This is a genomic window from Pseudomonas sp. DW-iso17, from assembly GCF_058725345.1.
Window position 1 is genome coordinate 1 of record NZ_JBZXEA010000003.1, and the last position, 56,639, is coordinate 56,639.

Here is a 56,639-nt window from a genome sequence, read left to right on the forward strand (position 1 = left end):
AAGAGAACGATTTAAGTATCGCTTCTTGGCGTCCGTTGTCACGGGACAGGCCCACATATAGTGGCTCTGTGCTACCTTTATTGAGGGCTGCACCTCGCCTTTGATGAAGCTGACTTACTCCCTCCTTCTACCCGCGATCTTGGAACGGTGACACGCAATGGATGCAAGCATTCAGCCGATTGAACTTTACGGCCACACCCTTGAGACACCGCAAAGCAAGCTTGATACAAACCAGGTCAGGCAAGCATTCTCGACGATTGCCGCGACGTGGTCGCAGAAAATCAATGCGGGCTTTTACGATCTGTTTTCCAACCTGGATAGCGTCTACGAAGGCGGCGATGATCTAGCAGATAAGATCCGCCTCCAGGCAATAGGCCAAAGTATCAAGCTCACCGTGGCCCACGGGATCTACGATATCGACGAAGAGCGCTTCTACGACGCGTTCATGCAGCGCTACGACTCATGGGATGAAGATTTCGGCGTATTGGCCGAGCAATACGAAGCCATTGTCGAGCGTTCAGCCGAGGTGGATGCGCATCGCACCAATCGTCGCCGTGGTCGTCGCCAATGGGTAGGCTATGGTTCAGAGAAGGCGGTATACGATGCCGACGCCAAAAACCTGATGTCCAATATTGGTCATGGGGTATTCAACCTGATGGCCAAAGGGGTCAGCGCACTCGGCGACTCGTTTAAGAAAGACGAGATTTTCAAGCGCCCGGCAACGGTCAAGGCGTTCGCAGACGGTGCCAGCAATATCGTTAATGCGGCCTACCTTGCGACCCTCGATGCCATCAATGCCGATTCGCCCGGTAAGTTGCACAGCTATTCAAAGGACGAGATCAGAAAGTCCCAGGCGATTACCGAGAATATTGAAAAAGGCCTGATCCCCGACGAGGCCGTGTTGCCGTCGGCGGTCAAGGCGATCAGCGCTTATCCCTACAACGAGCGTATCTATCCGATCCTGCTACGAAAGTTTGGGGGTGATCAAGGGCGACTCGATGGTGTTGTGGAGTACTTCGGTATGGGCGGCCTGCTCAAGGAAAAGCAAGCTCTGATCCAGGAGCAATTGCGCCAGTGCGACCTCAGCACTGTGGAAAGTTTCAGCGCCAGTCGCCCGGACATCGAGCGCTATGCGCAATTTATCAATTATGAACGTTTCGATGAACACTGTGAGCGAGTGATCGAGAAAATCGTGGCGCGCGAGACGCAGGCAAGCGCGCTATCGGTTGTTACGCCTGTACTACCAGGCTCAGCGAAACGCGGCGGCTGCGGGTTGACCGTGGCGACTGCCGCCCAAGGTTTCAGGTCCAACGCCGATCACAAGTTCTATGTGGCGCCGGACTTGCCGACGAAGAAGGTCCTGACCTTCGAATCCAAGAACGCGTTGAACATTGCCAAGGACGAGGTGGTGTTCTTCTTCGACGAAACAGTGTTCGGCTCTGGCGACAAGGGCGTACTGGTTGATCTTGAGTACGTATACGTGCGCCTGCAATTCAAGGAGTCGCACCGCGTGGCACTTGCCGATATTGCCGACGTGACCATCAGCGGTCTAATGAATAAAAAGCTGACGATGGCCAAGCGTGACGGAACCAATGTGGATGTGGTGCTGACCCAAAGCAACAAAGGCGCGACCAGCCTAAGCGAAGCCATCCTCGGACTGGTGCGGTTGAGCAAGGCGGCGGTGAACTGATCTACCACGCCAATAATCTTTTGGGGCCTGGTTCTTTCCGACCTATGAGGTAGCGGCTGTGTGCCGCGCCTTACAAAATAGTTAATGGGTTCCACAAGGCGGCACCTTTAGGCGCACGCTGGGTGTTACCCCATTGGCAATACAAGGACGATGCACATGACCCTAGGCGATCTCGCTCAGATTCTGGAAGACCACTTCAGGCCCAAGGCCCGTGACATCACGCGCTTTGCAGGCACCGGCTACTCGTTTGAAGAGTGGTTCAACTGGGAACAATTCAGCGCGTTTACCGCTCTAGCGTTCGAGTGCAATCCCAAACCTGGCTACAGGACACACTTTACTGGCCACGCATCCGGCCAATTGGGTGACATCGCGATTTCGGCGAAGGATGGCACAACCTGGTTGGTGGAAACGTCGTTGGTGCATGCCTATACGCAAAACAAATGGAAAGCCAAAATCACAGAAGATCGGGCAAAACTCCAAGGCGCCGTTGCACAAGGGGTTCGCAAGGTTCAGCTAATGTTGTTGTGCAGTGATGTAGAAACAGACCTTCAGACCCAGTGGGCCTACTGGTTTGAGGATATGCCCTTTTGGGCCGCGCCAGACTCGAAAAAAGACTTTAGTGATGGTGAGCAGGGAGAAGTGTGCTTGTTACTTTGGGAGGTGGAGTAACGACAGCAGATGCCGTGCTCTTGGCATGACGGAACAGGTCGAACGCAATTGCCGCTCTCGTCATTCGGGCTTTCATTGAATCTCTGATGGGGGGCGGGTGTTAACGATCATCCTCCACACAGGCCTGCGCTAGCCCAGTAAGCCGCCCAGTGCGCCGCAACCTATCACCACCAGCCATGGCGGCAGCTTCCACACCATCAACGCGACCAGTGCGAGCAACGCCAACGCCACGTCATAGCCGTTGAAAACCGCACTGGTCCACACCGGCTGGTACAGCGCCGCCAACAACAGGCCAACCACCGCCGCGTTCACCCCGGCGAGCGCCGCCTGGGTACGCGGGCTTTTGCGCAGGTTGGCCCAGAAGGGCAAGGCGCCGAAGATCAGCAGGAACGACGGGGCGAAGATCGCCAGCAGCGCGATCACCCCGCCAGGCCAACCGCTCGGGGCGTGGGTCATGGAGGCGCCGAGGAAGGCGGCGAAGGTGAATAGTGGGCCGGGCACAGCTTGAGTGGCGCCGTAACCGGCGAGGAATACATCGTTGCTGACCCATTGGCTGGGCACCACTTCGGCTTGCAGCAATGGCAACACCACGTGGCCGCCGCCGAATACCAGCGCGCCGGTGCGGTAGAAGGCGTCCACCAGCGCCAGCGTGGGGTTGAGCGCCCATGCGGCGAGGAGTGGCAAGGCCACCAGCAACAGCAAAAACAGCATCAACCACAGGGCTCCGGTGCGGCGGCTGATGGCGATGGGCAGGGCGTCGGGCTCGGCACTGCTCTCGGGCTTGAACAACAGCAGGCCAGCCACGCCTGCAGCCACCATGACCCCGACCTGAGCCCAGGCGGAGGGTTGCAGCAGCACCACGCAGGCGGCGATCAACATCAACGCCACCCGTAAAACGCCTCGGCACAGGTTGCGTGCCATGCCCCACACGGCCTGGGCCACCACCGCCACGGCGACAACCTTGAGGCCGTGCAGCGCGCCATGGGGGAGGGCGCCGCCGTAGTGGGCCAGCCCCAGGGCAAACAGAATCAGGGCGATGGCCGACGGCAAGGTGAACCCGGCCCAGGCTGCCGCCGCGCCCCGGTAACCTGCTTGGGACAGGCCCAACGCGATACCGACCTGGCTGCTGGCCGGGCCTGGGAGGAACTGGCACAGGGCGACCAGTTCGGCATAGCTGCGCTCGCTGAGCCAGCGGCGGCGGGTGACGAACTCTTGGCGAAAATAGCCCAGGTGTGCAATCGGCCCGCCGAAAGAGGTGAGGCCCAGGCGCAGGAAGATCAGGAACACTGACCAGGGGCGGCTGCGGTGATCGGTAAGCTGGGGCAAGGGGATGTCTCGGGCAACGGTGCTGGATGTTGCCGACCATAACCAATTTTCATGACGCGTAGAAGCGCGGGTATTTTGCCGCCCCCATTGAATTTATCCGCGGTTGCTTGAGTCACTTAAAAGCAGTGTACTGTTTTCCATCCACTGGACCTCAAGGACCGATCATGACCTTTTTCATCTTCCTGCTTGCCTGCGCCGCCGCCGCCAGCACTGGCGTGATCTTCAAACCGGGCGCCTGGTACGAATCCCTGGTCAAGCCCAGTTTCACCCCACCCAATTGGCTGTTCCCAGTGGCCTGGACGATCATCTACCTGCTGCTGGCCTGGGCCGGTTACCGCTTGACCCTGATCCCCGGCAGCGAAATGGTGTTGGCCCTGTGGGCGGCGCAAATTGCGTTGAACACCCTGTGGACGCCGGTGTTCTTTGGTGCCCATCGGTTGTTCGCCGGGATGGTGATTATCGTGCTCTTGTGGCTGACCGTAGCGGCGATGGTGCTGCTGGCCGTGCGCCTGGATTTGATTACCGGCCTGATCCTGTTTCCGTATCTGGTGTGGCTGTGCGTGGCCGCGGCGTTGAACTTCTCGATCCTGCGTAATAACCGCTGATGGCCTACCAGCATTGGCCTGCCAGCGAGCCCGAACTGGCCCAGATGCGGCGCTTCAATCGCACACTGGCGTGGATGCCGCGCTTCAAGGTCCGCAACCGCGTGATGCCGCGTCTGATCCAGGCGCTGTTGCGTGCCAGCCAGACCTTCAAGAAGGCGCCCCTGGCGGAACGCAAAATGCTCGGGGCGATCCCCTTGCGCATCCTGCGCCCGGCAGGCCCGCCCAGAGGCGTAGTGCTGGACATCCATGGCGGTGGCTGGGTGATTGGCAATGCGCAAATGGATGACGACCTTAACCTCGGCATGGTGAATGCGTGCGACGTGGCCGTAGTGTCGGTGGATTATCGACTGGCGGTGGATACGCCAATTGAAGGGCTGTTGGATGACTGCCTGACGGCTGCGCGCTGGCTTTTGGCGGACTGCCCGGAGTTTGCCGGCCTGCCGGTGTTTTTTGTCGGTGAATCGGCCGGCGGGCACCTGGCGGCGGCCACTTTGTTGGCGCTCAAGCAATGGCCCGAGTTGCTCCAGCGGGTCAGCGGCGCGGTGTTGTATTACGGCGTCTACGATTTGACCGGCACCCCCAGTGTGCGCACGGCCGGGCCGGACACCTTGTTGCTGGACGGGCCGGGCATGGTCCAGGCGCTGCGCCTGCTGACGCCGGGGATCAGCGACGAGACGCGCCGTCAGCCACCGTTGTCGCCCTTGTATGGGGACTTTGAAGGGCTGCCGCCCGCGTTGATGTTTGTGGGTGAACTGGACCCGCTCAAGGATGACACTCTGCTGATTGCCGAGCGATGGCCAACGGTGGAGGCTCATTTGCTGCCAGAAGCGGCCCACGGGTTTATTCACTTTCCGGTGGCGATGGCCGATCGCGTGTTGGCTTACGCTCGCCAGTGGATAACGAGCCGCATCCTTGGCGATGAGCGTTAGTATCGAGGCGGTGCAGGCCGCTGACATTCCCCAGGTGCTGAGCTTCGCTTTGCTGGCGCGGGATGAACTGTTTCCCACGCTCAGTGCCACCGGCGTCCCCCACGATCTGGCGCAGTTTGAAGCGATCTACCTTGAGGGGGGCGGGCGGTTTTTGATTGCTCGTGCCGAAGGCCGGATCGTTGCCTCGGTGGCTTATCGGCCCTACGACGGCCGCTTCCCGCAGTTGAACTACCAGGGGCGCAAGACGGTGGAAGTGGTGCGCCTGTATGTGCTCCCGGCAGCGCGACGCTTGGGCCTGGCGGGCCGGTTATACCGCTCGCTGGAGGCGCTGGCGCGGGCCGATGGCGTAGAGATGATGTACTTGCATACCCATCCGTTTCTGCCCGGTGCGATTGATTTCTGGCGCAGGCAGGGGTTTGAGGTGGTGGATGTCGAGGCCGACCCGATATGGCAAACCACCCACATGCATCGGCCTCTGTAGGTGAAGTGTGGGAGGGGGCTTGCCCCCGATAGCGGTGGGCCAATCACCGATGTATTTGCTGACACTCCCTCATCGGGGGCAAGCCCCTCCCACATTTGGACCACAGTTGGCCGTCAGACCGTCACCAGAGCAAGCTGCCCCAACCTACGGATTCAGTTGGAGCGCAGGCGCAGGATTTGCGCGCCGTCGAACGGGTCCGTCAGGTAATGCCCCTGCACGCCGAAGGTCTCCTGCAAGCGCTGTGGCGTCAGCACTTGCAGCGGCGCGCCCAGCGCCACCAGTTGCCCGCGATCCAGCACGGCCAGGCGATCACAGGTCAACGCCTGGTTCAAATCATGCAGCGCAATCAAGGTGGTCACTGGCAAGCCTTGCACGCCTTTGAGGATCGCCAGTTGATGTTGGATATCCAGGTGATTGGTCGGCTCATCCAGCAATAAAATCTGCGGGCGTTGCGCCAGGGCGCGGGCGATGTGCACGCGCTGGCGTTCGCCCCCCGAGAGGCTGCGCCAGGCGCGTTGGCTCAGGTGGGTGGCGTCTACGTCATGCAGGGCCTGGTGCACGATGGCGTCGTCCTCGCGTGACCACGGGCTCAACGCCGACAGCCATGGCGTGCGGCCCAGGGCCACGGCATCGAACACGCGGATCGCGTCGTCGGTGTCGGCCTGTTGCTCCACAACCGCCAATTGCTGCGCGATGGTGCGGCGCGACAACTCACCGAGCCGCTTGCCACCCAGGCGAACTTCGCCGCTGGCCGGCACACGCAAGCCGGCCAGCAATTTGAGCAGGGTGGATTTGCCTGAACCATTGGGCCCGACGATACCGAGGGTTTCACCCAACTGCACGTCCAGGTCAATGTCACGCAGCAACTGCGCGTCACGCACTTTGAAGCCCAGGCCGCGGCAACTGAGCACGCTCATCGCGCATTCCTCCGGCCAATCAGGATCAGCGCAAACACCGGCGCGCCTACCAATGCGGTCACCACCCCCACCGGAATCACCTGGCCCTTGATCAAGGTGCGCGACAGCACGTCTGCAGCGATCAGAAACAGCGCGCCCCCCAAGGCGCTGGCCGGCAGCAAGCGCGAATGCCCGGTGCCAAGCAACAGGCGCACGGCATGGGGAATCACCAAGCCGACAAACCCGATGGAGCCGACGATGGACACCATCACCGCCGTCACCAGCGCGGCGCAGGCCACCAGCACAAATTGCACGCGGCGCACCGGGATGCCGAGGGAGGCCGCCGAGTCGCTGCCGAAGGTGAACGCATCCAGTGCACGCCGGTGCCACAGGCACACCACGAGCCCCACGACCGCCACCGGCACCGCCAACCACACCGACGGCCAGCGTACGCCGCTGAGGTTGCCCAGCAACCAGAACATAATGCCGCGGGCTTGTTCGGAACTGGCCGACTTGGTGATCAGGAAGGCGGTCAGGGCATTGAACAACTGTGAACCGGCGATGCCCGCGAGGATGATCTGCCCGGTACCGCTGGACGATCCGCTGGCCCGCGCCAGCAGCGTCACCAGCGCAAAGGCCGCCATCGCCCCCACAAACGCGCCCGCCGACAACGACACCAGGCCACCGCCCACGCCGATCAAGGCCACGAGCACCGCGCCGGTTGACGCGCCGGCGCTGATGCCCAGCAGGTACGGGTCGGCCAGCGGGTTACGCAGCAGCGATTGCAGGATCACCCCGCACGTTGCCAACCCTGCGCCGCAAGCTGCGGCCACCAATGCACGGGTGAGGCGGTAGTTCCACACCACGCCTTCGTCGATGGGGTCCAGTACGTAGCCGGCGCCCCAGAGTTTATTGGCGAGCACCTGCAGCACCACCTGCGGTTCGATAGCGGTTTCACCGATGGCGACGCCAGCGAGCAGGGCGAGCAGCAGCAACGCCAGGGCGAGTAGGGTGCGCATCATTGGCCCAGGTGGTAGCCGTCAATGGCGGCCGCCAGTTGTTCAAGGCCCTCGAAGGTGCGCAGGCTCGCCTGCAAGGCCAGAGCGTCGAGGATGATGATGCGGTTGTTCTTCACCGCGTCCATGTTGCGGGTCACGGGGTCGCTGCGCAGGAAGGCGAGTTTCTTTTCATGGTCGTCGGCCGGGTAGCGACGGCGGTCCATGCGTGCGATCACCAGGAAGGTGGGATTGGCCTTGGCGATGGTTTCCCAGCCGACGGCGGGCCACTCCTCATCGGACTGCACCACGTTACGCAGGCCAAGGGTTTGCAGCATGAATTGCGGCACGCCTTTGTGGCCGGCTACGTAAGGGTCGCTGGCCATTTCGGCGCTGGAGAACCACACCAGTGCACTGGCTTGCTGCAAGCCCTTGCCTTGGGCCGTGGCGACGGATTTGGCCAGGCGCGCCTTGAGTTCGTCGGTCAGTTGTTGGCCGCGATCCTGCACGTCGAAAATCTGCGCCAGTTGCTGGAGGCTCTGGTAGATCGTCTCGATGCGAAAGGGCTCCAATCGCGTGCCATCGGCGCCCACCAGGTTGTCCTTGCCTTCGCAGTCGGACGGCAACAGGTAGGTGGGGATCTTCAGTTCATGAAACTGCTCACGGGTGCCGACCACGCCTTGGGGGCCCACCACCCATTCCAGCTCGGCGGCCACCAGTTGCGGGCGCTTGGCGAGTACGGCTTCAAAGCTGGGCTCGTTGTTGGCCAGGCGCTCGATGTGATCGTCCTGGGCCTTGTACTGCGCCGCCACGTTGTTGAACCACAGCGAAGTGCCGACCACCTTGTCGCCCACGCCCAGGGCGTAGAGCATCTCGGTGGCGGCCTGGCCGATGGTGACGCTGCGGGCGGGGGCGTGCTGGAAGGTCAGGGTGCTGCCGCAGTTTTGCAGGGTCAGCGGGTACTGAGTGGGCGCGGCTTGCGCCAGGGCACACACACTCAAACCTGCGATCAGGGCGGTAACGCGTGGCAGCATGAGGCGATCTCCTTGTGAACCGTAGGTGCAGCAGGGGAGGTACGGCTCGGAAATACGCCCATGGGCGCTGCTGATACGCAGGGCCAGGATGTCCTTCCCGGACACCCCGCCGGTTAGTGAATTAGCTGGGCCGGCAGGTCTCCTGACTGATGCGTCGTCGCCATGCCCCGCCTTCCCGGACGTGGTCCAGTGGCATTCAAGGGCAGGCTCGGCATCTACAGTTGCGGGGGCAGTTTCGGTTCACGCCGCGTGCGGCGTTTCGAATTCCCTGTTAGTCCCATACGGGAACCGGCGGCCGTATGGTAAGCGATCATCCCTGTAGGAGCGAGCTTGCTCGCGAAGGTCGTCAACGATAACGCTGGGCACCTGATGCCCCGCGGCGCTTTCCTGTTCTTCGCGAGCAAGCTCGCTGCTACAAAAGAAGCGTCAGAGCCGAATATCCTGGGGGCCGCGGATCAGCGCTTCGATCCGGGTGCCTGTGGCGCGCTCTTCGTTGCTGAAGCCGTCGTAGTCGGCCAGGTTGGCGAAGCGGATGCCGGTCAATTGTTCGATCGCAATCACACTGCGCTGGTAGGTTCGCAGCGGGCCGAATACCAGGTCGAGTTGGCCCAGCTCGCGGCTTTGGTCGATCATGTAGGCGCTGGCGGACGGCTTGCCCTCGTCGCTGAGGTAGGCCACCACTTTCCAGAACGCCTTGGGGATTTTCACGCCACGGTAAAGTCGGTCGTCATCGGCGAACACTGGTCCGGTAAATACCGTGGCCCGGGCTTTCCAGCGCTGGGTGTTGTCGAGGATGTAGTCTTCCAGTTCCAGCCAGGTCTTCTGGTTGAAGCCGCTCATTTGAGGGGAGCAGTTGGTGAAGTGAAAGGTGTCGAAGTTGGCGGTGGTCGCCTCGTCGCCCCAATTGGGATCCTGGCGCCGTACCAAGTGTCCGCGGTCCAGGCCATTGCCGGCATAGAGCTCTTCACCTACCTGCGCCTCCAGGGGTAGGCGACCATCGTAGGCCCAGGTGTCGTTGCTGCGGGTGATGTCTACATGCTTGGCGCCGTCGATATTCACCCCCACGTAGAGCGCCAGTCGTCGAGAGCGCGACAGGGTGATGGAGAAATGCGTGTAGTCCAGACGCTTGGGTTGCACGTCGCCCGCCAGTGGCTGGTCAACCGTGGGCCATGGCATCACGAAGTCGCTGAGGAAGTCGTCGGCATAGCCAGCGCGGTTTTTGAGGTCCTTGGCCGCGGTGACGCGCGGCGTCGCGGCTTTGGCTTCCAGCAGGGTGGGGTTGGCCGCGACCAATGGGCGCAGGTCGGCGAGCCTTGGGCGGTGGGAAAGGTCGATGTTGGCTGTGCGGGCGGGCATGGGCATGTTCCTTATGGGCCTCGGATAAACACCACTGAAACACAAACTCATGACAATTTGGCCCAGGGGGCGAACACAGGGCTATCCTGAAAACCGTTACCCGGACGTTCACCACACGCCAAAAAGGAGCCAGCTCATGTGTGTTCGCCAACCGCGCAACCCGATTTTTTGCCTGATCCCGCCGTACATGCTCGACCAGATCGCACGCCACGGCGACAAAGCCCAACGGGAAGTCGCATTACGCACGCGCGCCAAAGACAGCACGTTCCGCTCGTTGCGTATGGTCGCGGTACCCGCCAAGGGCCCGGCCCGCATGGCACTGGCCGTGGGCGCCGAGAAGCAACGCTCGATCTACAGTGCCGAAAACACCGACAGCCTGCCCGGCAAGCTGATTCGCGGCGAAGGGCAGCCCGCCAGTGGCGATGCCGCGGTGGACGAAGCCTATGACGGCCTGGGCGCAACCTTCGACTTTTTCGACCAGGTCTTCGACCGCAACTCCATCGACGATGCGGGCATGGCGCTGGACGCCACGGTGCACTTCGGCCAGGACTATAACAATGCGTTCTGGAATTCGACCCAGATGGTGTTCGGCGATGGCGACCAGCAGCTGTTCAACCGCTTCACCGTGGCACTCGACGTCATTGGCCATGAGTTGGCCCATGGCGTGACCGAGGATGAAGCCAAGCTGATGTATTTTAATCAATCCGGTGCGCTGAACGAGTCGCTGTCGGATGTGTTTGGTTCGCTGATCAAGCAGTACGCGCTGAAGCAAAAGGCCGAGGACGCCGACTGGTTGATCGGCAAGGGGCTGTTTACCAAAAAGATCAAGGGCACCGCTCTGCGTTCGATGAAAGCGCCGGGCACCGCGTTTGATGACAAGCTGCTGGGCAAAGACCCGCAGCCTGGGCACATGGATGATTTTGTGCACACTTACGACGACAATGGTGGCGTGCATATCAATTCTGGCATTCCCAACCACGCGTTCTATCAGGTGGCCACCCGGATTGGCGGGTTCGCCTGGGAGCGTGCCGGGCGTATCTGGTATGACGCACTGCGCGATTCGCGGTTGCGGCCCAATTCCGGGTTTTTGCGTTTTGCACGTATCACGCACGATATTGCCGGCCAGCTTTATGGTGTGAACAAAGCTGAGCAGAAGGCAGTCAAGGAAGGCTGGAAAGCGGTGGGCATAAACGTTTGACAAAGCCGCCTGAGCGGCGAGGAAAAACCATGCGAATTTCAATCAAGGAAAGCGGCGGACCGGCGTTTTTTCCGGGGTTGGCCAAGCCGCGCACGGTAGAGTTGGCCGCGCTGCCCGAGCCTGATCAGCAGGAGTTGCGGCAACTGATTGAAGCGTCGGACTTTTTCCAGTTGCCGCAAAGCACCGATCCCGAGCCTGGCAACCCAGGCCGGGTGCATTACACCCTGACAGTTGCGGAAGGCAAGCGCGAGCACACGGTCTGTGTGCTCGCGCCGGTGAATCCCCCGGCACTGGACGGGTTGGTGCAGTGCGTGCGACGGCATAGTCGGGGCTGACTTGGGCCTATTGGCTAGATGAGCTCAGCAAGATCCGATGGGCTGAAGGCTTTCAGGCTGGAGGTCTCTCCCGTGCGAATTTTGCTGGCCCACTGTGGGTCGCTCAGTAATGCGCGGCCAACGGCGATGAGGTCAAATTCTTCGCGTTCAAGCCTGTGCACTAGATTATCCAGGCTGGCGGGTTGAGAGCTTTCGCCTCCGAAGGCGGCAAGAAAGTCCCCGGACAGGCCGACCGAGCCCACGCTGATGGTCGCCGCGCCGGTGAGTTTCTTGGCCCAGCCGGCGAAGTTCAGCCCCTGCTCGCCATCCAGTTCGGGAAATTCGGCTTCCCAGAAACGCCGTTGTGAGCAATGCAGGATATCGACACCCGCTTCCACCAACGGCACCAGCCAGTCCGACATGGCGTTCGGCGTGGTCACCAGGCGCGCGCTGTAATCCTGCTGCTTCCACTGGCTCACCCGCAATATCACGGGGAACGCCGGGCCTACTGCTGCACGTATCGCCTTGACCACCTCTGCGGCGAAACGCGAGCGCTCCTTGATGGATGCGCCATTGAACTGGTCGGGACGCTGATTGGTGCCTTCCCAGAAGAACTGATCGAGTAAGTAACCGTGTGCACCGTGTATTTCAACGGTATCAAACCCTAACCGTTTGGAGTCGGCAGCCGCCTTGGCGTAAGCCGCAATCGTATCGGCGATGGCTTCATCACTCATCGCGTCACCGCGTGGCGTACTGGGTGCGGCGAGGCCGGAAGGGCCTTCGATACCTGTCTCGGGCGCCCAGTCGTTGAAGGGATTGCCCACCGATCCGACATGCCAGATTTGCGGCCCCATTTTGCCGCCTGCCGCATGCACGCCGTCGATGACCTGTTTCCAGCCCGCCAATGCCCGGTCGCCATGGAACAGCGGGACGCCGGGGTCGTTACGTGCGCCGGGGCGATCAATGGCGGTGCCTTCTGAGAGAATCAGCCCGACGTCGTGTTCGGCACGTCGGCGATAATAGGCGGCGACGTTTTCTTCTGGTACACCGGTGGGGGAAAACGAACGGGTCATGGGTGCCATGACGATGCGATTTTTCAGGGCCAGGGATTTCAGCGCAAATGGCTGAAACAAAGCATCCAGATTCGTAACACTCATTGCCAGAGACTCCATTTGAAATGAGTCTTGATAGTATATTGTGTATACCTAATATCAATTAGGCACTTTAAAGCTATCAGGTATCCCAGAGGAAACCACATGCTCGATCATGACCCGGCGCTGACTCAAGACGGTACCGTGAAGGTATTCAAAGCCGATTGCTCCAGCCGATTATTGCTTGATCAGATCACCGACAAGTGGTCGGTGCTGATACTGGGCTCTTTGTGCGAAAAACCGTTGCGCTTCAATGAAATCAGGCGTCGCCTGGACGGCATCACGCAAAAAGCTCTGACCCAGAGCCTGCGCCGTCTTGAGCGCAGTGGCATTCTGGCGCGCCGGGTCATCGCGTCTTCGCAGGTGGCGGTGGAGTACAGCATTACGCCGCTGGGGGGGACGCTGGAAGAGCCGTTCAAGGCGCTTTACGCCTGGACGCTCAGCCATTCGGAAGCGGTGCTGCAGGCGCAGGCGGCGTTCGATGCGCGCACCGACGATGCCTAGCCGTTGCAGCTTTACTTGCGATCCAGCCACACCGTCTGCGCATTGCAGAACTCGCGTACGCCGAAGTGCGACAGCTCGCGGCCGAACCCGCTTTTCTTCACGCCGCCAAACGCCACCCGCGGGTCTGAGACGCTGAACGCGTTGACAAAGACCCCGCCGGTTTCCAACTGATCGGCAATAGCCCGCGCCTTTGCCGAGTCGCTGGTGAAGATGCTCGCGGTCAGGCCAAACTCGCTGTCATTGGCCAGCGCCACGGCGTGCTCGGCGTCGCGGGCGGTGATGATCGAGGCCACGGGGCCGAACAGTTCCTGTTTGAACGACGTCATTTGGTCGGTAACGTCGGCCAGTACGGTCGGTTCGTAGTAATTGCCCGCGCCCGCGACTTTATGGCCACCCAACAGCAGCGTGGCGCCTTCTTCCAGGGTCGCCTGGACCTGGCCGTGCAGTTCGTCACGCAGATCAAAACGCGCCATGGGGCCGATATAGGTGGCGGTCGAGGTGGGTTCCCCCATTACCAGGGCGCGGCTGGCTTCGAGGAATTTGGCGGTGAAGGCTTCAACCACGCCCGCTTCGATGATCAAGCGCTTGGCGGCGGCGCAGACTTGGCCGCTGTTCTGGAAGCGGCCGATGACGGCGGCTTGTACGGCGGCGTCGAGGTCAGCGTCGTTGAGCACGATAAAGGGGTCGGAGCCGCCCAGTTCCAGCACGCATTTCTTCAACGCGGCCCCGGCCTGTGAGCCGATGGCGATGCCGGCACGCACGCTGCCGGTGAGCGTCACGGCGGCGATGCGTGGGTCGGCGATGGCGGTGGACACGCCGTCCTGGGTTACGTTGATGACTTCAAACACGCCTTCGGCAAAACCGGCTTTGCGCAACGCTTGCTGGATCAGGTAGGCGCTGCCCATTACGTTGGGCGCATGTTTGAGCACGTAGGTGTTGCCGGCAAGCAGGGTCGGCACCGCGCCGCGCAGTACTTGCCATACCGGGAAGTTCCACGGCATTACCGCGAGGATCGGGCCCAGTGGGCGGTATTCGATCCGGGCGCTGCCGTTGTCCACCAGGGTGGGCTCCGGGGCGAGCATGGCCGGGCCGTGGGCGGCGTACCATTCGCTCAGTTGGGCGCACTTTTCGATTTCGGCGCGGGCCTGGGCGATGGGTTTGCCCATTTCCAGGGTGATCATTTGCGCCATGTCTTCAGCTTGCTCACGCAGGGCGGCAGCCAGGGCCAGCAGGTATTCGGCGCGCTGGCTCACAGGCGTGCGGCGCCAGGTGCGGAAGGCATCGGTCGAGCGGGCGAGGGCGGCGTTCAGCTGTTCTGCGCTTTCGTAGGGGTAGCTGCCGACTGTTTCGCCGCTGGCGGGGTTGATCGACAGGGCGTGGGTCTGGTGGGAGATAGCATTGTTCATGGCACCGTCCGGCTGAATGAGTGGAATGGGGCCAGCGTACGGGGCTGTATGTTTTCTGGAAACTGAATAATATTAAGCAATATATTCTCATTACGAGAATGTTTGGCCTAAGCTCGTCCCCACGCTCTGCGTGGGAATGCATCCCATGACGCTCCGCGTCAAAGACCTATGCGCCAACGATCGGACGCGGAGCGTCCGAGGCAGCGTTCCCACGCAGAGCGTGGGAACGATCATGTACATGATTGGAGAATGATTTGGATCTTGTGCAACTGGAAATCTTCAAGGCCGTCGCCGAGCAAGGCAGCATCAGCGCCGCCGCGCAGTTGATTCATCGCGTGCCATCGAACCTCACCACGCGCATCAAACAACTGGAGCAGGACCTGGGCGTGGAGTTGTTTATCCGCGAGAAAAGCCGCTTGCGCCTGTCGCCGGCCGGGTGGAATTTCCTTGGCTATACGCGGCGCATTCTCGACCTTGTGCAAGAAGCCCGTGCGACGGTGGCGGGGGAGGAGCCCCAAGGCGCCTTTGCCCTGGGCTCGCTGGAGAGCACGGCGGCCGTGCGTATACCTGCGTTACTGGCGGCGTATAACCAGCAATACACCAAGGTCGAGCTAGACCTGAGCACGGGTCCCTCGGGCACCATGATCGAAGGTGTGCTGTCGGGCCGGCTGACGGCGGCCTTTGTCGATGGGCCGGTGCTGCATTCCACGCTAGAGGGTGTGGCGGTGTTCGAGGAAGAGATGGTGGTGATTGCGCCACTGCATCACGCGCCGATCACCCGCGGCCAGGATGTGAATGGCGAGAACATCTATACGTTTCGCTCCAACTGCTCTTACCGGCATCACTTCGAACGCTGGTTCTCACAGGATGGCGCGGTGCCGGGCAGGATCTTCGAGATCGAGTCGTACCACGGCATGTTGGCCTGTGTCAGCGCCGGGGCCGGGCTGGCGCTGATGCCACGCAGCATGCTGGAGAGTATGCCGGGGTGTGCGGCGGTGAGTGTGTGGCCGCTGCCCGACACATTCCGTATCTTGAATACCTGGCTGATCTGGCGGCGGGGCACGGTGTCACAAAGCTTGAACAGCTTCGTAAAACTGCTGGAAGAACGCAATCTGCCAGCATCCTAGATCAAATGTGGGAGCTGGCCTGCGATAGCGGAGTGTCAGTCAATGAATCTTTAACTGAACCGCCTCTATCGCAGGCAAGCCAGCTCCCACAGGTGTCGTACATCAGCCGCCGAACTGCAGGGTGCCCATGGCCAGTTTGGCCATGATTGCCGTCGCGCCCAGTTGTACCAGCCATAACGCCAACCCACCGAGGAATACTCCCAGCGCAACCTGCAACACCAGGCTCTTCTGGCGCTTGGCTTGCGGTGCGCGTGGGGCGTAGTCGTGCAGTTCGTCGCGGTCGGCGCGCAGGTCCAGGTCATCGTTTCTCATTAGGGTTCTCGCAGCAAAGAGGCAGTCGGCGTTCAGTCTAGTGTGTTCACCAATAAAAAGGGGGGAGCCAGTGGCTTCCCCCTTCGTCTCACGTTTGCCGGCTTGCTTACAGCACCTCGACAATCGCCTTGGTCACGGCACCAATGTTCGATTGGTTCAGCGCCGCTACGCAGATACGGCCGGTATCCAGTGCGTAGATACCAAACTCGCTGCGCAGACGGGTGACTTGCTCAACGCTCAAACCGGAGTAGGAGAACATCCCGCGCTGGCGACCGACGAAGCTGAAGTCATGGCCTGGAGCCGCCTTGGCCAGTTCGGCCACCATCTGCTCGCGCATACCGCGAATGCGCAGGCGCATCTCGGCCAGCTCGGCTTCCCACTGGGCGCGCAGCTCAGGGTTGTTCAACACTGCGGCAACGATGGCTGCGCCGTGGGTGGGCGGGTTGGAGTAGTTGGTGCGGATCACACGCTTGACCTGGGACAGGATGCGCGCGCTTTCTTCCTTGGACTCGCTGACGATCGACAGCGCGCCTACGCGTTCGCCATACAAGGAGAACGACTTGGAGAACGAGCTGGACACAAAGAAGGTCAAGCCTGATTCCGCGAACAAGCGCACCGCGGCGGCGTCTTCGTGGATGCCGTCGCCGAAGCCCTGGTAGGCCATGTCGAGGAACGGCACCAGGTTCTTGGCCTTGACCACGTCCAGCACGTTTTGCCAGTCGGCCGGGCTGAGGTCGACGCCGGTCGGGTTATGGCAGCAGGCGTGCAGCACCACGATGGACTGTGGCGGCAGGGCGTTGAGGTCTTCGAGCAGGCCGGCACGGTTCACGTCGTGGGTGGCGGCGTCGTAGTAGCGGTAGGTCTGCACCGGGAAACCGGCTTTTTCAAACAGCGCCTGGTGGTTTTCCCAACTTGGGTCGCTGATGGCGACGACGGCGTTGGGCAGCAGTTGCTTGAGGAAGTCGGCGCCGATTTTCAGCGCGCCTGTGCCGCCCACGGCCTGGGCGGTAATCACACGGCCGGCGCTCAACAGCGGCGACTCAGCGCCAAACAGCAGCTTTTGCACGGCCTGGTCGTACGCCACGATGCCGTCGATTGGCAAGTAGCCACGGGCGGCATGTTGCGCCACACGAATGGCTTCCGCTTCGGCAACGGCACGCAAGAGTGGAATCTTCCCCTCCTCGTTGCAGTAAACGCCCACGCCAAGGTTCACCTTGGTGGTTCGTGTGTCGGCGTTGAATGCTTCGTTGAGGCCCAGGATTGGATCGCGTGGTGCCATTTCGACAGCGGAGAACAGGCTCATTTTTGCGGCAGCTCTATGGGGGGTAGGAGGGACGTGTCGCGCTCCAGCCGAATGCACTAGAGCGGTGCACAAACGGGGAGCTAGTATAGAGGCCATCACGGCTGAGAGCGACAACGGAAACGGCTTTTCGGCCATGTTTTTCGGTTTATTTGCTGACCGTTAGTCTTATTGCAACATTGGCGAGCAAGGTCGTGTAGGACGACGGCCTTGAAACCCGTCACATTTGACACCACTTCTACAGCTATCATGGTTTTTTCCTGCAACCTGCGATGATTATTCGCGGGTTGCTGAGCTATTTCGTCCCTGGCGGTGTCGAGTCTGGGGTGACTTCACGAGGTACGTTATGTCGGATTTCCAGCTCGTTACCCGTTTTGAACCCGCCGGCGATCAACCGGAAGCCATTCGTCAGATGGTCGAAGGCATTGAAGCCGGCCTGGCGCACCAGACGCTGCTTGGGGTGACCGGGTCCGGCAAGACCTTCAGCATCGCCAACGTGATCGCCCAGACCAACCGCCCGACCCTGGTGCTGGCGCCGAACAAAACCCTGGCGGCGCAGCTCTATGGCGAGTTCAAGGCGTTCTTCCCGAACAACGCGGTGGAGTATTTCGTTTCCTACTACGACTACTACCAGCCCGAAGCCTATGTGCCGTCGTCCGATACCTTTATCGAGAAGGATGCGTCGATCAACGACCACATCGAGCAGATGCGCCTGTCGGCCACCAAGGCACTGCTGGAGCGCAAAGACGCGATCATCGTCACCACGGTGTCGTGCATCTACGGCTTGGGCAGCCCGGAAACCTATCTGAAGATGGTGCTGCACGTCGACCGTGGTGACAAACTCGACCAGCGCGAATTGCTGCGGCGCCTGGCGAGCCTGCAGTACACCCGTAACGACATGGATTTTGCCCGCGCCACCTTCCGGGTGCGCGGCGATGTGATCGACATCTACCCGGCGGAATCCGACCTGGAAGCGATTCGCATCGAGCTGTTCGATGATGAGGTCGAAAGCCTGTCAGCCTTCGACCCGTTGACCGGTGAAGTGATCCGCAAGCTGCCACGCTTCACCTTCTACCCCAAAAGCCATTACGTGACCCCACGCGAAACCTTGATGGGCGCCATCGAGGGCATCAAGGTCGAGCTGGCCGAGCGCCTGGAATACTTGCGCTCCAACAATAAGCTGGTGGAAGCCCAGCGCCTGGAGCAGCGCACTCGCTTCGACCTGGAGATGATCCTGGAACTGGGTTACTGCAACGGCATCGAAAACTACTCGCGTTACCTGTCGGGCCGTGACTCCGGGGCGCCGCCACCGACGCTCTATGACTACCTGCCGCCGGACGCCTTGCTGGTGATCGACGAATCCCACGTCAGCGTGCCGCAGGTGGGCGCCATGTATAAGGGCGACCGTTCGCGCAAGGAAACCCTGGTGGAATATGGTTTCCGCCTGCCGTCGGCGCTGGACAACCGGCCGATGCGCTTTGACGAGTGGGAAGCCATCAGCCCGCAGACCATCTTCGTCTCCGCTACGCCCGGCAACTATGAAGCCGAGCACGCGGGCCGCGTCATCGAGCAACTGGTACGTCCCACTGGCCTGGTGGACCCGGAAATCGAAATCCGCCCCGCGCTGACCCAGGTCGACGACTTGCTCTCGGAAATCAACAAGCGCGTGGCCCTGGAAGAGCGGGTGCTGGTCACCACTCTGACCAAGCGCATGTCCGAAGACTTGACTGATTACCTGGCCGACCACGGCGTGCGCGTGCGTTACCTGCACTCGGACATCGACACCGTGGAGCGCGTGGAAATCATCCGCGACCTGCGCCTGGGCACCTTTGATGTGCTGGTGGGGATCAACCTGCTGCGCGAAGGCCTGGACATGCCGGAAGTGTCGCTGGTGGCGATCCTGGATGCGGACAAGGAGGGCTTCCTGCGCTCCGAACGCTCGCTGATCCAGACCATCGGCCGAGCGGCGCGTAACCTCAATGGGCGGGCGATCCTGTATGCGGACCGCATCACCGGTTCCATGGAGCGTGCGATTGGCGAGACCCAGCGTCGTCGCGACAAGCAGATCGCGTTCAACCTGGAACACGGCATCACCCCCAAGGGCGTGTTCAAGGACGTTGCCGACATCATGGAAGGCGCCACCGTGCCAGGCTCGCGCAGCAAGAAGCGCAAGGGCATGGCCAAGGCTGCCGAGGAAAGTGCCAAGTACGAGAACGAACTGCGCTCGCCGAGTGAGATCACCAAGCGGATTCGGCAGTTGGAAGAAAAAATGTACCAGCTGGCGCGGGATCTGGAGTTTGAAGCGGCGGCGCAGACGCGTGATGAGATTGGCAAGTTGCGTGAGCGTCTGTTGGCTGTTTGATTTGCGTAGATTGGGCTGGCTTCATCGCGGCCAAGCCCGGCTCCCACATTGATCTGTGAACACGGTCAATGTGGGAGCTGGCTTGCCTGCGATGGCCGCGCCTCGGTTTTCCAGAAATCACCCAGGCTGTTACCATTCGCCCCTTGTTTCAATTTTCAGTTATATCGCCCATTCGAGACCTGCCATGACCACCGTCCGCACGCGCATTGCGCCATCGCCTACTGGGGATCCCCACGTCGGTACTGCTTACATCGCCCTGTTCAACTACTGCTTTGCCAAGCAGCATGGCGGTGAGTTCATCCTGCGGATCGAAGACACCGATCAACTGCGCTCCACCCGTGAGTCCGAACAGCAGATTTTCGATGCCCTGCGCTGGTTGGGCATTACCTGGGCTGAAGGTCCGGATGTCGGCGGCCCGCATGGCCCGTATCGCCAGAGCGAGCGCAGCGACATTTACAAGCAGTACACCCAGCAACTGGTCGATATGGGCCATGCCTTCCCGTGCTTCTGCACCGCCGAAGAACTGGACCAGATGCGCGCCGAGCAACAGGCCCGTGGCGAAACTCCGCGCTACGATGGCCGTGCGCTGCTGTTGCCCAAGGAAGAAGTGGCTGCGCGCCTGGCCGCCGGTGAGCCTCACGTCATTCGTATGAAAGTGCCAAGCGAAGGCGTATGCGTGGTGCCGGACATGCTGCGCGGTGACGTCGAAATCCCGTGGGACCGCATGGACATGCAGGTGCTGATGAAGACCGACGGCTTGCCGACGTACTTCCTGGCCAACGTGGTCGATGACCATCTGATGGGCATCACCCATGTGCTGCGCGGCGAAGAGTGGCTGCCATCGGCGCCGAAACTGATCCTGCTGTACGAATACTTCGGCTGGGAGCAACCGCAGCTGTGCTACATGCCGCTGCTGCGTAACCCGGACAAGAGCAAGCTGTCCAAGCGTAAGAACCCGACGTCGGTGACGTTCTACGAGCGCATGGGCTTTATGCCTGAGGCGATGCTCAACTACCTGGGTCGCATGGGCTGGTCTATGCCGGACGAGCGCGAGAAGTTCTCGCTGCAGGAAATGGTCGACAACTTCGACCTGTCCCGCGTCTCCCTCGGTGGGCCGATCTTCGATATCGAGAAGCTGTCGTGGCTCAATGGTCAGTGGCTGCGTGACTTGCCCGTGGAGGAGTTTGCCTCCCGTGTGCAGCAGTGGGCATTGAACCCCGAGTACATGATGAAAATTGCGCCGTTGGTGCAGGGCAGGGTAGAGACGTTCAGCCAGGTCGCACCCTTGGCCAGTTTCTTCTTTGCCGGTGGCGTGAATCCCGATCCCAAGCTGTTCGAGTCCAAGAAGCTTTCCGGTGACCAAATTCGCCAGCTGATGCAGTTGATCCTGTGGAAGCTTGAAAGCCTGCGTCAGTGGGAGAAGGATGCGATCACCGCGACCATCCAGGCGGTGGTGGAATCCCTGGAGCTGAAACTGCGCGATGCCATGCCGCTGATGTTTGCCGCAATCACCGGGCAGGCCAGTTCGGTGTCGGTGCTTGATGCGATGGAAATTCTCGGCCCGGACTTGACTCGTTTCCGTCTACGCCAAGCCCTTGATTTGCTTGGGGGTGTATCGAAGAAAGAAAACAAGGAATGGGAAAAGCTGCTGGGCGCTATCGTTTAAGCAGGCCGCTTAGGGCACGAAACCCCGGTTTTTCGGGGTTTCGTCGGTAAGTGATTGTTATCCCGGCAAAAAATTTTGGAAATTGTTGAAAATAAATTTGACACGTTTCCAAACCGCCATTAAGATTCGCCCCGTCCTCACCGATGAGGGGCTATAGCTCAGCTGGGAGAGCGCTTGCATGGCATGCAAGAGGTCAACGGTTCGATCCCGTTTAGCTCCACCAATTTTACAGGTTCAAGGTTCCGGCCACACCGTCCTTGAATCGATCAGTTCTCAGCGCTGATCAGTTGTATAGAAGGTTTGTGTCCCCTTCGTCTAGTGGCCTAGGACACCGCCCTTTCACGGCGGTAACAGGGGTTCGAGTCCCCTAGGGGACGCCAGTTTCAACAAGCAGCTCGAAAGGTCTGCTGCGTCGCGAGACGAAAAATCCGGGGCTATAGCTCAGCTGGGAGAGCGCTTGCATGGCATGCAAGAGGTCAACGGTTCGATCCCGTTTAGCTCCACCAATTTTACAGGTTCAAGGTTCCGGCCACACCGTCCTTGAATCGATCAGTTCTCAGCGCTGATCAGTTGTATAGAAGGTTTGTGTCCCCTTCGTCTAGTGGCCTAGGACACCGCCCTTTCACGGCGGTAACAGGGGTTCGAGTCCCCTAGGGGACGCCACGATTACCCGCTCTGCGGGATTTTTAAGGGTCATTCAATTATTGAATGGCCCTTTTGTTTGTCTGGCGTTTGGCCAATTCCCTCCTTTATTACCCATTTTTCTGTTCTGACCGGCGGTCGTGCTTGTCGCTTGCCAAATATTATTATGGTAATAATATTAAACCCCATGAGAGACGGAGGCTTCGATGAGCGATAAAAAAGCGCAAACCCGCGAACGTATTTTGCAGGCTGCCAGCGCGGCGTTGATCCAGCGTGGCCCGGCTGAGCCCAGTGTGGGCGAGGTGATGGGGGCGGCTGGGCTGACGGTAGGAGGCTTCTACGCGCATTTTGAAAGCAAAGACGCACTGATGCTGGAAGCGTTCAACCAGTTGTTGGCGCAGCGCCGCGCCTCCATCGATGACTTGGATGACCAGCTGACCGGCGAAGAGCGTCGCACGTTGGTCGCCGCGTTTTATCTGTCACGCAAGCACCGCGACTCCACGACCCAGGCCTGCCCGTTGCCCGCGACGGTGGGGGAGATGGGGCGCTTGCCGGATGCTTTTCGCGAGGTCTTGAACGAGCACGTCGAGTTGATGGCTGCGCAACTGGCCGGCAGCCCTGAAGAGATCGACAAAGCCCTGGCGGACATGGCCTTGATGGTCGGGGGGCTGACCCTGGCGCGGGCGCTGGGGCCGGGCGAGTTATCGGATCGGGTGATACGTGCGGCCAAGTCGGCGGTACGCTGAAAAAGGGGACGCGAGATGGGCGCATTGACCTGGGTTCGTGGTTTCAATGGCACGGTGGGGCGCCTTGCGCCGCATGCGGTCGCCAGCAAGATGCGTCGCACCTTCATGACCCCGCGCGATCTGCCGCCGCGTGACTGGGAGCTGCCGCTGCTGGCCCAATCGGAGCGCATTACCCTGCGTTTCGGTCTGTCGGCGTTGCGATGGGGGCATGGCCCGGCGGTGCTGCTGATGCATGGCTGGGAAGGCCGGCCCACCCAGTTCGCTAGCTTGATCACGGCGTTGGTCGACAACGGCTATTCGGTAATTGCCCTGGACGGTCCCGCCCACGGCCGGTCGCCAGGGCGTGAAGCCCATGTACTGCTGTTTGCCCGCGCCATGCTTGAGGCGGCGGCCGAGCTGCCGCCGCTGTATGCGGTGGTCGGCCATTCCATGGGCGGCGCCAGTGCGATGTTGGCGGTGCAGTTGGGGTTGCGTACGCAGGCATTGGTCAGCATTGCCGCACCGTCGCGCTTTCTGGATGTGCTACGCGGGTTCACCCGCATGGTCGGCTTGCCGCCACGGGCGCGCTCAGCCTTTATCCAAGAAGTGGAGTTGAGCATGGGCATGCCGCTCAAGCATCTGGACGTGGCCCACTACCAAATGAACATTCCCGGCCTGATCGTCCACGCCGAAGACGACACCTTTGTTCCGGTCAGGGCGGCTCAAGCCATTCACGAAGCCTGGTTCGACAGCCGCCTGCTGCGCTTGGAGCAGGGCGGCCACCAGAAAGTGCTCGCCGACCCGCAGGTCATCGATGCTGTGCTCGCCCTATTGGCCGGCTGCCGTCTACAGGAGCGGCAGATCGCCTGATACACTGCCCCGCCGACATCAATCGACTGGAGCAAGGTATGGGCTGGGATTTGGCAACGCCGTTCATCATCGATCTGCAGGTTGCGGCTGAGGACATCGACGGCCTGGGGCACGCCAATAATGCGGTGTACGTCTCATGGCTGGAGCGTTGTGCCTGGCGCCATTCCCAGCGCCTGGGGCTGGACCTCACCGAATACCGCCGCCTCGACCGCGCCATGGCCGTGGTACGCCATGAGATCGACTACCTGGCGGCAGGCTATGAGGGCGATGAGTTACAACTGGCCACCTGGATCGTCGACTGGGACCAGCGCCTGAAGATGACCCGCCGTTTCCAACTTGTACGCCCCCGTGACGGCGCGACCCTGCTGCGCGCGCAAACAACCTTCGTATGTATTGAGTTGTCCAGCGGCAAGCCCAAGCGCATGCCCGCCGAGTTTATTGAAGGTTACGGCCCCGCCCTGACAGGGGGTTAACGGTTGCCGCGGGAAACCCAGTAAACTGCGCCACGATTTTTGTTGAGTGTTTTCCATGCAAATTGCTTTGGCGCCCATGGAGGGGTTGGTCGACAACATCCTGCGGGACGTGTTGACCCACGTGGGCGGTATCGACTGGTGCGTGACCGAGTTCATCCGGGTCAACGACCGCCTGCTCACGCCTGCCTATTTCCACAAGCTCGCGCCTGAACTGCTGCACGGTGCCCACACGGCGGCTGGTGTGCCGTTGCGGGTGCAGTTGCTCGGTTCCGACCCAGTGTGCCTGGCGGAAAATGCCGCCCTGGCCTGTGAATTGGGCTCCGAAGTGATCGACCTGAACTTCGGGTGTCCGGCCAAGACCGTGAATAAATCCCGAGGTGGCGCGGTGCTGCTCAAGGAGCCGGAGCTGCTCAACCAGATCGTCGAGCACGTGCGCCGCGCCGTACCCGCCCATATTCCCGTGACCGCCAAGATGCGCCTGGGCTTCGACAGCCCGGATGGCGCGCTGGTGTGCGCCACGGCCCTGGCCGAGGGCGGCGCTGCGCATATCGTGGTGCATGCACGCACCAAGGCCGATGGCTACAAGCCGCCGGCTCATTGGGAGTGGATCCCGCGGGTGCAGGACGTGGTCAAGGTGCCGGTGTTTGCCAATGGCGATATCTGGAGCGTCGAAGACTGGAAACGCTGCCGCGAAATCAGCGGTGCCGAAGACATCATGCTGGGCCGTGGCCTGGTGGCGCGGCCCGATCTGGCGCGGCAGATTGTGGCGGCCAAGGCCGGCGAAGAGGTGGTCGAGATGACCTGGGCGCAGATGCAGCCGATGCTTCAGGAGTTCTGGCGTCAGTCGGTGGCGCAACTGACGGAGAAGCAGGCGCCCGGCCGCTTGAAACAGTGGCTGGCGATGCTCACGCGCAACTACCCGCAAGCGGTGGAGTTGTTCACGGCCCTACGCCGGGAGACGGACTTGAACCAAGTCAGCCGCCTGCTGGGTATGCCGCATCCAACAGCCGTTTAACCGGCAGCCTTACTCCAGCAGCTGCCTGAACCCCTCGATCGGCAACGGTCGGCTGTGCAAATAGCCCTGGAATAAATGGCAGCCGAGCTTTTGCAGGAACGCCAGTTGCTCCAGGGTTTCCACCCCCTCGGCGATGACTTCCAGGTTCAGGCTGCGCGCCATGGCCACAATGGCGCGGATGATTTCTGCATCATTGGGGTCGTGGGTCGCATCGCGCACGAACGACTGATCGATCTTCAGCGCATCCACCGGCAAGCGCTTGAGGTAGGTCAAGGATGAGTAGCCGGTGCCGAAATCATCCATTGCAAAGCTCACGCCGAGTTTTTTCAGGCGACGCATCTTCACCACGGTATCGTCCAGGTTCTGGATCACGATGCCTTCGGTGATTTCCAGTTTCAGCAGGCTGAACGGCAGGCCGTGTTGCTTGAGGCTGTGCTCCACCCGTTCCACAAAGTCGTTCTGGCGAAACTGCCGGGGGCTGATATTCACGCACAGGCTGAAATTGAGCGGGTCTACCAGGCCATCGGCAATCAACTGGGCAAAGGCGCCGCAGGCTTCATCGAGAATCCAGGTGCCGACCTCCAGGATCAGGCCGCTGTCTTCCAATACCTTGATAAATTCCGCCGGTGACTGCGCGCCCAATTGTGGGTGCTGCCAGCGCACCAGGGCCTCGGCGCCGACTATCCGGTTGCCGCGCGCATCCACCTGGGGCTGGTAATGCACGCTGAATTCGCCGCGTGACAAGGCCAGGCGCAAGTCAGTCTCCATGCGCAGGCGTTCGCTAGCGGTTCTTTGCATGCTGTTGTGGAACATCTGCGTGGTGTTGCGCCCGGAGTCCTTGGCGCGGTACAGGGCGATGTCGGCGCGCTTGAGCAAATCGGCGGGTGTGGTGCCGTGGTCGGGGATCAGTGCCACGCCGATGCTGGGTGTGACCTGCAGCCGATGACCGTCGAGAAACATCGGCTCCGAGAGCAATTCGCGCAGGGTATCGGCCAGCGCTTGCACTTGGCTGCTGACCGTCTGGCGGGTGCCCTCCAGGCCGCTGAGCAATACCACAAACTCATCGCCGCCCAAGCGCGCCACGGTGTCCTCCATGCGCACGCTGGCTTCCAGGCGCGCGGTGACGATTTTCAACACGGTATCGCCAACGGGGTGGCCGAGGGAGTCGTTGATGTGCTTGAAGTGGTCCAAGTCCAGAAACAGCAGGGCGCCGCGCAGGTTGTGGCGCTTGAGCAGGGCGATCTGCTGGCTCAGGCGGTCCATCAGCAGTGCGCGGTTCGGCAGGTTGGTCAGCGGGTCGTGATAGGCCAGGTGCCGGATTTGTGCCTGGGCGTTCTTCAATAGGCTCACATCCCGTGCGGTCAGCAGCAGGCAGGGGGTTTCATTCAAGGTGATCGGCTCCACCGAGACCTCCACCGCCAGTACCTCGCCACGCTTGTTGCGCCAGAGCATTTCCAGGTGGTGAATGCGCCCCTTGATCTGCAACTCGGCCAACAGTGCGGCGCGTTGGTTTTCGTCGGCCCAGATGCCGATCTGGTACAGGGTCAGGCCGATGGCCTCTTCGGTGCGGTAACCGGTCAGGCGGCAAAAGCCATCGTTGACCTCCACATAGCGGCCGGTGTCGCGCTCGGTGATGGAAATCGCATCGGGGCTGGAGTGGAACGCCTTGGCGAACTTCTCTTCGCTGGCCTTGAGTGCGGCTTCCGAGCGTTGCTGTTGGGTAATATCGCGCAGCGTGGTGACGATGCACGGCTGGTCGCTGACCTTGATTAAACGGCTGGAAATCATGCAAGTCAGGCTTTGGCCGTCCTTGTGATGCACCACGATGGCCACATTGCTCAGGGCCTGCTCGCGAATCACCTGCTCGATGCGTTGCAGGCGCTTGCTGGAGTCGTCCCACAGGCCGATTTGTTCGGCGCTTTTGTCGAGTACTTCGGCGGCTGTAAAGCCAAACGTCTGGGTAAACGCCGGGTTGATCTCGATGAACGCGCCGCTGTCCAGGCAGGTGACGCAGATCGGGTCGGGGCTGGCCTGGAACAGGCTGGCGAACTTTTCCTCCGAGGCGGTCAGCCGTTGCTCGCGCTCGACCTGGTCGGTGATATCCAGCAAGGTGCCGGCCATGCGCAGGGGCTTGCCTGACTCATCGCGATACAGGCGTGCGCGGCTCTCCAGGTAACGCGGGCTGCCGTCTTCCATTTGCACGCGGTAGGTCAACTGATAGTTGCCGTCCGGGCCTTCGCGCAAACTGCGGTACGCATGGCGCATACCCTCGCGGTCTTCATCGGACATGCCCTCAAAAAACGCATCGAAGGATTCATGGAACGGCGCGGGTTCCAGCCCGTGCAACTGGGCGGCACGCGCCGAGCCGTAGAGCATGCCGCTGGGGATGTGCCAATCCCAGGTGCCCAGTTGCGCGGAATCCAGAGCCAGGTCCAGGCGCTCCTGGCTGTCCTTGAGTGCTTGCTCGGCGTTTTTACGTTCGGTGGTGTCCAGGAACGTGCTGATCAGGTACGCCTCGCCGTCCAGTTCGACCTTTTGTGCGCTGAGGGTGCCGTCATGGATCTGGCCGTTGCTGGCGCAGAACTGCACTTCCATGGTGATGGGTTCGCCTTTGCGCTGGGTGGCCTTGACCAGCAGCGCCCGCTGTTCCGGATGGCGCCACAGGCCCAGTTCCAGGGTGGTGCGGCCGATGGCATCGGCCACTGGCCAGCCGAACAGCATCTCGAAATACTGGTTGGCTTCGCTGATCAAGCCGTCGGCCTGGCGCGTCAGCAGCACCATGTTCGGGCACAGGTGGAAGAGTGTGGCGAAGCGCTTTTCCGAATGGCTGAGGGCGTGTTCACGGTCGCGTTGGTGGGTGATCTCGCGGATCACCCCGATCATGCGTCGCCGTCCGGCTTTGTCGGGGGCCAGGTTGCCGCTGATTTCCAGCCAGTGCAGGCTGCCATCGGGCCATTGGATACGGTGGTGCATGGCGCGGTCGAAAGGCTCTCCGGCGAGCACCGCATGAAAGCCGCGCACCACCCGCGCGCTGTCTTGCGGGGCCAGCAGGTCGAGGTAGTCCAGGTCCTTGGGCAGAGGCTGGCGCGGGTCAAAGCCGAATAGCGCCTGGGTGCCCCGTGACCAACTGATTCTTCCTGTGTCGATTTCCCAGCACCAGGCACCCAGCCGCGCGGCATTGAGGGCCGCCAGCAGCTGCGGGGCACTGTCCCAGCTTTGTTCCGCCGCTTGAGGGTCCAGGGCGTAGATGCGGGGCAGGGGTGGAATCGGGTCAAGGGGGTTGCGCATTATCAAAGGGCCTTGGCTCATTGAGAAAACCGCGCGGTTTGACCCAAACCCTTGGCCCGCACGGTGTCATGCCGATAACCCTGGCAGATCGACCTGTGCATCCAACAGGCTCATGAAAGCCCGCGCAGCGTTCGACAGCGTCCTTTCGGTGTGCACGATATAGCCTAGCTGGCGACTGAGCTGTATGCCCGGCAAAGCGATACTTGCCACCTGATCATCGAGCATGGTGCGCGGCAACACGCTCCAGGCCAGGCCGATGGAGACCATCATCTTGATGGTTTCCAGGTAGTTAGTGCTCATCGCAATATTAGGTGTGAGGCCCTGGGCCTCGAACAGGCGGCTGACAATATGGTGAGTAAAGGTGTTGCCGCCGGGAAATACCGCCGGATGCCCGGCGATATCGGCCAGGCTGACGGAACCGTTGCTGATCAGGCTGTGTTCCGGCGCCACCACAAAATCCAGCGGGTCGTCCCACACCCGGGTGGCGCGTACCAGGTTGTGGGGCTCTGGCGCCAGGGTGATCACTGCGACTTCCGCACGGCCGTGGAGGATTTCTTCGTAGGCCACTTCTGAATCCAGAAACTGAATATCCAGTGCCACATTCGGGTATTGCCGGGTGAAGGTGCGCAGAATCGGTGGCAGGCGGTGCAGGCCGATATGGTGGCTGGTGGCCAGGGTGAGGCGGCCGCTGACTTCGCCGGTGAGGTTGGTCAGGGCCCGGCGGGTGTCGTCCAGCACGTTGAGGATTTGATAGGCGCGGGGCAGCAAGGCCCGCCCGGCCTCGGTCAGGCCGACTTCGCGGCCCAGGCGGTCGAACAGTCGTACCTTCAATTGTTGTTCCAGACCGGCGATGCGCTTGCTGATGGCCGGCTGGGTCAGGTGCAGGCGTTCGCCGGCGCCGGAGAAGCTGCCGGTCTCGGCGATGGCGATAAAGGCGTTGAGGTTGGCCAGGTCCATGGTGCTATTCCAGTTGGTAATCCAAAGCATAAAAAATATGAATTTGAGTTATTTAATGTAGCGCCATACCATCAGCCTCACAAGCCAAAGGGTTATTGAAAAGCCCGGCGTATAGAAGCACCGCTGATGAGGACCGACTGATGGCCGGCAAAACGCTTTACGACAAGCTTTGGGATTCCCATGAAGTGAAACGTCGCGATGATGGATCGTCGCTGATCTATATCGACCGTCACATCATCCATGAAGTGACCTCGCCCCAAGCGTTCGAAGGCCTGCGACTGGCCGGGCGCAAGCCTTGGCGCGTCGACTCCATCATCGCCACGCCGGACCACAACGTGCCGACCACCCCTGAGCGCAAGGGCGGTATCGAAGCCATTGCCGACCAGGTCTCGCGGTTGCAGGTGCAGACCCTTGACGACTATTGCGACGAGTACGGCATCACCGAATTCAAGATGAATGACGTGCGCCAAGGCATCGTCCACGTCATTGGCCCGGAGCAGGGCGCCACCTTGCCGGGCATGACCGTGGTCTGCGGTGACTCCCATACCTCCACCCATGGTGCGTTCGGCGCTTTGGCCCATGGCATCGGCACCTCCGAGGTGGAGCACGTGTTTGCCACCCAGTGCCTGGTGGCCAAGAAAATGAAGAACATGCTGGTGCGTGTCGAAGGCCAGTTGCCGTTTGGCGTGACCGCCAAGGACATCGTGCTCGCCGTGATCGGCAAGATCGGCACCGCCGGCGGTAACGGCCATGCCATCGAGTTCGCCGGCAGTGCAATCCGCGACCTGTCCATCGAAGGCCGCATGACCATCTGCAACATGTCCATCGAAGCCGGTGCCCGCGTGGGCATGGTGGCGGCGGACGAAAAAACCGTCGAATACGTCAAGGGTCGCCCCTTCGCGCCGCAAGGCGCCGATTGGGATGCCGCCGTCGAAGCCTGGAAAGACCTGGTCTCCGACGCTGACGCAGTGTTCGACACCGTGGTTGAACTCGACGCTGCGCAGATCAAGCCGCAAGTCAGCTGGGGCACTTCGCCGGAAATGGTCTTGGCCGTTGACCAGAACGTGCCGGACCCGGCCAAAGAGGCCGACCTGGTCAAGCGCGGCTCCATCGAGCGCGCCTTGAAATACATGGGGTTGACCGCCAATCAGGCGATCACTGATATCCAGTTGGACCGTGTATTTATCGGCTCCTGCACCAACTCGCGGATCGAAGACCTGCGCGCCGCGGCGGTGATCGCCAAGGGCCGCAAGGTGGCCTCGACTATCAAGCAAGCCATTGTGGTGCCAGGTTCCGGGCTGGTTAAAGCCCAGGCGGAAGCCGAAGGGCTGGACAAAATTTTCCTCGAAGCCGGTTTTGAATGGCGGGAGCCGGGCTGCTCGATGTGCCTGGCGATGAACCCGGACCGCCTGGAGTCGGGCGAGCATTGCGCATCGACCTCCAACCGTAACTTCGAAGGGCGTCAGGGCGCGGGTGGGCGTACCCACCTGGTGAGCCCGGCCATGGCCGCCGCTGCTGCCGTCAACGGTCGTTTCATCGACGTTCGCGAATTGATCTGAGGAAAACCCGATGAGAGCTTTTACCCAACACACAGGCCTTGTAGCGCCGTTGGACCGTGCCAATGTGGACACCGACCAGATCATCCCAAAGCAATTTTTGAAGTCGATCAAGCGCACCGGTTTCGGCCCCAACCTGTTCGATGAGTGGCGCTACCTGGACGTGGGCTACGCCTACCAGGACAACTCCAAGCGCCCCCTGAACAAGGACTTTGTGCTCAACGCCGAGCGTTACCAAGGTGCCAGCGTGTTGCTGGCTCGGGAAAACTTCGGTTGCGGCTCCAGCCGTGAACACGCGCCGTGGGCCCTGGAAGAGTACGGCTTTCGCAGCATCATCGCGCCGAGCTACGCCGATATCTTCTTCAACAACAGCTTCAAGAACGGCCTGTTGCCGATCATCTTGAGCGACGCAGAAGTGGACGAGTTGTTCCAGCAAGTGGAGGCCAATGTCGGCTACCAATTGACGGTGGACCTGGCCGCGCAAACCGTGACCCGCCCGGACGGCAAGGTGTACCACTTTGAAGTGGATGCCTTCCGTAAGCACTGCCTGATCAACGGTCTGGATGACATTGGCCTGACCTTGCAGGACGGCGATGCGATTGCTGCGTTTGAAACCAGGCACCGGGCGAGCCAGCCCTGGTTGTTTCGCGATGCCTGATTTGCGGTAACCGTGCGGGCCCCATCGCGGGCAAGCCCGACTCCCACATTGGAGTGCATTCCAACGGTGGGAGCTGGCTTGCCTGCGATAGCGCCAGTGCAACCACCACAAACCCCAAGGAAAGCCACCATGACCACCACCGCCCACACCCAAGTCGTGCAAAAACAATTCGGCGAGCAAGCCTCGGCCTACCTGAGCAGCGCCGTACACGCCCAGGGCACCGAATTCGCTGTGCTACAGGCCGAGCTGGCCGGGCAGGGCGCTGCACGCTTGCTGGACCTGGGCTGCGGTGCCGGTCATGTCAGCTTCCATGTGGCGCCTCTGGTCAAAGAAGTGGTGGCCTACGACTTGTCCCAGCCCATGCTCGACGTGGTGGCCGCCGCCGCCAAAGACCGCAACCTGGACAACATCCGCACCGTGCACGGCGCCGCTGAGCGCTTGCCCTTTGCCGAGGGTGAGTTCGACTTCGTATTCAGCCGTTATTCGGCCCATCACTGGAGCGACCTCGGCCTGGCCCTGCGTGAAGTGCGCCGGGTGCTCAAGCCGGGCGGCGTGGCGGCATTTGTGGATGTCTTGTCACCGGGCAGCCCCCTGTTGGACACTTACCTGCAAACCGTCGAAGTGCTGCGCGACACCAGCCACGTGCGTGATTACTCCGGCGCCGAGTGGATGCGCCAGTTGAGTGAGGCTGGCCTGCACGTGCGCAACAGCAGTCGCCAGCGCTTGCGCCTGGAATACACCTCGTGGGTCGAGCGCATGCGCACGCCAGAGGTCTTGCGTGCGGCAATCCTTAAGCTGCAACAGGCGATGGGCCAGGAAGTGCGCGATTATTACGACATTCAAGCCGACGGCACCTTCAGCACCGATGTGCTGGTGGTCTTCGCCGAACGCTGATTGATTTTTCCCGACCTGCCCACGGGCGGGTCGCTTGATGAAATGAGGAACGCATGAGCAAGCAGATTCTGATTCTCCCTGGCGACGGTATTGGTCCGGAAATCATGGCCGAAGCGGTCAAGGTCCTTGAGCTTGCCAACAGCAAGTACAACCTGGGCTTCGAGCTGAGCCACGATGTGATCGGCGGCGCCGCCATCGACAAGCACGGCGTGCCGCTGGCCGACGAGACCCTCGACCGCGCCCGGGCTGCCGATGCCGTGCTGCTCGGCGCCGTGGGTGGGCCGAAATGGGACAAGATCGAGCGTGACATCCGCCCTGAGCGCGGCCTGCTGAAAATCCGTGCGCAACTGGGCCTGTTCGGCAACCTGCGCCCGGCCATCCTCTACCCGCAACTGGCCGACGCGTCGAGCCTCAAGCCGGAAGTGGTGGCGGGCCTGGATATCCTCATCGTGCGCGAGCTGACCGGCGGTATCTACTTCGGCTCGCCACGGGGCGTGCGCGAGTTGGAAAATGGCGAACGCCAGGCCTACGACACGCTGCCGTACAGCGAGAGCGAAATCCGCCGTATCGCCCGTGTCGGTTTCGACATGGCGCGGGTGCGCGGTAAAAAGGTCTGCTCGGTGGATAAAGCCAACGTGTTGGCTTCCAGCCAGCTGTGGCGTGAAATCGTCGAAGAAGTCGCCAAGGATTACCCGGACGTCGAACTGAGCCACATGTACGTCGACAACGCCGCCATGCAGTTGGTGCGCGCACCCAAGCAGTTCGACGTGATCGTCACCGACAACCTGTTCGGCGACATCCTGTCCGACCAGGCGTCGATGCTCACCGGTTCCATCGGCATGCTGCCGTCGGCGTCCCTGGACACCAACAATAAAGGTATGTACGAGCCGTGCCACGGTTCGGCGCCAGACATCGCGGGGCAGGGCATTGCCAACCCGCTGGCGACGATTTTGTCGGTGTCGATGATGCTGCGCTACAGCTTCAACCTGGGCGATGCGGCGGACGCCATCGAGAAGGCTGTCAGCCTGGTGCTGGATCAGGGCTTGCGCACGGGCGATATCTGGTCCCAGGGTTGCACCAAGGTCGGGACGCAAGAAATGGGCGACGCAGTAGTCGCCGCGCTGCGGAATCTGTAATCTCTCGGGCCCGCTTGCAGTTGTTGCTGCAAGGCGGCCCACTTTTTAACAAGGTGTAGTTGCGATGAAACGTGTAGGTCTGATCGGTTGGCGCGGTATGGTCGGTTCCGTGCTCATGCAGCGGATGCTGGAAGAGCAGGATTTCGATCTTATTGAGCCGGTGTTTTTCACCACTTCGAACGTAGGTGGCCAAGGGCCGTCCGTGGGCAAGGATATTGCCCCGCTCAAGGATGCCTACAGCATTGAAGAGTTGAAGAGCCTCGACGTGATCCTGACCTGCCAGGGTGGCGACTACACCAGCGAAGTCTTCCCCAAGCTGCGCGAAGCCGGCTGGCAGGGTTACTGGATCGACGCCGCTTCGAGCCTGCGCATGCAGGATGACGCGGTGATCATCCTCGATCCGGTCAACCGCAAGGTCATCGATCAGCAACTGGACGCCGGCACCAAGAACTACGTGGGCGGCAACTGCACCGTGAGCCTGATGCTGATGGGCCTGGGTGGCCTGTTCGAAGCGGGCCTGGTGGAGTGGATGAGCGCCATGACCTATCAGGCGGCCTCCGGCGCCGGCGCGCAGAACATGCGCGAACTGATCAAGCAGATGGGCGCGACCCACGCCGCTGTCGCCGATCAACTGGCTGACCCGGCGAGTGCGATTCTCGATATCGACCGCCGTGTGGCCGAGGCCATGCGCAGCGACGCTTACCCGACCGAGAACTTTGGCGTGCCATTGGCCGGTAGCTTGATCCCGTGGATCGACAAGGAACTGCCTAACGGCCAGAGCCGTGAAGAGTGGAAGGCCCAGGCCGAAACCAACAAGATCCTGGGTCGCTTCAAGAACCCGATCCCGGTGGATGGCATCTGCGTGCGCATTGGCGCCATGCGTTGCCACAGCCAGGCGCTGACCATCAAGCTGAACAAAGACGTGCCGATCGCCGATATCGAAGGCCTGATCAGCCAGCACAATCCCTGGGTCAAGCTGGTGCCGAACAACCGCGATATCAGCATGCAGGAGCTGAGCCCGACCAAGGTCACCGGCACCCTGAATGTACCGGTGGGCCGTCTGCGCAAGCTGAACATGGGCAGCCAGTTCCTCGGCGCGTTCACCGTCGGCGACCAACTGCTGTGGGGCGCGGCTGAGCCGTTGCGTCGCATGTTGCGGATTTTGCTGGAGCGTTGATCGCTTGAAGCAATAACAGAAACCCGCGTTCTGGTGACAGGCGCGGGTTTTTTGTTGCCTTTGTGATCATTCCCACGCTCTGCGAGGGAATGCAGCTCTGGACGCTCTGCGTCTGCTTTAGAGGCGTGACGCGGAGCGTCACAGGAGGCATTCCCACGCAGAGCGTGGGAACGATCAGGGGGGCTGTAATTGCCTCACCCTCTACCACCCGGTAAAGTGCCGCTCCCCCGTAATGCCCGAGGCAACCCCATGACCCAGACCTTTGAAATCGCCGTGATCGGCGCCACCGGTACCGTGGGTGAAACCCTGGTGCAGATTCTCGAAGAACTGGAGTTCCCGGTGGGCACCTTGTACCTGCTGGCGGGCAGCAACTCGGCGGGGGCTTCGGTGCCGTTTCGGGGCAAGAACGTGCGGGTCAAAGAAGTCGACACGTTTGACTTCAGCAAGGTGCAGTTGGCGTTCTTCGCTGCAGGCCCGGCGGTGACCTTGAGCTTCGCTCCGCGTGCCACCGCCGCTGGTTGCGCGGTGATTGACTTGTCCGGCGCATTGCCCGCCGAGCAGGCGCCGCAAGTGGTACCGCAGGCCAACGCCCATGTGCTGAACGCGTTGAAAAAGCCTTTTCAACTCGGCAGCCCGAGCCCCTGTGCCACGTACCTCGCGGTGCTGCTGGCGCCCTTGCGCGGTGTGGTGGACATCCAGCGCGTGAGCGTCACCGCTAACCTGGCCATCTCTGCCCAGGGCCGCGAGGCCGTCAGCGAGTTGGCGCGCCAGACCGCTGAACTGTTGAACGTGCGTCCCTTGGAACCGGCGTTCTTTGATCGGCAAGTGGCGTTCAACCTGCTGGCGCAAGTCGGCACGCCGGATGCCCAAGGTCATACCGCCCTAGAGAAACGTCTCGTACACGAACTGCGTGCGGTGCTGGAAACACCTTTACTAAAGATTTCCGCCACCTGCGTTCAAGCCCCGGTGTTTTTCGGCGATAGCCTGGCTGTGTCGCTGCAACTGGCCGCGCCGGTCGACCTGGCCGCGGTGAACCGTGCCCTCGACGCTGCACCGGGAATAGAGCGGGTCGAGGAGGGCGATTACCCCACGGCCGTAGGCGACGCCGTCGGCCAGGACGTGGTGTATGTAGGGCGAGTTCGCGCCGGTATCGACGACCCGGCGGAACTAAATCTTTGGCTGACGTCAGATAACGTACGCAAAGGCTCGGCCCTGAACGCCGTGGAGCTGGCGCAGTTGTTGATAAAAGGCCTTGTGTAAAAGATACTTGGCGGCAATTTGTAGATTGATTCTAACCAGGCGCTATGCTTGGTCCCAAGTGAAACACAAGCGCGTCGGTGACCTATCGGCTCGCCATGCCTAATGGCAGCGGTTACCAACCTTCTCGCAGGGCGGGAAGCGTTCAAACAAAGGATGAGGCTATGGTTCAAGTTCGCAAACTGGTGTTCGCAATAGCGGCCGCCTCGGCGCTGTCCTCCGGTATGGCGCAGGCGCTGCAACTTGGGGAGATGACCCTCAAGTCGAAGTTGAACCAGCCGCTGTCGGTGGAAATCGAATTGCGCGATGTGGGCGGCCTTACGGCGTCCGAGATCACCCCTAGCCTGGCGTCGGCCCAGGCCTTCGTGGATGCGGGTGTCGACCGCCAGGCGTTTCTCGATGACCTGACGTTCACCCCGGTGATCAACCCCGAAGGTCGCAGCGTGGTGCGCGTGACCTCCAGCAAGCCTCTGCCCGATTCCTATGTGCGCTTCCTCATGCAGGTGCAATGGCCCAATGGCCGTTTGATGCGTGACTACAGCGTACTGCTCGACCCGGCCAAGTTCGATCAGCCAGCGCCGACGGCGAGCGCGCCGGCCAGTACCGCGCCAGCCGCCAGCACGCCTGCCCAGCACACCACCACGTCCCGCGATACCTTGTGGGAAATTGCCGCAAAGAACCGCAATGGCGCCTCGGTCCAGCAAACGATGCTGGCCATCCAGGCGCTTAACCCGGATGCCTTTGTCGACGGCAATATCAACCGCCTGAAAACCGGCCAGGTCCTGCGCCTGCCAGATACCACGCAAAGTACAGCGCTGGCGCAGCCGCAAGCGATTGCCGAAGTGAGCGCGCAGAACGCCGCCTGGCGCCAGGGCCGCCGTGGCCCTCAGAGCCAAGTGGCCGGCAAGCCGCAGTTGGACGCGACCAAACGCACCCAGGCCGGCAATGCGCCGTCGAGTACCCAGGCCAAGGATAACCTGAGCCTGGTGTCGGCCGAAGCTGCCAAGAAAGGCGCGAAGGGCACCGTCGGTGACAGCCGCGCCCTGAGCGACAAGCTGGCAATGACCCAGGAAGAGCTCGACACCACGCGGCGCGACAACGAAGAACTGAAAAGCCGTGCCGCCGACTTGCAAAGCCAGTTGGACAAGCTGCAGAAGCTGATCCAGCTGAAGAATGACCAATTGGCTCGTTTGCAAGCGCAAACGGGCGAGCCACAGACAGCCGCGATGCCCGCGCAGTTGCCGGGTGAACCTGCAGCTGAGCCGGCGGCCCCCGTTGCAACACCAGCGCCAGTGCCTGAACCGGCCAAGCCGGCTGCTGCGCCGGCCAGCACCGAAGGCAAGTTCAACGACCTGCTGACCAACCCGATTGTGCTCGGCATCCTTGGCGGTGCGGCCCTGCTGGTGGTGTTGCTGCTTCTGCTGCTGTGGGCACGCCATCGCAATGCTCGCCGCGAAGAAGAGAAACATCTGCGTATGGCACGGGCGTTGGCCGAAGAGCCTGAGTTCGTTTCCAATATCGATCAAGACCTGCCGCCTGACAGCTTCGAGGGCCTTGAAGTGCCGCCGCCGAGCGTCAAGCTCGCCACCGCAACGCCGCCAGCATCTGCGCCCGCGCCGGCGCCGGTGGTTGAGACGGTAGTGGCACCGACGGTCGCCTCCGTGCTGGCGCCGTTGGCGGTTGCCGTGGCTCAGGAAAACGCCAGTGACGCCCTGGCCCAGGCCCAATCCCATATCGACCGTGGCCATCTGAACCAGGCGGCGGATGTGCTTGAACAAGCCATCAAGCGCGAGCCCAAGCGCAGCGACCTGCGTTTGAAGCTGATGGAAGTCTATGGGCTGCAGAACAACAAAGACGGGTTCGTCACCCAGGAGCGCCAGTTGGTGGCCAACGGTGAGAACCATGCCCAGGTCGAGCAGCTCAAGGCGCGTTTCCCGGCCATGGCCGTGTTGGCGGCGGGTGTCAGTGCCGCAGTGGCTGCCGCGGCCCTGGATGCGCAGTACGTCAAGGACCTGCTCGATGACAAGCCGACCCCGGCCCCGCAGGCAGACACCTTCGACACCGATTTCGACCTGAGTCTGGATGACCTGGAAGCTGCCTCGCCGGCCGAGATCGCGCAAGACCAGCAAACCTTTGAATCGCTGCTCAAACAACAGACTGAGCCCAAGGCCGATGCGCCGGACCTGTCGGACTTCGATCTGGACCTGCAACTGGACCCGCCGACGTCGCAATCCGATGACGACTTCCTGTCGGGCCTTGAAGGGCAGATCAAGGATGTCCCGCCGGTTGAGCCGCCGACCCTGACGCCGGCCGCGCTGGACGAATTCGACCTGCCAGAAGACTTTGACCTGTCGCTGGCGGACGAGCCGAGCGCCCCGGCAGCCAAGCCCGATGCTTTTGCTTCGGAGCTGGACGACGTCAACGCTGAACTGGATCGTTTGTCACAGAGTCTGGAGCATCCGCCGATCGAGCCTTCCTTCACGGCTGAAGATGCCGCGCTGGGTGCTGAGGATGAGCCAGAGTTCGATTTCCTCTCTGGCACTGATGAAGTGGCCACCAAGCTCGACTTGGCCCAGGCCTACATCGACATGGGCGATGCGGACGGCGCGCGAGATATCCTGTCCGAAGTGTTGACCGAAGGCGACGAGGGTCAGCGTAGCGAAGCCAAGGAAATGCTCGGCAGAATCTAACGGCCGACGCAGAAAAATGTGGGAGCGGGCTTGTTGTGGCGAGGGAGCTTGCTCCCGCTGGGGTGCGTAGCGCCCCTGAAAAGCGGGCTCCAGCTGCGCTGTCGAACGGGAGCAAGCTCCCTCGCCACAAAAGCCCCAGATTAAAAGCCCCCTCTTATGCACCCTGACGCCCTATAATGCCCGCCTTTGCGCAACTCATCAGGCTCTCAGTTCTTGGCAAATATAGATAACGCGGCTGCCGAAATGGCGGCCGCAGGCTTTTACCGCATCGCCCTGGGCGTGGAATACAAAGGCTCGCGCTATCGCGGCTGGCAGCGTCAGGCCTCCGGGGTGCTGACGGTGCAGGAAACCCTGGAAAACGCCCTGTCCAAAGTCGCCAACTCGCCGGTGTCGCTGATGTGTGCCGGGCGCACCGATGCCGGCGTGCACGCGTGTGGCCAAGTGGTGCACTTCGACACCCAGGCCGAGCGGTCGATGAAGGCGTGGGTGATGGGGGCCAATATCAATTTGCCCCATGATGTCAGTGTCAGCTGGGCCAAGGTCATGCCGGCGCATTTTCACGCCCGTTTCAAGGCCATCGCCCGGCGTTACCGCTACGTGATCTACAACGATCAGATCCGCCCGGCGCACCTCAATGAAGAAATCACCTGGAACCACCGCCCGCTGGATGCCGAGCGTATGGCCGAAGCCGCGCAGCATCTGGTGGGGGTGCATGACTTCAGCGCCTTCCGTGCCGGGCAGTGCCAGGCCAAGTCGCCGATCAAGGAAGTCCACCACCTGCGGGTGACGCGCCACGGCAAGATGATCGTGCTGGATATCCGTGCCGGGGCCTTTCTGCATCATATGGTGCGCAATATCGCTGGGGTGCTGATGACCATCGGCACCGGTGAACGCCCGGTGGAGTGGGCCAAGGAAGTGCTGGAAAGCCGCATTCGCCGTACGGGCGGGGTCACGGCGCATCCGTTCGGCCTGTATCTGGTGGATGTGGAGTACCGCGACGAGTTCGAACTGCCGGAACGCTTTATCGGGCCGCACTTCCTCACCGGTTTCAGCGAACTTGGCGGCTGACGCCCGGAAAAGCTTTTGTTACCATCCGGGACTTTCTCGGACCAACCCTGAGGTTCCTACGACATGTCAGCCGTTCGCAGCAAGATTTGCGGGATTACCCGCATAGAAGACGCGCTGGCGGCAGTCGAAGCGGGGGCGGATGCCATTGGCCTGGTGTTTTATGCCAAGAGCCCACGGGCGGTGAATGTGCTGCAGGCGCGGGCGATTATCGCTGCGTTGCCGCCCTTCGTGACCACCGTGGGGTTGTTTGTCAACGCCAGCCGCTGCGAGCTCAACGAAACCCTGGATGCGGTGCCGCTGGATATGTTGCAGTTCCACGGCGACGAAACGCCAGAGGAATGCGAAAGCTATCAGCGCCCGTACATCAAGGCGTTGCGGGTCAAGGCCGGGGACGATATTGCCGCAGCCTGCGCCGCGTATGCCGGCGCTCGCGGGATTCTGCTGGACACCTACGTCGAAGGCGTACCCGGTGGTACGGGCGAGGCGTTCGACTGGTCGCTGATTCCCGAGGGGTTGAGCAAGCCGGTTATTCTCGCGGGTGGGCTCACCTCAGAGAACGTCCAGGCGGCCATCGAACAGGTTCGGCCGTATGCCGTCGACGTCAGCGGTGGGGTGGAGCAGGGCAAGGGGATCAAGGACCCGAGCAAGATTCGCGCGTTCATGCAGGCCGTGCGCAACAGCAGGGGTGGGATGTGACGGCTGGCAGTCTGCCGCCGTCCATAACTACCACTGTGTAAAACAGCCCGGCGCCGCCTGTGGGTGGCCCGGAAACGAAGTGGCAACCCTGCGCTGGCAGGTTGTCTGGAAGGCTGAGGATACGGGCGGGAAATGGCAGGTCCAACGTCTGACCCCGTCCCGCCTGTGTCATCGCCACATATGAATTTAGCTCAAGGGCATACGCGGGGCTGTGTTCAAGCCACCGGTACTGGAGAAAAGAAAGCATGAGCAACTGGTTAGTAGACAAACTGATCCCTTCGATCATGCGTTCCGAGGTGAAGAAAAGCTCGGTTCCTGAAGGTCTGTGGCACAAATGCCCATCCTGCGACGCGGTGCTGTATCGCCCGGAGCTGGAAAAGACCCTGGACGTTTGCCCCAAGTGCAACCACCACATGCGTATTGGCGCACGCGCTCGTATCGACATCTTCCTGGATGCCGACGGCCGTAATGAGCTGGGTGCCGACCTGGAGCCGGTTGACCGTCTCAAGTTCCGCGACAGCAAGAAGTACAAGGACCGTCTGGTCGGCGCACAGAAGCAGACTGGCGAGAAAGACGCGCTGATTTCGGTCAGCGGCAAGCTGCTGGGCATGCCGGTGGTGGTTTCGGCCTTCGAATTCTCCTTCATGGGCGGTTCCATGGGTGCCATCGTCGGTGAGCGCTTTGTTCGCGCTGCCAACTATGCCCTGGAAAACCGTTGCCCGATGATCTGCTTCGCCGCCTCCGGTGGTGCGCGTATGCAGGAAGCCCTGATTTCCCTGATGCAAATGGCCAAGACCTCGGCGGTTCTGGCGCGTCTGCGTGAAGAAGGCATTCCGTTCATCTCCGTGCTGACCGACCCGGTCTACGGCGGCGTCTCCGCCAGCCTGGCGATGTTGGGCGATGTGATCGTTGGCGAGCCTAAAGCCCTGATCGGCTTTGCCGGCCCACGCGTGATCGAGCAGACCGTGCGGGAGAAACTGCCGGAAGGCTTCCAGCGCAGCGAGTTCCTGCTGGAGCACGGTGCGATCGACCTGATCATCCCGCGTGGCGAGTTGCGCCCGCGCCTGGGCAGCCTGCTGGCGCAAATGATGGGCCTGCCGACGCCTGTGTACGTCGCACCTAAAGTCGAGCCGATCGTTGTGCCGCCGGTGCCAGCAAACCTATGACCCAACGTACCCTGGGCGAATGGCTCGCCTACCTTGAGCAGTTGCATCCGTCCGCCATCGACATGGGCCTGGAGCGCTCGCAACAGGTAGCGGCCCGCCTCGGGTTGGGCCAGCCGGCACCGCGTGTGATCACGGTGACCGGCACCAACGGCAAAGGCTCCACCTGTGCTTTTGTGGCCGCGCTGTTGCAGGCCCAGGGCCTCAAAGTCGGCGTGTACAGCTCGCCGCACCTGCTGCGCTACAACGAGCGGGTGCAGCTCAATGGCGTAGAAGCCACTGATGCCCAGCTGTGCGAAGCCTTCGCAGCCCTGGAAGCCGGGCGCGGCGACATCTCCCTGACCTATTTCGAGATGGGCACACTGGCGGCGTTCTGGCTGTTCGAGCGTTCGCAACTGGATGTGGTCGTGCTGGAGGTCGGCCTCGGCGGGCGTCTGGATACGGTCAACGTGGTGGATGCCGACCTGGCGCTGGTCACCAGCATCGGTGTTGATCACGCCGACTATCTAGGCAATACCCGCGAGTCTGTGGCCTATGAAAAGGCCGGGATCTTCCGCCAGAGCAGGCCCGCGCTCTGTGGCGACCTGGATCCGCCGCAACCTTTGCTGGACAAGGTGCGCGAGCTGGATTGCCCGTTCTACCTGCGCGGTCGTGAATTCAATCTCGACATCGGTGCGACCCACTGGCAATGGCGTGGGCGTGATGCCCGTGGCAAGGTGGTAGAGCTGCTCGATTTGCCGTTGCTGAACCTGCCGATGGAAAACGCCGCACTCGCGCTGCAAGCCTATTTGCTGCTGGATCTGCCGTGGGATGCCAAGCAGATCGGCGCAACCCTGCGAGCGACGAAGGTGGTGGGGCGCCTGGATCGCCGGGTGCTGGACTGGCAAGGCAAGCGCCTGAACCTGTTGCTGGATGTCGGGCATAACCCCCATGCGGCTCACTATCTGGCTCAGCGCCTGGCGCGCACACCACCGGCCGGCCGCCGCCTGGCGGTGTTCGGGTTGCTGGCCGACAAGGATCTTGATGGCGTAATAGCGCCGTTGTTTGGCAGCGTACAGTCTTGGGCCGTTGCGCCGCTGGATACGCCGCGCAGCCGTCCTGCGGTTGAGCTGGAAACTGCCTTGCAGAACCTTGGCGCGCCCGTGACGTCGTATGCAAGCATCACTGCCGCCCTTGAGGCGCAGTGTGCGCTGGCTGCGGCCGAAGACGAAATCCTGTTGTTCGGATCATTTTATTGTGTTGCCGAGGCGCTCGAATGGCTGGCCCGGCGCTCCACGGAGGAAGCTGCACATGGCATTACTGGATAGCGCATACAAGCAGCGAATGGTCGGGGCCCTGGTGCTGGTGGCGTTGGCGGTAATCTTTCTGCCGATGCTGTTTTCCCGCCAGGACGAACAGCGCCAGGTGGTGGTTGAAGCTCCCGCTGCGCCCCAGGCGCCGGTGGTGCCCCAGGTTCAAGTCGAACCGGTAGTTGTGCCTGAGCCTCAGGTGTTGCCGGAAGAACCTGTGCCCGTCGAGGAGGAGGTCGTCACCCAACAGGCACCTTCGCAGGCCCCTTCGATGCCGGTGCAGCCAAGTGTGCCGGTGGTCAAGCCGACGCCAGCCCCGGCTGTCGCCGCCAAACCGGCTGCACCGGCGCCAGCGCCCAAGCCTGTGGCGCCGCAGCCTGCTGCACCGGGTAAGCCGGATGTGGGTCAGAGCCGCATCGACCCTAATGGCTTGCCGATCAGTTGGTCGATCCAGCTCGCCAGCCTGGCCAATCGCGAAAGCGCCGATGCCTTGCAGAAAAAGCTGCGTGCCCAGGGATATAACGCCTATATCCGCAGTGCCGATGGCAAGAACCGTGTTTTTGTGGGGCCGCTGATCGAGCGTGCCGAGGCAGATCGCCTGCGCGATTTGCTGGGTCGTCAGCAGAACCTCAACGGGTTTGTGGTGCGTTTCCAGCCCGAGCGCGGCTGAACGGGCAATAGGCTCTAAATGTGGGAGCTGGCTTGCCTGCGATGGCGGTGGTTCAATCGACAACGATGTCGAATATGCCGCCCTCATCGCAGGCAAGCCAGCTCCCACATTGATTTATGGTGGGCTTGAAATGGCGTTCACACCGCCCAATCTATTGATTTGCAAAGCAGCCGCAATCACCGCTTACCGATAGCCCGGCGCTCTGCTAAAATGCGCCGCCTTATCCGTACGTAGGCTGCACTGTGCCATTTACCTGGGTTGATTGGGCGATCGTTGCAATCGTCGCCATCTCCGCTTTGATCAGTCTGAGCCGCGGCTTCGTAAAAGAAGCACTGTCGTTGCTGACCTGGATCATTGCAGGAGTCGTAGCCTGGATGTTCGGTGGTTCACTGTCGGTCTACCTGGCCGGGTACATAGAGACACCTTCGGCTCGCGTCATCGCGGGCTGCGCCATCATGTTCATCGCCACGCTGTTGGTGGGGGCAATGGTCAATTATCTTATTGGCGAGTTGATACGTGTCACCGGCATCGAAGGGACCGATCGATTTCTCGGCATGGCCTTCGGGGCTGCGCGTGGCGCGCTGCTGGTGGTCGTGGCGGTCGGGCTGTTGAGCCTGGGGCCGGTACAGCAGGATTCGTGGTGGCAGGAGTCGGTACTCGTGCCAAAATTTCTATTGGTTGCAGACTGGTCCAAGAACCTCATTCTGGGGTGGAGCAGTCAGTGGCTGGCCAGCGGAATCAGCGTACCCGCTGATCTTCCGTTCAAGGAACACCTCTTACCGGCCAAAACGCCTCAGTAAGCTGTGTTCAGTCAAGATTCATTAAGTAGGGGTTGTGTCGCATGTGTGGCATCGTCGGTATCGTCGGTAAGTCGAACGTCAATCAGGCGCTGTATGACGCGCTAACCGTCCTCCAGCACCGCGGCCAGGACGCTGCCGGTATTGTGACCAGCCACGACGGCCGGTTATTCCTGCGCAAGGACAATGGCCTGGTGCGTGACGTGTTCCATCAGCGTCACATGCAGCGCCTCGTCGGGCACATGGGCATTGGCCACGTGCGATACCCGACTGCCGGTAGCTCGACCTCGGCCGAAGCTCAACCGTTCTACGTCAACTCGCCTTACGGCATCACCTTGGCGCACAACGGTAACCTGACCAACGTTGAACAACTGGCCAAGGAGATCTACGAATCTGACCTGCGCCACGTCAACACCAGCTCCGATTCGGAAGTGTTGCTCAACGTGTTCGCCCACGAGCTGGCCCAGCGCGGCAAGCTGCAGCCGACCGAAGAAGACGTGTTCGCCGCCGTGATCGACGTGCACAACCGTTGCGTCGGTGGTTATGCCGTGGTGGCGATGATCACCGGTTACGGCATCGTCGGTTTCCGCGACCCGCACGGCATTCGCCCGATCGTGTTCGGCCAGCGTCACACCGACGAAGGCGTCGAGTACATGATCGCTTCCGAAAGCGTGTCCCTGGACGTGCTGGGCTTCACCCTGATCCGCGACCTGGCGCCGGGCGAGGCTGTCTACATCACCGAAGACGGCAAGCTGCACACCCGCCAGTGCGCCGTAGCGCCGAAACTCACCCCGTGCATCTTCGAACACGTCTACCTGGCGCGTCCGGACTCGATCATCGACGGTGTCTCGGTCTACAAGGCGCGCCTGCGTATGGGCGAGAAGCTGGCCGAGAAGATCCTGCGCGAGCGTCCCGAGCACGATATCGATGTGGTCATCCCGATTCCGGACACCAGCCGCACCGCCGCGCTGGAGCTGGCCAACCATCTGGGCGTCAAATTCCGCGAAGGCTTCGTGAAGAACCGCTACATCGGTCGTACTTTCATCATGCCCGGCCAGGCTGCGCGCAAGAAGTCGGTACGCCAGAAGCTCAACGCCATCGAGCTTGAGTTCCGCGGCAAGAACGTGATGCTGGTAGATGACTCCATCGTACGCGGCACCACCTGCAAGCAGATCATCCAGATGGCCCGCGAAGCCGGGGCGAAGAACGTGTACTTCTGCTCTGCGGCGCCCGCGGTGCGTTACCCGAACGTGTACGGTATCGACATGCCGAGCGCCCATGAGCTGATCGCGCATAACCGTTCGACTCAGGACGTGGCCGACCTGATCGGCGCCGACTGGCTGATCTACCAGGACCTGCCGGACCTGATCGAAGCGGTTGGCGGTGGCAAGATCAAGATCGAGCAGTTCGACTGCGCCGTGTTCGACGGCAAGTACGTCACCGGCGATGTCGACGAGGCCTACCTGAACAAGATCGAGCAAGCGCGCAACGACTCGTCGAAGATCAAGACCCAGGCGGTCAGCGCGATCATCGACCTGTATAACAACTGAGTAAACACCGGCCCTGAGGGGCCGGTTTTGTATCTTAAACAAAGAATTGAATAAGGAGTCGCAGCATGAGTCAGGAATGGGATGCCGGTCGGTTGGACAGCGACCTCGATGGCGTAGCTTTCGATACCCTGGCTGTGCGCGCCGGCCAGCACCGTACCCCGGAAGGTGAGCACGGCGACCCGATGTTCTTCACCTCCAGCTACGTGTTCCGTACTGCCGCCGACGCCGCTGCGCGGTTTGCTGGCGAAGTGCCGGGCAACGTGTATTCGCGCTACACCAACCCGACCGTGCGTGCGTTTGAAGAGCGCATCGCGGCCCTGGAAGGTGCCGAGCAGGCCGTGGCGACTGCCACCGGCATGGCGGCCATCCTGGCGGTGGTGATGAGCCTGTGCAGCGCCGGCGACCATGTGCTGGTATCGCGCAGCGTGTTCGGCTCGACCATCAGCCTGTTCGAAAAGTACTTCAAGCGTTTCGGTATTGAAGTCGATTACGTGCCCCTGGCGGACCTGTCCGGCTGGGAGGCGGCCATCAAGGCCAATACCAAGCTGTTGTTCGTCGAATCGCCGTCCAACCCGCTCGCTGAGCTGGTGGACATCGCCGCGCTGTCCGAAGTCGCCCATGCCAAGGGCGCGATGCTGGTGGTGGACAACTGCTTCTGCACCCCGGCCTTGCAGCAACCGCTGAAGCTGGGTGCGGACATCGTGGTGCACTCGGCAACCAAGTTTATCGACGGCCAGGGCCGTTGCATGGGCGGCGTGGTGGCCGGTCGCAGCGAGCAGATGAAGGAAGTGGTGGGCTTCCTGCGCACCGCCGGCCCGACCCTCAGCCCGTTCAACGCCTGGATCTTCCTCAAAGGCCTGGAAACCCTCAGCCTGCGCATGAAAGCCCATTGCGCCAACGCCCAGGCCCTGGCCGAGTGGCTGGAGCAGCAGGACGGTATCGAGAAAGTGCATTACGCCGGCCTCAAGAGCCACCCGCAACATGCCTTGGCCCAGCGCCAGCAGCGTGGTTTCGGGGCGGTGGTGAGTTTTGAAGTGAAGGGCGGCAAAGACGGCGCCTGGCGCTTCATCGACGCGACACGCTTGATCTCCATTACCGCCAACCTGGGTGACAGCAAGACCACCATCACCCACCCGAGCACCACCTCCCACGGGCGCCTGGCGCCGCAGGAGCGTGAAGCGGCCGGCATCCGTGACAGCCTGATCCGCATTGCAGTGGGCCTGGAAGATGTTGCTGACTTGCAGGCAGACCTGGCCCGCGGGCTGGCGGCCTTGTGATCGAGTGGTCCATGGAGGCCGCTGCGGCCAGTAACGGGCGCGTGGCGTTGGTGACGGGCGCGGCGCGGGGCATTGGCCTCGGGATTGCCGCGTGGCTGATCAGTGAAGGTTGGCAGGTGGTACTGACCGACCTGGACCGCGAGCGCGGTGCCAAGGTGTCCAAGGTGCTGGGCGACAATGCCTGGTTTATCACCATGGACGTGGCCGACGAGAAGCAAGTGGCCCAGGGTGTCGCCGAGGTGCTGGGGCAGTTCGGGCGCCTGGATGCGTTGGTGTGCAATGCGGCGGTGGCCGACCCGCGCAATATCACCCTGGAAAGCCTCGATCTGACGTATTGGAATCGGGTGCTGGCGGTCAACCTCAGCGGGCCGATGCTGTTGGCCAAGCACTGCGCGCCTTACCTGCGTGCCCACGGCGGCGCTATCGTCAACCTGGCCTCGACCCGGGCGCGTCAATCCGAGCCCGACACCGAAGCCTATGCGGCCAGCAAAGGTGGGCTGTTGGCCCTGACCCACGCGTTGGCCATGAGCCTGGGTCCCGAAGTGCGGGTCAATGCGGTCAGCCCTGGCTGGATCGACGCACGTGACCCGGCTGCGCGGCGTGCAGAGCCGCTCACCGACGCCGATCATGCCCAGCATCCGGCGGGCAGGGTGGGGACGGTGGAGGACGTGGCGGCGATGGTGGCCTGGTTGCTGTCACGCCAGGCCGGGTTCGTCACCGGGCAAGAGTTTGTGGTGGACGGCGGCATGAGCAAGAAGATGATTTACAGCGAGTAGGGCGGGTAGCCGCCTTGAAGTTATTTTGTCTTTTTCAGAAAAACTTCAAGCAGGCTATTGACTTAGGTCCGCTACCTGCGTAAATTTCGCGGCCTCAACGAAGCAAAGGGTGATTAGCTCAGCTGGGAGAGCATCTGCCTTACAAGCAGAGGGTCGGCGGTTCGATCCCGTCATCACCCACCACTTCTAGAGAGTTTTGCCCCTAGGGCAAGACGCAACGTTAAAGGTTGCACCGACGCGCAGCGGTAGTTCAGTCGGTTAGAATACCGGCCTGTCACGCCGGGGGTCGCGGGTTCGAGTCCCGTCCGCTGCGCCATATTTTCCAGGTTCGATCTGTCGGGCTTGAGATTGAACAGCCAAGGCTGATCGATCAGATGTTTAAAGGTGGTTGAGGGTTCATGCTCAATCAGCCAAGCGATACGCAGCGGTAGTTCAGTCGGTTAGAATACCGGCCTGTCACGCCGGGGGTCGCGGGTTCGAGTCCCGTCCGCTGCGCCATATCTGCCTCAAGGCCCACTGAACGCCTTGAAGCACAAGGAAAGCCACTGGCTCACCTTGATCCGATAGCAAAGACCCTGGTCGAAAGACCGGGGTTTTTTGTGTCTGGGGTTTGGAAAAAACCTCATCTTCTTCGCTACCACCAGCGCTCATTATCGGCAAACGGCCGACAGATCATTTCGATTCTGTCGGCCGTTTTTGCGTTCTTGTGTCAAAAAATTTCAATGTGGTTATTTGCCGCAGGCGCAGAAACCTTTAAAGTTAACCCTTCGGTCAACTTTGCACTGTCATCATGGCCTTTTGATTCGTCGAGAAAGGCTTCTGCAAGTCTCCAGATTCGGTGTACTTAACCATAAGGGCGGATTTATAACCGCTCAGAGGATGATCCATGTCCAACCGTGAAATAACCCGGCGCTCGTTCCTCCAGGGCGGGCTGGTGGCGGGTGTGAGTGTCACGCTCACGCCGCTCAGCACCCAGGCGCTGGCTGCCTTGATGGAAAACAGCGTGACCGTGCCGTCTGAAAAGTGGCTCGGCCATAACGGCAAGGCGCGCCAGCGTAACGATGCCTTGTCGAAAGTCTGCGGCAGCAAGGTGTTTGCCCGCGACATCCGTTCCAAGGACATGCCTGGCTGGCCCCAGCAGCAAGGTCACGCCATGTTGCTCAAAACCATCAAGGCCGACCACATCTACGCGGGCTACGACCTGTCGTGGCTTGGCGCCGAGTTGCAGCCGGACCGCATTGTCACCGCTGCCGACCTGGACAAAGACGGTATCGTCTTCCCGGAAGAACATGCGCCGGATCCGTTGTTGCCCGAGGGCAAAGTGCCGATGTTCATCGGTCACCCGGTGGCGATCCTGATCTGGAACGACTTCGAGCGTTTCCGTCAGGCCAAGAACAAGCTCAAGTTCAATGACAAGGCGATTCGTTACGGTGCCAAAGTGCCGTATTACGAAGGTGACCCCTACGGTAGCTTCCGCTACGTGCGCGTGGGTGGCCCGACCTCGGCCGACGAAGACGAATTCGCCAGCCTCAAGGATTCGATCCTGTTCCCGATGCTGAAAAACCGTCGCCCGGTGTGGAATTCCCAGCCAAACCTGCACGGCAACCTGACCGAGCGCGGGCTGTTCTACGCCGAGCGCATGAAAAGCCAGATCAACACGCCACCGGACAACTGGCTGGTGTTTGACGAGCGCTACAAAACCCCATCGATCGAACCGGCCGCCATGGAGCCGGACAACGGCAACGGTTGGTACGATCCGGCGACCAAGACCCTACACTTTGTGGTGGCCACCCAGTGCCCATTGGAAGTGGCGACCGAGACCGCCAAGATGATCTCGCCGTCGCGCTTCGGCCTGGCCCACCTGAACATGCATCCGGGTTATACCGTGGGTTACGGTTCCAAAGACCACAACATTTTCGTCTACTACGCCGCCCTCGCTGCGTTGTATGGCGCCGGTGTACCGGTGCGTCTGGCCAATGATCGTTACGAGCAATTCCAGAGCGGCATCAAGCGTCACTCGTTCGATATGCGCTATCAGTTGGCGGTCGACAAGAACGACCACAGCTTCAAAATCTTCCTCGCCGACATGAGCGTCGACGGCGGTGGCCGGATCAACTACAGCCCGTCGGTGGCTGCGGTCGGCGCCACGGCGGCGCAGTCGATCTACTACATGCCGCAGAACGACCTGCAAGTCACTGCGTACCACTCCCGTGGCGTTGAAGCCGGTTCGATGCGGGGCTACGGCACCCTGCAAAGCATGGCGGCGACCGAAATGATGGTCGACGAAATCGCCGGTCGCCTGGGTGTGGATGCCATTGAATTGCGACGCAAGAACGCACTGCGTTCGGGCATGAAGAACACCCAGGGCGCGATCCCTGCCGGTGCGTTGCGGCTGCACGAAATTCTCGACAAGGCCGCTGCGCACGACGTATGGAAAAACCGCGACGCGATCAAGCAACAGCGTGAAGCCGCAGACCCGGATAACTGGTATGGCGTCGGTTTTGCCATCTGCCAGAAAGACTTCGGCACCGGTTCCGAAGCGCCGATGGCCAGTGTTGAATTCAGCGCTGACGGCCGCATCAGCCTGCGCCACATCGGGATCGAAATCGGCACCGGCATGTCCACTTCGCAATCGCTGGTGGTCGCCGACTTCCTTGGCAGCCCGGCCCACGAAGTGAAGACCGGCGAAACACAATGGCAGGAAATGCAGTTGGTCACCGGCGGCAACCCCTACACCATGAGCCAGGCCGAGCAGGACAACCTGCTGCGCAACCCGCGTTGGGTGGGCAAGCTCGCGTCGGCGTCGTCCGCGACCAACTCGGCGTACTACTTCAGCCACGCCACCCGTGAAGCGGCGCGTGTGCTGTTCAACCACGGCCTGTGGCCAGCGGCGCTGGAGATCTGGCGCCAGGGCCCGTTCGGCGGCCAGGCCAACCCCTATGTGGTGCGCCGCGAAGACGCACATTGGGTGGACGGCAAGCTCACTGCCAACGGCATGCAGCCATTGAGCTTTGAAGAACTGGCCAAGCGCGCTCATGAGCGCGGCCTGGTCACCGCTGCCACGGTCCACGGGTTCAACCGCTGGAGCTGGGCCGAGGCTGAGTACAGCATCGACGGTGTGCGCGAGCGCCTGCCGCTCGACGGTCTGGCGGTGAAATACGGCGATGGCGCACCGAAAGCCAAGCAGGCGCTGATGAGCACTGCCGGTTTCCACCTGCTCGATCGCCAGAACGTCAGCTATCCCGCCACCCAGTTGAATAACGCTGCGGTGACGTACTACAGCCCCGTCGCCACGTTGGTCGAGTTGAAGGTCAACAAGAGTTCGGCGCAGGTCGAAGTGCTCAATCACCATTCATGGGTCGAGTGCGGGCGTGTGCTGGTTGAAGAGTTGGTCAAAGGCCAGCTCGAAGGTGGAGTGGCCATGGGTATCGGTCACGCGTTGATGGAGGAAATGCCGTTGTACGAAGGCGGGCCGGGGGAGGGCGACTGGAACTTCAACCGCTACCGTCTGCCGATGGCGCGTCACGTTGCCGTATGGAAACAGACCTCGGAGATTCTGCCGGCGCTGTCGCCAAGCGACCCGTCCAAAGGTATCGCTGAAGTGGTGATGATCCCGATTGTCGGGGCCATTGGTAATGCGGTGGCACACGCCATCGGTAAACGTGTTCGCGACCTGCCAATCACGGCTGCACGCATCAAGGAGGCCCTCAATGGCTAACCGTCCGCTTCAACTGACCCTCAATGGTCAACCCGTCGGCCCGGTGGACATCCCTGATGACCTGCCGATGATCGACTACCTGCACGAATACAAAAACCTCACGGGCTCGCGGCTGGGCTGCGGCCAAGGCATTTGCCACGCCTGTGTGGTGATCGTCGACAACCCGGACGGCACCAGCGAAGAAGTGCGCACCTGCATCACCGGCGCGCATTACTTTGAAGGCAAGCAAGTGCGCACTATCGAAGGCCACGCCAAGCGCGATGAGTCGGGCCAGGTCACTGAGCTCAACCCGATCCAGCAGCGCTTCGTGGATGAGTTCGCCTTTCAGTGCAGCTATTGCGCGCCGGGCTTCGTCAATGCGGCCACCGTGTTGGTGGAGAAACTGCAACGCCAGCCGACCGTGCACAGCAAGCTGGAACAAGTCATCGAGGACAGCCTCGGTCATCACGTCTGCCGTTGTACCGGGTACGTGCGTTATTACAACGCCACCCGCAACGTGCTGACCGATCTCGGCCTGGTCAAGGAGGGTTAAGCATGAAGCTTTTTCTGACCCGCCTGGCCTTGGCGGTCGGCCTGGCCGCGCCGGTATTGTTTGCCCACGCTGATGATCAAGCCAAGCGCGGCGAATACCTCGCCCGCGCCGCTGACTGCATGGCCTGCCACACTGCACCGGGCGGTGCGCCGTTTGCCGGCGGCCTGCCGATTGTCTCGCCGTTTGGCACCATCTATGGCACCAATATCACGCCAAGCAAAGAACACGGCATCGGCTTGTACAGCGATGACGAGTTCTTCGCTGCGTTGACCGAAGGCAAGCGTCGCGACGGTGCGTACTTGTATCCGGCGATGCCCTACACCTCGTACCACCTGATGCCGCGTGAAGACTCGGACGCCATTCATGCGTACCTCAAAACCATCGAGCCGATCAAGCGCGCAGCGCCGGTCACGAGCCTGAGCTTTCCCTTCAACGTGCGCCTGGGCTTGATGGGCTGGAACGTGTTGTACGGCAAAGCGCTGAAACTGGAACCGGCCGAAGGCAAGAGCGAAGCCTGGAAGCGCGGCCAGTACATGGTCGAAGTGCTCGGCCACTGCGGCGAATGCCACACGCCACGTGGCCTGCCCGGTGCGATGGAGCTGGACAAGCGCCTGACCGGCGGCATCCTCAATGGCTATCTGGCGCCCAGCCTGCTCGCCACGGACCTGGCCGCGCGCGGCTGGAATGAGCAGGACCTGGCCACGTTCCTCAAGCACGGCATGAGCGCCCAAGGGACGATGTTCAACGAGATGTTCCCGGTGTTCCACAACAGCACCCAGGGCCTGAGCGATACGGACCTGGCCGCGATGGCGACCTTCCTGCTCGGCGATAAACCGCCGGCAGCCAAGGCGTTGGTCGAAGTGCCGGTGGACAAGCTCGGCCCGAGCGCTCTGCGCGGCCGCCAGGAATACCTGAACGTCTGTGCCGGTTGCCATGCCGCGGGGGGTGAAGGCAAGCCGCACATCGCGGTGGCGATGCGCGGCAACACCACGCTGCGTCTGGAAGACCCGCGCAACCTGGTGCGGGTGATCGAGGACGGGATCGGTGAGCAGAAGTTCTCCGGGTTCGAGCACATGCAACCGATGCCGGGCTTCGCTGGAAAACTCAGCCCGGCGCAACTCACCGATCTGATCAATTACCTGCGCCAAGGCTGGGGCGGGCAATCGGCGGAGCTGGCGGTGAGCGATGTGCAGAAGTTGCAGGCTGAGGCGCCGTCCATCGAGCACAAGGCGCACTGACATGCAGCATCTGGACCTGCAGGTGATACGACGGGCGCTGGAGTGGTCGGTGGCCGGGCAACGCATCTGGCTCTGTACGGTACTGGCCACCTACGGCTCGGCGCCGCGTGCGCCGGGTTCGTTGCTGGCGGTGAACGCCGCAGGGCAGTGGATTGGGTCGTTGTCGGGTGGTTGCGTCGAGGAAGACTTTCTCGAACGCGTCGCTGACGGTGCGTTTCTCGATGCGGTCAACGTGGTGCGCTACGGCGCAGGGGACGATCCGCGCTCGCGGGTCAGCCTGCCCTGCGGCGGCATTCTCGAAGTATTGGTTGAGAAGTTCGAGCCTGGCTGCGAGGTGCAGGCGCACCTGCGTGAAGTGGAGTCGGCGCTGCTCGGGCAGCGGCGCTTGATTCGCCAGGTCGACCTGGCCAGCGGGGCGCGCCGCCTGGTCGCTGATTGTGAGCAGGGCGCGCGCATCGAGCGTGACAGTGAGCGGGTGCGCCTCCGCGTCGGTGCGGCTCAGCGTCTATTGCTGGCCGGGTACTCCAGCGTGGCGCAGGCGTGTGCCGAGTTTGCAGTCGGCCTCGGGTTCGAAGTGATTCTCTGCGACCCACGCGATGAAGTGCTCGAAGGCGTGGTGCTCAATGGCGTGGAGATTCGTCGCCAGTTGCCGTCGGTGTTTATTGCCGATGGCGGCTGTCACCGTGATACGGCGGTGGTTGCGCTGACGCATGACCCGCGTATCGACGATCTGGCGATGATGGAAGCGGTGCGTACCGACGCGTTCTACATTGGCGTGATGGGGTCGTTGCAGACCTCGCAGAAGCGCTTTGAGCGACTGCGCCGCATCGGTGGGTTAGGGGAGGCTGAATTGGCGCGGATACACGCACCCATCGGGCTTAACCTGGGCAGCAGGACGCCATCGGAAATCGCGCTGGCAGTATTGGCCGATATCGTGCGGATTCGCAGCGGGATTGCTCGCGACCAGCTCTGAAGCGCAGCCCTGTAGGAGCGAGCAAGCTCGCTCCTACAGTGTCTACATCCCGAATTTATCTCGCAACCCGTAGTACCAAGCCCCCAGCGCCGCAAACGGCGTGCGCAACATTTGCCCACCCGGGAACGGGTAATGCGGCAAACCCGCAAACGCATCAAAACGCTCTGCCTGACCCCGCAAGGCCTCTGCCAGTACTTTGCCTGCCAGGTGCGTGTACGTCACGCCATGGCCGCTACAGCCCTGGGAGTAATAGATGTTGTCACCCAGGCGACCGACCTGCGGCAAACGCGACAGGGTCAGCAGGAAATTGCCAGTCCAGGCGTAGTCGATCTTCACGTTCTTCAGTTGCGGAAATGCCTTGAGCATTTTCGGCCGGATGATCGCTTCGATATTCGCCGGGTCTCGTGCGCCATACACCACGCCGCCGCCGAAGATCAGGCGCTTGTCGCTGGTGAGGCGGTAGTAGTCGAGCAGGTAGTTGCAGTCCTCGACACAGTAATCTTGTGGCAATAAAGTCTTGGCTACTTCATCGCCCAGTGGCGCCGTGGTGATCACTTGGGTGCCACACGGCATCGACTTGGCCGCCAGCTCCGGCACCAGATTGCCCAGGTAAGCGTTCCCCGCGACGATAATGAATTTGGCCCTGACCTTGCCTTCGGGGGTATGCACCACCGGATTAGCGCCGCGCTCGATGCGCACCGCTGCCGATTGCTCATAGATCGTGCCGCCCAGGGATTCCACAGCCGCGGCTTCACCGAGCGCCAGGTTGAGCGGGTGGATATGGCCGCCGCTCATGTCCAGCAAGCCGCCCACATAGTTGTCACAGGCCACCACTTCGCGGATGCGTCGCTCGTCCAGCAACTCCAGTTGCGTATGGCCGTAGCGCTCCCACAGACGCTTCTGCGACTCCAAGTGGCCCATGTGCTTGCTGTTGAGGGCGGCGAACACGCCACCGTCCTTCAAGTCGCACTGGATCTGGTACTTGGCCACGCGCTCACGGATGATCCTGCCGCCTTCAAACGCCATCTGCCCCAACAACTGCGCCTGCTGAGGCCCGACGCTGCGCTCGATCACGTCGATATCGCGGCTGTAACTGTTGACGATCTGCCCACCGTTGCGACCCGAGGCACCAAAACCCACCTTGGCGGCTTCCAGCACCGTGACGCGAAAGCCGTTCTCCAGCAAAAACAGCGCACTGGAAAGCCCGGTATAGCCGGCCCCGATCACGCACACGTCGGTCTCGACTTCACCTTGCAGCACAGGACGGGGCGGGACTTCATTCGCAGAAGCGGCGTAATACGACTGGGGGTAGGGGGTGTTCGCCATCCTGGAACCTCTGTTTTATATTTTTTACGAGTGCGCCGATCCTACCTGAGTTGAAAATTGCCTGCCAGCCACCCGGAAATCACGGGTGTACCCGACGCAAATAAAAAATTCGCATATTCATAGGGTTAGCTGCAAAAAAGATGTTGACACCCCTTCGGAATTCCGTAGAATGCCGCCTCACAGCAGGCACGTAGCTCAGTTGGTTAGAGCACCACCTTGACATGGTGGGGGTCGTTGGTTCGAGTCCAATCGCGCCTACCAAACAAAATCCGCTCTGCTGGGCGGTCTAGAAGGGCTCACCGAAAGGTGGGCCCTTTTTTGTTGCCTGAAATTTGGGCAAAGGAAAGTCAAGAGGCCGGGCGGCGTCCTTTCAGGGCTTGTATGTCCAATCAGGCGAAAAGCGTCGCCACCGCCAGCAGGCAAATTACCTGGGCGAACAGCTGGCAGCGTATTTCGCCAAGCGTGGTCGCCATATTACTCATTTGTCCGGCATACATAGCGGGAACCCTCATTGTCGGCGTGACACCGTGCATGAATTGCAAGTACACACAGCTGCACCGTGGAGTATAGGTGCAGATCAGGAATTTTCCCTGCCGACGCCATAGCGAGTTCATCCTCCCGTCTTTTCCAAAAAAACTGCGCTGAATCTCTCCATGGTGCCGTACCCCCGATGCCATCCCCCCACAAAAATTATTGGTTTGCAGCAACAATTTTTCTTGTTGGACACCCCCGTCCCCAGGCAGCACAGTTGCCGCCACTGACGCTCGACCTTCCAGGTCAACAATAAAAAACCGAGCCGATTGCACGCCACTTTCAAGCTGTGAGCCCTCGGCCCACATCCTGCTGTTATGGCGCCGCAGCGCGCACTAAAGGACCTCTTCGCCATGCAAACTGTTGTGAACTTATG

Annotated in this window: 48 protein-coding genes, 8 tRNA genes and 1 riboswitch (1 of these 57 running past the window's edge); of the genes, 44 read left to right on the forward strand and 12 right to left on the reverse strand. The window is 61.4% G+C overall.

Annotation, left to right across the window (positions count from 1 at the left end):
- The first annotated feature begins 157 nt into the window (after window positions 1-157).
- Window positions 158-1,690, forward strand: a complete 1,533-nt coding sequence (locus tag AC4PS6_RS02385) for a hypothetical protein (protein ID WP_103452327.1) — start codon at window positions 158-160, stop codon at window positions 1,688-1,690.
- Window positions 1,691-1,846: 156 nt separating this feature from the next.
- A complete protein-coding gene (locus AC4PS6_RS02390; RefSeq protein WP_060767750.1) occupies window positions 1,847-2,359 on the forward strand; it encodes a hypothetical protein in 513 nt (170 codons plus the stop codon).
- 129 nt (window positions 2,360-2,488) lie between these two features.
- On the opposite strand, the gene chrA is transcribed toward AC4PS6_RS02390, so the two are convergent.
- Window positions 2,489-3,685 (reverse strand): chromate efflux transporter, encoded by a 1,197-nt coding sequence (chrA, locus tag AC4PS6_RS02395; RefSeq protein ID WP_336827378.1) that lies wholly within the window; start codon window positions 3,683-3,685, stop codon window positions 2,489-2,491.
- A 164-nt stretch (window positions 3,686-3,849) separates the two neighbouring features.
- Here chrA and tspO point away from each other — a divergent pair, with 164 nt between their 5' ends.
- From tspO to AC4PS6_RS02410, 3 genes are read left to right on the forward strand one after another with little or no spacing between them, the layout of a single operon-like run.
- Complete coding sequence (gene tspO, locus AC4PS6_RS02400) at window positions 3,850-4,290, forward strand: tryptophan-rich sensory protein TspO (RefSeq protein WP_014719179.1); 441 nt, start codon at window positions 3,850-3,852, stop codon at window positions 4,288-4,290.
- Window positions 4,290-5,219 (forward strand): alpha/beta hydrolase, encoded by a 930-nt coding sequence (locus AC4PS6_RS02405; RefSeq protein ID WP_014719178.1) that lies wholly within the window; start codon window positions 4,290-4,292, stop codon window positions 5,217-5,219. The genes tspO and AC4PS6_RS02405 overlap by 1 nt, the downstream gene beginning before the upstream one ends.
- Window positions 5,209-5,700, forward strand: a complete 492-nt coding sequence (locus AC4PS6_RS02410) for a GNAT family N-acetyltransferase (RefSeq protein ID WP_137204280.1) — start codon at window positions 5,209-5,211, stop codon at window positions 5,698-5,700. The genes AC4PS6_RS02405 and AC4PS6_RS02410 overlap by 11 nt, the downstream gene beginning before the upstream one ends.
- A 152-nt stretch (window positions 5,701-5,852) precedes the next feature.
- Here the strand turns inward: AC4PS6_RS02410 and AC4PS6_RS02415 are convergent, their stop codons facing one another.
- From AC4PS6_RS02415 to AC4PS6_RS02430, 4 genes are all read right to left on the reverse strand, one after another.
- A complete protein-coding gene (locus tag AC4PS6_RS02415) occupies window positions 5,853-6,617 on the reverse strand; it encodes an ABC transporter ATP-binding protein (protein WP_014719176.1) in 765 nt (254 codons plus the stop codon).
- Entirely contained in the window at window positions 6,614-7,618 is a 1,005-nt protein-coding gene (locus AC4PS6_RS02420) for a FecCD family ABC transporter permease (protein ID WP_020302465.1), read from the reverse strand. The genes AC4PS6_RS02415 and AC4PS6_RS02420 overlap by 4 nt, the downstream gene beginning before the upstream one ends.
- Window positions 7,615-8,625: an ABC transporter substrate-binding protein gene (locus tag AC4PS6_RS02425; RefSeq protein WP_014719174.1), complete on the reverse strand. Its 1,011-nt coding sequence runs from the start codon at window positions 8,623-8,625 to the stop codon at window positions 7,615-7,617. Before AC4PS6_RS02425 ends, AC4PS6_RS02420 begins: the two co-directional genes overlap by 4 nt.
- Before the next feature lie 115 nt (window positions 8,626-8,740).
- Window positions 8,741-8,933, reverse strand: a riboswitch (cobalamin riboswitch).
- A 118-nt stretch (window positions 8,934-9,051) separates the two neighbouring features.
- Window positions 9,052-9,981, reverse strand: coding sequence for a DNA/RNA non-specific endonuclease (locus tag AC4PS6_RS02430; RefSeq protein ID WP_492180636.1), 930 nt, complete (start codon window positions 9,979-9,981; stop codon window positions 9,052-9,054).
- 136 nt (window positions 9,982-10,117) lie between these two features.
- On the opposite strand from AC4PS6_RS02430, the gene AC4PS6_RS02435 reads away from it, so the two are divergent.
- Window positions 10,118-11,179 (forward strand): M4 family metallopeptidase, encoded by a 1,062-nt coding sequence (locus tag AC4PS6_RS02435; protein WP_336827380.1) that lies wholly within the window; start codon window positions 10,118-10,120, stop codon window positions 11,177-11,179.
- A 29-nt stretch (window positions 11,180-11,208) separates the two neighbouring features.
- Window positions 11,209-11,514: a protealysin inhibitor emfourin gene (locus AC4PS6_RS02440; RefSeq protein WP_492180637.1), complete on the forward strand. Its 306-nt coding sequence runs from the start codon at window positions 11,209-11,211 to the stop codon at window positions 11,512-11,514.
- Window positions 11,515-11,528: 14 nt separating this feature from the next.
- Here AC4PS6_RS02440 and AC4PS6_RS02445 read toward each other — a convergent pair whose 3' ends face one another.
- Window positions 11,529-12,650 carry an NADH:flavin oxidoreductase gene (locus AC4PS6_RS02445; RefSeq protein ID WP_014719171.1) on the reverse strand — a complete coding sequence of 374 codons (1,122 nt, stop codon included), beginning with the start codon at window positions 12,648-12,650 and terminating at the stop codon, window positions 11,529-11,531.
- Window positions 12,651-12,749: 99 nt separating this feature from the next.
- Between AC4PS6_RS02445 and AC4PS6_RS02450 the strand changes: the two genes are divergently transcribed.
- Entirely contained in the window at window positions 12,750-13,148 is a 399-nt protein-coding gene (locus AC4PS6_RS02450) for a winged helix-turn-helix transcriptional regulator (protein ID WP_019820843.1), read from the forward strand.
- A gap of 11 nt (window positions 13,149-13,159) precedes the next feature.
- Here AC4PS6_RS02450 and AC4PS6_RS02455 read toward each other — a convergent pair whose 3' ends face one another.
- Window positions 13,160-14,554 (reverse strand): aldehyde dehydrogenase family protein, encoded by a 1,395-nt coding sequence (locus AC4PS6_RS02455; protein WP_020302101.1) that lies wholly within the window; start codon window positions 14,552-14,554, stop codon window positions 13,160-13,162.
- 254 nt (window positions 14,555-14,808) lie between these two features.
- Here AC4PS6_RS02455 and ptrR point away from each other — a divergent pair, with 254 nt between their 5' ends.
- On the forward strand, window positions 14,809-15,681 hold the full coding sequence (gene ptrR, locus AC4PS6_RS02460) for a putrescine utilization regulator PtrR (protein WP_019820847.1): 873 nt from the start codon (window positions 14,809-14,811) through the stop codon (window positions 15,679-15,681).
- 102 nt (window positions 15,682-15,783) lie between these two features.
- On the opposite strand, the gene AC4PS6_RS02465 is transcribed toward ptrR, so the two are convergent.
- Entirely contained in the window at window positions 15,784-15,993 is a 210-nt protein-coding gene (locus AC4PS6_RS02465; protein WP_005789784.1) for a hypothetical protein, read from the reverse strand.
- 106 nt (window positions 15,994-16,099) lie between these two features.
- Window positions 16,100-17,296 carry an amino acid aminotransferase gene (locus AC4PS6_RS02470; RefSeq protein ID WP_137270621.1) on the reverse strand — a complete coding sequence of 399 codons (1,197 nt, stop codon included), beginning with the start codon at window positions 17,294-17,296 and terminating at the stop codon, window positions 16,100-16,102.
- Window positions 17,297-17,639: 343 nt separating this feature from the next.
- Here AC4PS6_RS02470 and uvrB point away from each other — a divergent pair, with 343 nt between their 5' ends.
- The 10 genes from uvrB to AC4PS6_RS02520 all read left to right on the forward strand — a co-directional run bounded on the left by uvrB (window position 17,640) and on the right by AC4PS6_RS02520 (window position 25,046).
- Complete coding sequence (gene uvrB / locus AC4PS6_RS02475) at window positions 17,640-19,655, forward strand: excinuclease ABC subunit UvrB (protein WP_003192575.1); 2,016 nt, start codon at window positions 17,640-17,642, stop codon at window positions 19,653-19,655.
- Between the two features lie 184 nt (window positions 19,656-19,839).
- Window positions 19,840-21,321, forward strand: a complete 1,482-nt coding sequence (gene gltX / locus AC4PS6_RS02480) for a glutamate--tRNA ligase (RefSeq protein ID WP_336827381.1) — start codon at window positions 19,840-19,842, stop codon at window positions 21,319-21,321.
- A 147-nt stretch (window positions 21,322-21,468) separates the two neighbouring features.
- A tRNA-Ala gene (locus AC4PS6_RS02485) sits at window positions 21,469-21,544 on the forward strand.
- A gap of 81 nt (window positions 21,545-21,625) precedes the next feature.
- Window positions 21,626-21,701, forward strand: a tRNA-Glu gene (locus tag AC4PS6_RS02490).
- A gap of 50 nt (window positions 21,702-21,751) precedes the next feature.
- Window positions 21,752-21,827, forward strand: a tRNA-Ala gene (locus AC4PS6_RS02495).
- A gap of 81 nt (window positions 21,828-21,908) precedes the next feature.
- Window positions 21,909-21,984: transfer RNA gene (locus AC4PS6_RS02500), tRNA-Glu, on the forward strand.
- Between the two features lie 185 nt (window positions 21,985-22,169).
- Complete coding sequence (locus tag AC4PS6_RS02505; protein ID WP_014719166.1) at window positions 22,170-22,709, forward strand: TetR/AcrR family transcriptional regulator; 540 nt, start codon at window positions 22,170-22,172, stop codon at window positions 22,707-22,709.
- 15 nt (window positions 22,710-22,724) lie between these two features.
- Window positions 22,725-23,558 carry an alpha/beta hydrolase gene (locus AC4PS6_RS02510; RefSeq protein WP_336827382.1) on the forward strand — a complete coding sequence of 278 codons (834 nt, stop codon included), beginning with the start codon at window positions 22,725-22,727 and terminating at the stop codon, window positions 23,556-23,558.
- A gap of 38 nt (window positions 23,559-23,596) precedes the next feature.
- Window positions 23,597-24,031: an acyl-CoA thioesterase gene (locus AC4PS6_RS02515; protein WP_020300953.1), complete on the forward strand. Its 435-nt coding sequence runs from the start codon at window positions 23,597-23,599 to the stop codon at window positions 24,029-24,031.
- Between the two features lie 55 nt (window positions 24,032-24,086).
- Window positions 24,087-25,046: a tRNA dihydrouridine synthase gene (locus AC4PS6_RS02520; RefSeq protein ID WP_014719164.1), complete on the forward strand. Its 960-nt coding sequence runs from the start codon at window positions 24,087-24,089 to the stop codon at window positions 25,044-25,046.
- A 9-nt stretch (window positions 25,047-25,055) separates the two neighbouring features.
- Here the strand turns inward: AC4PS6_RS02520 and AC4PS6_RS02525 are convergent, their stop codons facing one another.
- Entirely contained in the window at window positions 25,056-28,334 is a 3,279-nt protein-coding gene (locus AC4PS6_RS02525) for an EAL domain-containing protein (protein ID WP_014719163.1), read from the reverse strand.
- A 66-nt stretch (window positions 28,335-28,400) separates the two neighbouring features.
- Complete coding sequence (locus tag AC4PS6_RS02530; RefSeq protein ID WP_019820859.1) at window positions 28,401-29,291, reverse strand: LysR family transcriptional regulator; 891 nt, start codon at window positions 29,289-29,291, stop codon at window positions 28,401-28,403.
- Window positions 29,292-29,431: 140 nt separating this feature from the next.
- Here AC4PS6_RS02530 and leuC point away from each other — a divergent pair, with 140 nt between their 5' ends.
- The 23 genes from leuC to AC4PS6_RS02645 all read left to right on the forward strand — a co-directional run bounded on the left by leuC (window position 29,432) and on the right by AC4PS6_RS02645 (window position 54,406).
- Entirely contained in the window at window positions 29,432-30,850 is a 1,419-nt protein-coding gene (gene leuC / locus AC4PS6_RS02535) for a 3-isopropylmalate dehydratase large subunit (protein WP_003192562.1), read from the forward strand.
- A gap of 10 nt (window positions 30,851-30,860) precedes the next feature.
- A complete protein-coding gene (leuD, locus tag AC4PS6_RS02540) occupies window positions 30,861-31,505 on the forward strand; it encodes a 3-isopropylmalate dehydratase small subunit (protein ID WP_014719160.1) in 645 nt (214 codons plus the stop codon).
- A gap of 129 nt (window positions 31,506-31,634) precedes the next feature.
- Window positions 31,635-32,399, forward strand: coding sequence for a class I SAM-dependent methyltransferase (locus AC4PS6_RS02545; RefSeq protein ID WP_130174886.1), 765 nt, complete (start codon window positions 31,635-31,637; stop codon window positions 32,397-32,399).
- Window positions 32,400-32,452: 53 nt separating this feature from the next.
- The gene (gene leuB, locus AC4PS6_RS02550) at window positions 32,453-33,535 is read left to right on the forward strand and encodes a 3-isopropylmalate dehydrogenase (RefSeq protein WP_014719158.1); all 1,083 of its coding nucleotides are present in this window, start codon (window positions 32,453-32,455) and stop codon (window positions 33,533-33,535) included.
- Between the two features lie 64 nt (window positions 33,536-33,599).
- Entirely contained in the window at window positions 33,600-34,712 is a 1,113-nt protein-coding gene (asd, locus tag AC4PS6_RS02555; protein ID WP_003192554.1) for an aspartate-semialdehyde dehydrogenase, read from the forward strand.
- Window positions 34,713-34,961: 249 nt separating this feature from the next.
- On the forward strand, window positions 34,962-35,972 hold the full coding sequence (locus tag AC4PS6_RS02560) for an aspartate-semialdehyde dehydrogenase (RefSeq protein WP_336827383.1): 1,011 nt from the start codon (window positions 34,962-34,964) through the stop codon (window positions 35,970-35,972).
- A gap of 161 nt (window positions 35,973-36,133) precedes the next feature.
- A complete protein-coding gene (locus AC4PS6_RS02565) occupies window positions 36,134-38,659 on the forward strand; it encodes a FimV/HubP family polar landmark protein (RefSeq protein WP_336827384.1) in 2,526 nt (841 codons plus the stop codon).
- Window positions 38,660-38,902: 243 nt separating this feature from the next.
- Window positions 38,903-39,727: a tRNA pseudouridine(38-40) synthase TruA gene (gene truA / locus AC4PS6_RS02570; RefSeq protein ID WP_003192549.1), complete on the forward strand. Its 825-nt coding sequence runs from the start codon at window positions 38,903-38,905 to the stop codon at window positions 39,725-39,727.
- A gap of 63 nt (window positions 39,728-39,790) precedes the next feature.
- Window positions 39,791-40,423, forward strand: coding sequence for a phosphoribosylanthranilate isomerase (locus AC4PS6_RS02575; protein WP_032903801.1), 633 nt, complete (start codon window positions 39,791-39,793; stop codon window positions 40,421-40,423).
- Window positions 40,424-40,668: 245 nt separating this feature from the next.
- Complete coding sequence (gene accD / locus AC4PS6_RS02580) at window positions 40,669-41,589, forward strand: acetyl-CoA carboxylase, carboxyltransferase subunit beta (RefSeq protein WP_014719154.1); 921 nt, start codon at window positions 40,669-40,671, stop codon at window positions 41,587-41,589.
- Window positions 41,586-42,893 (forward strand): bifunctional tetrahydrofolate synthase/dihydrofolate synthase, encoded by a 1,308-nt coding sequence (folC, locus tag AC4PS6_RS02585; protein ID WP_032903800.1) that lies wholly within the window; start codon window positions 41,586-41,588, stop codon window positions 42,891-42,893. Before accD ends, folC begins: the two co-directional genes overlap by 4 nt.
- Complete coding sequence (locus tag AC4PS6_RS02590; RefSeq protein WP_014719152.1) at window positions 42,877-43,545, forward strand: SPOR domain-containing protein; 669 nt, start codon at window positions 42,877-42,879, stop codon at window positions 43,543-43,545. Before folC ends, AC4PS6_RS02590 begins: the two co-directional genes overlap by 17 nt.
- A 242-nt stretch (window positions 43,546-43,787) precedes the next feature.
- Window positions 43,788-44,345, forward strand: coding sequence for a CvpA family protein (locus AC4PS6_RS02595; RefSeq protein ID WP_014719151.1), 558 nt, complete (start codon window positions 43,788-43,790; stop codon window positions 44,343-44,345).
- Between the two features lie 41 nt (window positions 44,346-44,386).
- Window positions 44,387-45,892: an amidophosphoribosyltransferase gene (purF, locus tag AC4PS6_RS02600; protein WP_003192537.1), complete on the forward strand. Its 1,506-nt coding sequence runs from the start codon at window positions 44,387-44,389 to the stop codon at window positions 45,890-45,892.
- 65 nt (window positions 45,893-45,957) lie between these two features.
- On the forward strand, window positions 45,958-47,169 hold the full coding sequence (locus AC4PS6_RS02605; protein ID WP_014719150.1) for an O-succinylhomoserine sulfhydrylase: 1,212 nt from the start codon (window positions 45,958-45,960) through the stop codon (window positions 47,167-47,169).
- Between the two features lie 11 nt (window positions 47,170-47,180).
- Window positions 47,181-47,945 (forward strand): SDR family oxidoreductase, encoded by a 765-nt coding sequence (locus AC4PS6_RS02610; protein WP_014719149.1) that lies wholly within the window; start codon window positions 47,181-47,183, stop codon window positions 47,943-47,945.
- Window positions 47,946-48,052: 107 nt separating this feature from the next.
- A tRNA-Val gene (locus AC4PS6_RS02615) sits at window positions 48,053-48,128 on the forward strand.
- Window positions 48,129-48,184: 56 nt separating this feature from the next.
- Window positions 48,185-48,261, forward strand: a tRNA-Asp gene (locus AC4PS6_RS02620).
- Window positions 48,262-48,366: 105 nt separating this feature from the next.
- A tRNA-Asp gene (locus AC4PS6_RS02625) sits at window positions 48,367-48,443 on the forward strand.
- Window positions 48,444-48,831: 388 nt separating this feature from the next.
- Window positions 48,832-51,663 (forward strand): xanthine dehydrogenase family protein molybdopterin-binding subunit, encoded by a 2,832-nt coding sequence (locus tag AC4PS6_RS02630; protein WP_038450871.1) that lies wholly within the window; start codon window positions 48,832-48,834, stop codon window positions 51,661-51,663.
- The gene (locus tag AC4PS6_RS02635; RefSeq protein WP_034128255.1) at window positions 51,656-52,195 is read left to right on the forward strand and encodes a (2Fe-2S)-binding protein; all 540 of its coding nucleotides are present in this window, start codon (window positions 51,656-51,658) and stop codon (window positions 52,193-52,195) included. The genes AC4PS6_RS02630 and AC4PS6_RS02635 overlap by 8 nt, the downstream gene beginning before the upstream one ends.
- A 2-nt stretch (window positions 52,196-52,197) precedes the next feature.
- Window positions 52,198-53,433: a c-type cytochrome gene (locus AC4PS6_RS02640; protein WP_032903797.1), complete on the forward strand. Its 1,236-nt coding sequence runs from the start codon at window positions 52,198-52,200 to the stop codon at window positions 53,431-53,433.
- A 1-nt stretch (window position 53,434) separates the two neighbouring features.
- The gene (locus tag AC4PS6_RS02645; protein ID WP_198833328.1) at window positions 53,435-54,406 is read left to right on the forward strand and encodes an XdhC family protein; all 972 of its coding nucleotides are present in this window, start codon (window positions 53,435-53,437) and stop codon (window positions 54,404-54,406) included.
- A 42-nt stretch (window positions 54,407-54,448) separates the two neighbouring features.
- Here AC4PS6_RS02645 and AC4PS6_RS02650 read toward each other — a convergent pair whose 3' ends face one another.
- Window positions 54,449-55,732 carry an NAD(P)/FAD-dependent oxidoreductase gene (locus tag AC4PS6_RS02650; RefSeq protein WP_336827385.1) on the reverse strand — a complete coding sequence of 428 codons (1,284 nt, stop codon included), beginning with the start codon at window positions 55,730-55,732 and terminating at the stop codon, window positions 54,449-54,451.
- A 184-nt stretch (window positions 55,733-55,916) separates the two neighbouring features.
- Between AC4PS6_RS02650 and AC4PS6_RS02655 the strand changes: the two genes are divergently transcribed.
- A tRNA-Val gene (locus AC4PS6_RS02655) sits at window positions 55,917-55,993 on the forward strand.
- A 623-nt stretch (window positions 55,994-56,616) separates the two neighbouring features.
- Window positions 56,617-56,639, forward strand: partial view of a DUF969 domain-containing protein gene (locus tag AC4PS6_RS02660; RefSeq protein ID WP_014719143.1) — the start only. It continues 694 nt past the right edge of the window; 23 of the gene's 717 nt are visible here — the first part of the coding sequence; the start codon lies at window positions 56,617-56,619; the stop codon falls past the right edge of the window.

Excerpts from the sequence above, each read along its gene's own strand:
- AC4PS6_RS02425 (WP_014719174.1), bottom strand. The coding sequence starts at position 8,625 with ATGCTGCCACGCGTTACCGCCCTGATCGCAGGTTTGAGTGTGTGTGCC.
- AC4PS6_RS02650 (WP_336827385.1), bottom strand. The coding sequence starts at position 55,732 with ATGGCGAACACCCCCTACCCCCAGTCGTATTACGCCGCTTCTGCGAAT.
- AC4PS6_RS02435 (WP_336827380.1), top strand. The coding sequence starts at position 10,118 with ATGTGTGTTCGCCAACCGCGCAACCCGATTTTTTGCCTGATCCCGCCG.
- AC4PS6_RS02415 (WP_014719176.1), bottom strand. The coding sequence starts at position 6,617 with ATGAGCGTGCTCAGTTGCCGCGGCCTGGGCTTCAAAGTGCGTGACGCG.
- gltX (WP_336827381.1), top strand. The coding sequence starts at position 19,840 with ATGACCACCGTCCGCACGCGCATTGCGCCATCGCCTACTGGGGATCCC.
- AC4PS6_RS02545 (WP_130174886.1), top strand. The coding sequence starts at position 31,635 with ATGACCACCACCGCCCACACCCAAGTCGTGCAAAAACAATTCGGCGAG.
- AC4PS6_RS02640 (WP_032903797.1), top strand. The coding sequence starts at position 52,198 with ATGAAGCTTTTTCTGACCCGCCTGGCCTTGGCGGTCGGCCTGGCCGCG.
- accD (WP_014719154.1), top strand. The coding sequence starts at position 40,669 with ATGAGCAACTGGTTAGTAGACAAACTGATCCCTTCGATCATGCGTTCC.
- AC4PS6_RS02385 (WP_103452327.1), top strand. The coding sequence starts at position 158 with ATGGATGCAAGCATTCAGCCGATTGAACTTTACGGCCACACCCTTGAG.
- AC4PS6_RS02465 (WP_005789784.1), bottom strand. The coding sequence starts at position 15,993 with ATGAGAAACGATGACCTGGACCTGCGCGCCGACCGCGACGAACTGCAC.
- AC4PS6_RS02445 (WP_014719171.1), bottom strand. The coding sequence starts at position 12,650 with ATGAGTGTTACGAATCTGGATGCTTTGTTTCAGCCATTTGCGCTGAAA.
- asd (WP_003192554.1), top strand. The coding sequence starts at position 33,600 with ATGAAACGTGTAGGTCTGATCGGTTGGCGCGGTATGGTCGGTTCCGTG.
- AC4PS6_RS02525 (WP_014719163.1), bottom strand. The coding sequence starts at position 28,334 with ATGCGCAACCCCCTTGACCCGATTCCACCCCTGCCCCGCATCTACGCC.
- AC4PS6_RS02635 (WP_034128255.1), top strand. The coding sequence starts at position 51,656 with ATGGCTAACCGTCCGCTTCAACTGACCCTCAATGGTCAACCCGTCGGC.
- AC4PS6_RS02420 (WP_020302465.1), bottom strand. The coding sequence starts at position 7,618 with ATGATGCGCACCCTACTCGCCCTGGCGTTGCTGCTGCTCGCCCTGCTC.
- AC4PS6_RS02645 (WP_198833328.1), top strand. The coding sequence starts at position 53,435 with ATGCAGCATCTGGACCTGCAGGTGATACGACGGGCGCTGGAGTGGTCG.
- AC4PS6_RS02630 (WP_038450871.1), top strand. The coding sequence starts at position 48,832 with ATGTCCAACCGTGAAATAACCCGGCGCTCGTTCCTCCAGGGCGGGCTG.
- tspO (WP_014719179.1), top strand. The coding sequence starts at position 3,850 with ATGACCTTTTTCATCTTCCTGCTTGCCTGCGCCGCCGCCGCCAGCACT.
- AC4PS6_RS02505 (WP_014719166.1), top strand. The coding sequence starts at position 22,170 with ATGAGCGATAAAAAAGCGCAAACCCGCGAACGTATTTTGCAGGCTGCC.
- truA (WP_003192549.1), top strand. The coding sequence starts at position 38,903 with ATGGCGGCCGCAGGCTTTTACCGCATCGCCCTGGGCGTGGAATACAAA.
- AC4PS6_RS02515 (WP_020300953.1), top strand. The coding sequence starts at position 23,597 with ATGGGCTGGGATTTGGCAACGCCGTTCATCATCGATCTGCAGGTTGCG.
- AC4PS6_RS02440 (WP_492180637.1), top strand. The coding sequence starts at position 11,209 with ATGCGAATTTCAATCAAGGAAAGCGGCGGACCGGCGTTTTTTCCGGGG.
- AC4PS6_RS02575 (WP_032903801.1), top strand. The coding sequence starts at position 39,791 with ATGTCAGCCGTTCGCAGCAAGATTTGCGGGATTACCCGCATAGAAGAC.
- AC4PS6_RS02520 (WP_014719164.1), top strand. The coding sequence starts at position 24,087 with ATGCAAATTGCTTTGGCGCCCATGGAGGGGTTGGTCGACAACATCCTG.
- purF (WP_003192537.1), top strand. The coding sequence starts at position 44,387 with ATGTGTGGCATCGTCGGTATCGTCGGTAAGTCGAACGTCAATCAGGCG.
- AC4PS6_RS02510 (WP_336827382.1), top strand. The coding sequence starts at position 22,725 with ATGGGCGCATTGACCTGGGTTCGTGGTTTCAATGGCACGGTGGGGCGC.
- AC4PS6_RS02430 (WP_492180636.1), bottom strand. The coding sequence starts at position 9,981 with ATGCCCGCCCGCACAGCCAACATCGACCTTTCCCACCGCCCAAGGCTC.
- AC4PS6_RS02410 (WP_137204280.1), top strand. The coding sequence starts at position 5,209 with ATGAGCGTTAGTATCGAGGCGGTGCAGGCCGCTGACATTCCCCAGGTG.
- AC4PS6_RS02405 (WP_014719178.1), top strand. The coding sequence starts at position 4,290 with ATGGCCTACCAGCATTGGCCTGCCAGCGAGCCCGAACTGGCCCAGATG.
- leuC (WP_003192562.1), top strand. The coding sequence starts at position 29,432 with ATGGCCGGCAAAACGCTTTACGACAAGCTTTGGGATTCCCATGAAGTG.
- AC4PS6_RS02605 (WP_014719150.1), top strand. The coding sequence starts at position 45,958 with ATGAGTCAGGAATGGGATGCCGGTCGGTTGGACAGCGACCTCGATGGC.
- AC4PS6_RS02390 (WP_060767750.1), top strand. The coding sequence starts at position 1,847 with ATGACCCTAGGCGATCTCGCTCAGATTCTGGAAGACCACTTCAGGCCC.
- AC4PS6_RS02450 (WP_019820843.1), top strand. The coding sequence starts at position 12,750 with ATGCTCGATCATGACCCGGCGCTGACTCAAGACGGTACCGTGAAGGTA.
- uvrB (WP_003192575.1), top strand. The coding sequence starts at position 17,640 with ATGTCGGATTTCCAGCTCGTTACCCGTTTTGAACCCGCCGGCGATCAA.
- AC4PS6_RS02565 (WP_336827384.1), top strand. The coding sequence starts at position 36,134 with ATGGTTCAAGTTCGCAAACTGGTGTTCGCAATAGCGGCCGCCTCGGCG.
- leuB (WP_014719158.1), top strand. The coding sequence starts at position 32,453 with ATGAGCAAGCAGATTCTGATTCTCCCTGGCGACGGTATTGGTCCGGAA.
- AC4PS6_RS02455 (WP_020302101.1), bottom strand. The coding sequence starts at position 14,554 with ATGAACAATGCTATCTCCCACCAGACCCACGCCCTGTCGATCAACCCC.
- AC4PS6_RS02530 (WP_019820859.1), bottom strand. The coding sequence starts at position 29,291 with ATGGACCTGGCCAACCTCAACGCCTTTATCGCCATCGCCGAGACCGGC.
- AC4PS6_RS02610 (WP_014719149.1), top strand. The coding sequence starts at position 47,181 with ATGGAGGCCGCTGCGGCCAGTAACGGGCGCGTGGCGTTGGTGACGGGC.
- leuD (WP_014719160.1), top strand. The coding sequence starts at position 30,861 with ATGAGAGCTTTTACCCAACACACAGGCCTTGTAGCGCCGTTGGACCGT.
- AC4PS6_RS02560 (WP_336827383.1), top strand. The coding sequence starts at position 34,962 with ATGACCCAGACCTTTGAAATCGCCGTGATCGGCGCCACCGGTACCGTG.
- AC4PS6_RS02470 (WP_137270621.1), bottom strand. The coding sequence starts at position 17,296 with ATGAGCCTGTTCTCCGCTGTCGAAATGGCACCACGCGATCCAATCCTG.
- AC4PS6_RS02590 (WP_014719152.1), top strand. The coding sequence starts at position 42,877 with ATGGCATTACTGGATAGCGCATACAAGCAGCGAATGGTCGGGGCCCTG.
- folC (WP_032903800.1), top strand. The coding sequence starts at position 41,586 with ATGACCCAACGTACCCTGGGCGAATGGCTCGCCTACCTTGAGCAGTTG.